This window comes from Streptomyces africanus, assembly GCF_002150735.1.
GTDB lineage: Bacteria > Actinomycetota > Actinomycetes > Streptomycetales > Streptomycetaceae > Streptomyces > Streptomyces africanus.
This window is the reverse complement of the sequence record NZ_MUKA01000098.1, coordinates 1-44,278: the sequence shown is the minus strand read 5'-3', so window position 1 is coordinate 44,278 and position 44,278 is coordinate 1. Positions and strand designations below refer to the sequence as shown.

Below are 44,278 nucleotides of genomic sequence, written 5' to 3'. Positions count from 1 at the left end.
GGTTGGGGAGGTGCGTCGGGTCGGGGAGCGACACGTGCGGCGCGCTCATGCGGGTGCGGTTCCTCCGTTGGTCACAGGGCGCGCCCGGGCGGGGGCGCGCCGACGCTGTCGCGTACGACGATGTGGGTGCCGAGCAGGTGGTGGGCCCCGGCGGCGTGCTCGGGGTCGCGCAGCGCGATGCGCACGGCGGCGCGGCCGAGTTCCTCCGCGGNNAGCCGACGACGGAGATGTCGCCGGGCACGCGCAGTCCGGTGTCGGCGATGGCGCGCAGGGCGCCGGCGGCGACCATGTCGTCCCCGGCGAAGACGGCGGTGAACTCCCGTGTGGATTTGAGGAGTTCGGTCATCGCGCGGTGGCCTGCGGCCCGGCCCAGGCCGCAGTCGACGACGTGTGCGGCCTCGGGCGGCAGCCCGTGCTCGGCGAGGGCGGCCCGGTAGCCGGCGACGCGGGCGTCGAGGGCGGTGTTGCCGGGCAGTCCGCCGAGGAAGACGATCCCACGGTGGCCGGCCGACAGGAGATGGGCGGTGATGGCGCGGGCCCCGGCCTCGTTGTCGAACTCGACGACGAGCGCCGGGATCTCCGGGTCGGGCGCGGGCCGGCCGCAGAGCACGAGCCGGGCTCCGGAGGAGTCGAGGGCGTGGGCGTAGTGGGCGACGCGCTCGCGGTAGGCGTCGTCCTCGACCACCCCGCCGACCAGGATCACCAGCCGGGCGCCCTCCTCCCGCATGAGCTGCACGAACTCCATCTCGCGCTGTGCGTCGCCGCCGGTGGCGCCGACCACGCAGAGCCAGCCGCGGTCGGCGGCCTCGGCCTCCACGCCCTCGGCGACCTGGGCGTAGAAGGGGCTGGTGACCTGGCGGACGACGACGGCGGCCATCTTGCGGCCGCCGCCGACGAGGGCGCGGGCGTGCGCGTTGGCCACGTAGTCGAGGTCGCGGGCCGCGCGCAGGACCCGGGCCCGGGTCGCCGGGGGCACCGGGTGGTTGCCGCTGAGCGCGCGGGAGGCGGTGGCCGTGGACACGCCCGCCCGCTCGGCGACCTCGCGGATCGTGACCCGTCCCCTGGACCCCATGTCGTTCCCCATCCCCCGCGTCTCCTCTTCCGCCCACCGCTGTTCAGGTGTTGGCCGCGTAGTCCTTGGCGTATTCCTCGGCCATTCTGTCGCCGCCCCGGCTCCGCCACTTCTTCACGGCCGCGTCCCACTCGGACATGGGCAGGCGCCCGGCGATGATCCCGGTGATGGTGTCGTCCAGGAACGTCTTGAGGGTGGCGCCCTGGGAGTTGTTCGTCGCGGACTGAAGCCCGAAGGAGGCGTCGCGGATGGCGTGCGGTACGACCTTGCGCTGCCAGGCGTGCAGGGCGCGCACGGCGTCGGGCATGCCGGGCACGAACAGCACCTGCGGGCCTTCGGCGAGGTACTTCAGCGGCAGGTTGGTGTTGTTCTCCACCTCGCCGAGCTTGGTGAACTCGGGCGAGCCGTCCTTGCCGCGGGTGAAGTGGACGCCCTCGACGCCGTAGTGGACGAGTTCCCACTCCTGGCTGCCGAAGGGCGCGGCGAGGTAGTCGAGGATGCGCAGCAGCAGTTCGATGCGCTCCTTCTTGGCCTGCTTCAGGACGGTGTAGCCGAAGGAGCGGCGGGCGGCGACGATGCCGCCGGGCTCGCCGCCGACGCTGTACGGCAGGGCCGCGGCGGGGCTCATCTTGCCCTGGGATTCCCGGTACTTGGGCAGGTAGGCGCCGAACCCGTCCTGCATGGAGCCGACGGTGCCGTTGTAGTAGAGGGTCGTCAGGTCGATCTGGGAGATGGACGTGGCGTCGGGGTGGTAGGAGCCGTTCTTGCGCAGTTGTGCCTGGAAGGCGACGGACGCCTTGTAGCGCTCGTCGGCGGCGGCCGGCAGGAAGGTGCCGTCCTTGGTGACGGCCCAGCGCTGGGGCGCGTTGTGGGCGGCGGAGTGGTAGCCGTTGCCGAACAGGGATCCGTTGGCGGCGCCGAGCATGTACGTCCTGCCGCGGGTGCCCCGCCGGGCCACGGCGGTGAAGTCCTCGGCGGTCCAGCCCTCCTTCATGCCCGCGTCGGCGAACAGGTCCTGGTTGATCCAGAGGGTCGAGCCGGGCAGCGGGCGTTCCAGCGGGATGCCGTAGATACGGCCGCCGACACGGCCCATGTCCCGCCAGGCGTGGGTGGGGATGCCCGCGAGGTTGGGGTAGTCGGCGATCGCGTCGCCGGACAGGTACGGCGTGAGGTCCTGGGCGCGGCGCTGCACGAACTGTGCCTCGCGGGGCAGGGTGAAGCCGGAGAACAGGTTGATGATGTCGGGCAGGGCGTCGGCGTCGCCGGCCATGACCGTCGCCATCTTCTTCTGGTAGTCGGCCTGGGAGATGATCGTGTACTCGATCTTCACGCCGAGGGCCTTCTCGACGGCCGCCCAGAAGCGGTTCTGCGAGGCGGGCTTGGGCGGGGTGCCGAAGGACACGGTCATGACGCGGACGGTGGAGCCGTCGCCCGGGGTGCGGGTGACGGACTTGACCAGGTCGGACGGGTAGGAGGTGTAGCCGGCCTGGACGCCTTCCTCGGTAGGGGCGAGGTCCGGCTTGGGCCCGGTTGCCGGGCGGTAGGCCGGCCAGGGGGCCAGCTTCTTGCCGGCGTTGGAGACGTCGCTGTCGCCGGAGTCCGAGGAGCAGGCGGTCAGCAGACCGGGGACGGAGACGGCGGCACCGCCCACTGCCATGGAGCGCAGGAGGGTGCGTCGGGACATGCGGGGCATGGGTGAACCACCTCGTGTCAGCTCTTGATGGCGCCGGTGAGCACGCCTTTGGTGAAGTACTTCTGCAGGAAGGGGTAGACGAGCAGGATCGGCACGGTGGCGATCACGAGCACGGCCATCTGCACGGTCTGCGGAGCGGTGACGGTGGCCTCGCCGGTGGTCGCGTCGGTCAGTCCGGCACCGGCCACCACGTAGGTGCGCAGCACCTGCTGGAGCGGCCAGTGGTCGCTCTCCAGATACAGCGAGGCGTAGAACCAGGAGTTCCAGTAGGCGACGGCGTAGAACAGGCCGACGACGGCGAGCGCGGCCTTGGACAGCGGAAGCACCACCGACACCAGCACCCGCCAGTCCCCCGCCCCGTCCAGCCGGGCCGCCTCGTACAGCTCCTCGGGGACCGACTGGAAGAAGCCGCGCAGGACGACCAGGTTGAACACGTTGACCAGGACGGGCAGGACGAGGGAGGCGTACGAGTCGAGCAGGCCGAGTTCCTTGACGAGCAGGAAGCTCGGGATCATGCCGGGCGGGAAGAGGAACGTGAACAGCACCAGCAGCAGGACGGGTTTGCCGCCGAAGACGCCCGGGCGGGACAGCGCGTAGGCCAGGGCCACCGTGCAGGCGAGGCTCAGCAGGGTGCCCGCGATCGTGACACCGGCGCTGACGCCGAGGGCGTGGGTGACGATGCCGCCGTCGAAGATGTCGCGGTAGGCGTCGAGCGTGGGCTCGGTGGGCCACAGCACCCAGCCGCCATTGTCGACGACCTCCCGGGTGGACGCCAGCGAGGTCGACACGATCACCAGGAACGGCACGCACACCAGCAGCACGACCGCGGCGAGGGCGAGGGCCTTCGCGGTCTGGGTGAGCGGCCGGGGTTTCTCCATCCAGCCGGGCCGGGCGGACGCGCTCACTTGTAGACCCCCTGTTCGCCGAGGCGGTGGGCGACCTTGTTGGCCGCGTAGACGAGGAGGGCGCCGACGACACCCTTGAACAGGCCCGCGGCCGCGGCGAATCCGTAGTCGCCGCCGACGATGCCCTGGTAGTAGACGAAGGTGTCGATGACCTCGGCGGTCTCCGGTCCGACCGCGTCGCGTTGCAGCAGCATCTGCTCGAAGCCGACGGAGAGGATGTCGCCGAGCCGCATGATGAGCAGCAGCACGACCACCGGGCGGATGGCGGGCAGGGTGACGTGCCAGAAGCGCCGCCAGGGCCCGGCGCCGTCGATGGCGGCGGCCTCGTACTGCTGCTCGTCGACCTGGGCGAGCGCGGCGAGGAAGATGATCGTGCCCCAGCCGGCGTCCTTCCAGATGACCTGGGCGACGACGAGCGGCCTGAAGGCGTCCGGGTCGCCGATGATGTCGACGGTGTGCAGACCGGCCCCGCTCAGGCCGCTGTTGAGCAGGCCGGTGTCCCCCAGCACCTGCTGGAACAGCGCGACGACGATCACCCACGAGATGAAGTGCGGCAGATACGCCACCGACTGCACGAACCGGCGCACCGAGCTCCAGGTGAGGGTGTGCAGCAGCAGGGCGAGGCCGAGCGGCACCGGGAAGTAGAAGACCAGCTGGAGGACGGCGATCCAGAGGGTGTTGAGGACGGAGTCCCAGAACGCCGCGTCCTCGAACATGCGCTGGAAGTTGCCGGGACCCACCCAGGGGCTGCCCCACAGGCCGTCGAACGGCACGTACTCCTTGAACGCGATGACGTTGCCGACGAGTGCGCCGTAGTGGAACAGCAGGAAGTAGGCGACGCCGGGCAGCATCAGCAGAAACAGCGTCCGGCTCTGAAAACCTTTACGCTGACGCGTCACCCCATCAGGATGGCGTCGCCTTGGGCCCACCCCCTTCGTACCTGCTTGTTCCCGTAAGGCAGTTGCCACGGCTCCCCCTCACCTCGGCGTGTCCGGTGAAGGGAAGTTAAAACGTTTTCACTGCGCGGTCAACACTTCTGACAACGACGGGACTTCAGACCGAGAGCAGCCCCCGGCCGAACCGGTCGGAGGACGAGCGCACGCCGGGCAGGACGAAGAAGTAGCCGCCGCCGGTCGGGGAGATGTAGTCGACGAGGGGTTCGTCGATCAGCCGGGTCTGCGTGGCATCGAACTGGCGCCGCACGTCCTGCTGGTAGCAGCAGAAGACCAGGCCCATGTCGAGGTTTCCGACGCTGTCGGCGCCCCGGTCGTAGTTGTGACCCCGGTGCAGGATGCGGGAGTTGCCGGTTTCGCCCCGCGCCGCGGGTTCGCGAGGCGGATATGGGCGTCGAGCGCGATGGCCGTGCCGTGCGGGTCCTTGGCGTAGTCCGGGCTGTCGGTCTCCTTGGCGCCGTCCAGCGGGGCACCGGTGTCCTTGCGCCGGCCGAACATCTGCTCCTGCTCGGTCAGCGAGACCCGGTCCCAGAACTCCACGAGCATCCGGATGATCCGGACGACCTGGTAGCTGCCCACGGTCGCCCAGCCGGGTTCGCCCTGCCCGTCGCCGACCCACACGAGGTGGTCCATCTCGCGGGCCGACGCGACGTCCCGGTCGGCTATGCCGTCCTTGAAGCCCAGCAGGTTGCGCTGGGCGCCGCTGGGCCGGGGCGCGTTCCGGAAGCCGTCGACGCGCCAGCGGATCTGCATCGCGCCCCGGGTGTGCTTGGCGATGTCGCGCAGCGCGTGCAGCACGGTGTCCTGCCGGGCCGCGCAGATCTGGAGGGACAGGTCGCCGTGGCACTCGGCGGGGTCGAGGTCGTCGTCGGGGAAGGTGCGCATGGGCGTGAGCCGGCGTGGCTTCGCCTCGGCGAGTCCGTAGCGGTCGTCGAAGAGGGAGGCGCCGACGCCGACGGTCACGGTGAGCGCGTCGGCCGGGACGACCGGGCCGAGGATGCCGTTGTCCGAGGGCGGGGCGCCGACACCCAGGTCAGATCACGAATGCCTCATGCCACGGCAAACGTACGGAGGCCTGGAAGGTGCCCCTCTAGGACCACACGCCGAACCACTGCTCGGCGCCGAACTCCTCGAACCGCTCCACCTCGGTGAAGCCCAGCTTCGCCGCCAGCCGCATCGAGCGGTTGTTGGCGGTCTGGGTGCAGAGCACCACCGGCTCACCGGGCAACGCGTCGGCGAACCAGTCGAGTGCGGCCGCGCACGCCTCGGCGGCGTACCCGCGGCCCCACGCCTGCGGCAGGAACATGTAGCCGAGTTCGGCTTCTCCGCCTTCCGGACGGACGCGACCCGGGCGTTCCGCGTCACGCCGGTCGAGCGTGACCGTGCCGATCATCGCTCCGTCGAGGTCGATCACGAACAGGCCGGGACGCCTCCCGGGCACCTGGGGCACCGCGCGTTCGAGTTCGGCGCGTGCTCGAGGGCCACCGAGGTAGGTGCCCACCTCCGGCGAGGCGAACAGTTCGATGAACGCGGCACGGTCCCGGGCCTCGGACTCGCGGAGCACGAGCCGTTCGGTCTTCATCGGGGCAGGGGGCCAGGCGACGGGTCCTAATCCGGTCATGGCGGGCAACCTACCGTGCCTCGTCGTCCAGGTGCGCGCATGCCCTCCGCGTACTCCCGGTCGTCGGCGCCGGGCAGTGCCTCGGGCCATACCGCTACGCGGGCTGCCGGTCGTTCACAGTGGCGGCGCCACGCGCGATCGCCGGCTGCACGGCCACCAGGCCTACTCCTCCAGCGGCACCGTGGATCAGCACCGACTCGTCCTTGCCTTGCCCAGGCCGATCGCTTCGAGCGGCCCCTCACTTGCCGAAGCCTGCCGTGAGCCCGCTGATGAGCTGGCGGCGGCCGAGAACGTAAAGGACGAGGATCGGCAGCGTGGAGAGGACCACCGCTGCCAGGATCGCCGGGATGTTGATCGTGAACTCGCCCTGGAAGCTCCACACGAACAGCGGCAGGACCCGCTTGTCCGGGCTCTGGGTGAGGATCAGCGGGAAGAGGAAGCCGTTCCAGACGTTCAGGGCGTCGTAGATCGTGACCGTGATCAGGGCGGGGCGCGACAGCGGCGCGGCCAGGCTCCAGAGCATCCGCCAGTGCCCGGCGCCGTCCGCGCGCATGGACTCGTACAGCTCGTCCGGGACGTCCCGCAGGAAGTTGACCAAGATGATCACCGTGAGCGGGATCGCGAACGCCGCCGAGGGGAGCACGATCGCGAGCAGGGTGTCGTACATCTGCGCCTTGGCGATCAGGTAGTACACCGGGATGATCGTGGCCTGCAGTGGGATGGCGAGTCCCAGCAGGAAGACGCTGAACGCCCAGCGCAGCGCCCGGCTCGTGCCGCGGACGATGGCATACGCGGCCAGGAACGACACCACGAGGGTCAGCAGCGTCGCGCCGACGGTGACCAGGGCGCTGTTGAGGAGGTAGTGGGTGAAGCCGCTGTCGAGGACCAGGCGGTAGTTCTCCAGGGTGGGGCTGGTCGGCAGGGCGAGCGGGTTGGCGTCGAAGAAGCCCTCGCGGGTGCGCAGGCTGGTGACGACGACCCAGTAGACCGGGACGAGGACGACCACCAGCCAGAGCGCACCGCCCAGAGCGCCGAGGGGGTTGGTGCGGCGCAGACGGGCCAGGCGGCCGGGTGTCCCCGCGGTCGTCGGTGTCCGGCGGGCCTGGGAGTCGGTGGACGGGGCGTGGGAGAGCGCGGACATCACATTCCTGCCTGCTGGCTGCGCATCCGGTTGAAGCCGGAGAACCGGAGAAGGGCGAGGGAGAGCAGAAGTCCTGCCAGGACGAGCACCACGGAGATGGCGCTGGCGAGGCCCATCTCGTTGCTCTGGAAGCCGGTGATGTACATGTCGAGGGGCAGGATGCGGGTGGCGTAGCCGGGGCCGCCGCCGGTGAGCACGAAGACCAGGTCGAAGTAGGTGAGCGAGCCGACGACCATCAGCGTCGACGACGTGACGATGGTGTAGCGCAGCTGGGGCAGCGTGATGTGCCAGAACTGCTTGAGCCGGCCCGCGCCGTCGATCGACGCGGCCTCGTACAGGGACGCCGGGATCTGTCGTGCTCCGGCTTGGTAGAGCAGCGTGTGGAAGGGCACGAACTGCCAGGCGATGACGAACACGACGGCGTAGAAGGCGAGTTGGGGGTCGCCCAGCCAGTCCTGTCCGAGGATCGGCAGGTCGAGGGCCGCGCCGAGGCCGAAGTTGGGGTCGAGCAGGTTCTTGAAGATGACGGCGATCGCCGCCGTGGAGATCAGCAGCGGGACGAAGTAGAAGACGCCGAGCAGGGCACGGTAGCGCTGCTTTCCGGAGACGAAGACACCCAGCAGCAGACTGATCGGAGTCTGCACGACCCAGGAGAACACCATCATCTTGGCGGTGAGCCAGAGGGCGTGCCGGGTGACGTCACTGGTCAGAGCCGTACGCCAGTTGTCGGTTCCCGCCCACGCCGGGCTTCCGAGTCCGTCCCAGCGGGTGAAGCTGAGGTAGACGACGATCGCCATCGGTACGAGCGCGAAGAGGGCGAAGAGCAGCAGGGCGGGCAGGGCCATGAGGAAGGGCGGTCCGCCGGCCCGGGATGCGTGGGGTGGCGCCTTGGAGGCGCCGGCGCTGCTCACTTCGCCGCCGCCTTGTCCATCTGCGCGCAGAACTGCTCGGGGCTGATCTGGCCGAGGAAGAGCTGGTCGAGGTGGGTGAGCAGGTCGTTGCCGAGTTCCGGGGCGAGGGCCTGGTCCCAGGAGAGCTGGAAGCTCCTGGCGTCGCGGGCGAGGTGGTAGACGTACGTCGTCCAGTCGGCGTTGTCCGCGGCCTTGAGCTTGGCGTCCAGGTCCTTCACCGGCGGCACGTCGCCGTTCTTGAGGAGGTTGTCGACGTAGGTGTCGTTGTAGACGCCGTCCTTGAGGTACGACACCGCCGTCTTCTTCTCCTTGGCGCTCGCCTGCGCGGACAGCGAGAAGAAGTTGGCCGTGTTGCCGACGATGTTCGTCGCGTCGCCCTTGCCGCCGGCGACGGCCGGGAAGCCGGTCCAGCCCAGGTGGCCCTCGGAGGCGAACTTCGGCGAGCCGGTGGTGATGGTGCCGTACCCCCAGCTGCCCTGGAGGATCATCGCGGCCTTGCCGGTGTACAGCTGGGCCTCGGCCTGGCCGGTGTCGGCGGAGACGGAGGTGAAGCCCTTGGCGAAGCCGCCCGCGTCCACCAGCTGCTTGATCATCCGGGCCGCCTTGAGGACGGCCGGGTCGGACCACGCGCCCTGCTTGCCGGCGGCGATGTCCGCGAAGGTCTCGGGTCCGCCGACGCGGTCGACGAGGTACTCCAGCCACATCAGGTCCGGCCACTTGGACGCGCCGCCCATGGAGAGGGGGGCGATGCCCTCGGCCTTCAGCTTCTTCACCAGGGCGAGCAGGTCGTCCCAGGTCTTCGGCGCCTGGGCACCGACCTTCTCGAGCAGTTCCTTGTTGTAGTAGAGCACCACGGGCTGCACGCCGTTGACGGGTATGCCGTAGACCTTCCCGTCGAAGGTCGCGGACTTGAGCACCGAGGGGAAGATGCGGTTCTTCCACTCGGGGTCGGCGTCGAGATCCGGGGTGAGGTCGGTGACCTTGCCCGCGTCCACGTAGCTCTTCAGCCCGCCGCCGCCCCAGTTCTCGAAGAGCACGGGACCGTTGCCGGCGCCGACCGCGGTACGCAGCTTCTGCTTGTAGGGGTCGTTCTGGAAGTACTGGTAGTTGATCTCGCTGTCCGGGTGTTCCTTGTTCCACTCGGTGGCCGAGGCCCGGAAGGTCGCCTCCGACCCCTGGGTCAGCGCCCAGGCCAGCGTTCCGTCTCCGCTGCCGCCGCCGGGGGTGCGTCCGCCGCTGCCACACGCGGAGAGGGTGAGGGTGAGAGCTGCTGCCGAGGCGGTGATCAGGACACGGGAGGGCATTCTCGGGGTCATCGTGAGCTCCTTCGGCTCTTCAGAGGTTCGATCGCGCCGGACGGCTCGTCGGGCTCGTCGGGCTCTTCGAATGCGGTGAGCGCGGCTCGAAACTTTTCGAAACCTCTGCGTTTTCTGGCCGACAAATTAGGTGCGGGGTCGTCGCCGGTCAAGAGGTCGAGACCCAGAAGTTTTTACGTTCGCCCAGTACTGGAACCCAGCGAAACGTTGCGCTACCTTCCCCATAAACCAGCGAAAGGATCAGCATGGCGAAGAGAGCCGTCGAGCGGACCACCCTGACCGGCATCGCCGAGGCGGCCGGGGTCTCCGTGGCCACCGTCTCCAAGGTGGTCAACGGCCGCAGCGACGTCTCGCCCGAGACCCGGGCACGCGTCGAGCGGCTGCTGGTCGAGCACGACTACGTGGCCCGTGGTCCGGGCGGAGCACAGTCACCGGTGCGCACGATCGACCTGACCTTCGACCAGCTGGTCAACCCCAACAACCTGGTGATCACGCAGGGTGTGACTCAGGCCGCGGCCGAGGCCGGCGTCGATGTCGTCATCGGTACGGCGCCCGACGACCCGCTGGGCGCCACCTGGGCCCGGAAGATCACGAACGCCGGGCGGGAGGGCGTCATCCTGGTGACGTCCGAGCTGACCGCCCGGCAGCGGGCGCAGTTCGCCCAGCACGACATCCCGCTCGTGCTCATCGACCCGATGAACGTGCCGGACGAGAGCGTGCCGAGCATCGGCGCGACGAACTTCAGCGGCGGCATGGCGGCGACCGAGCACCTCCTGCAGCTCGGCCACCGGCGGATCGCGATGATCGAGGGCCGGCACGACGCCGTCTGCAACACCGCCCGCCTGCACGGCTACCAGGCCGCGCTCACCAGCGCCGGCCTCACCCCCGATCCCCGGCTCATCAAGCGGGGGGCCTTCCGGTTCGAACCCGCCTACCAGGCAGCCCTGGAACTCTTCGCCCTGGACGAACCGCCCACCGCCGTGTTCGCCGGCAACGATCTGGAGGCGTTCGGCGTCATCGAGGCCGCCCGCGTCCACGGGCTGCGGGTGCCGGACGACGTCAGCGTCGTCGGCTTCGACGACACCGCCGCGGCCCGCACCTCCGCCCCTGCCCTCACCACCGTCCGGCAGCCGTTCATCGAGATCGGCCGTGCCGCGCTGCGCACGCTGCTCCGCCTCGTCGCCGGCGAGCCCCTGGACAGCCACCGGGTGGAGCTGGCCACCCAGTTGGTGGTGCGGGCCTCGACCGCCCCACCGTCCGCCCACTCCTGAATCCGCCGCGCCTTACACCACCCGAGGAACGCACCATGACGACACCTTGGGCCGATCCGGCCTGCCCTCGTGACGACAGGGTCGAGGCCCTGCTCGCGGAGATGACCCTGGAGGAGAAGCTCGCACAGCTCGGGAGCGCCTGGCCCGGCGTCGAGCGCGTCAGCGGCAACGTCGCCCCGATGCAGGACGTCTTCGCCCGCCACACCGACTTCACCGAGGCCAGGAAGGACGGACTCGGCCACCTCACCCGCCCGTTCGGCACCAAGCCGGTCGAGCCGAGCGAGGGAGCTCGGCAACTCGCCTCCCTGCAACGGGAGTTGATGGACAGCACCCGGCTCGGCCTCCCGGCCATCGCCCACGAGGAATGCCTGACGGGTTTCACCACCCACCACGCCAGCGTCTTCCCCACCGCACTTGCCTGGGCGGCGGCCTTCAACGCCGAACTCGTCGAACGCATGGCCCACGCCATCGGCACGAGCATGCGCCAAGTCGGCGTCCACCAGGGCCTCTCCCCCGTTCTCGACGTCGTACGCGACTACCGCTGGGGCCGCGTCGAGGAAACCCTGGGCGAGGACCCCTACCTCGTCGCCACCACCGGTACCGCCTATGTGCGCGGCCTGGAGAGCGCCGGGATCATCGCCACCCTCAAGCACTTCGCCGGCTACTCCGCCTCGAAGGCCGCCCGCAACCACGCGCCCGTCTCCATGGGCCCGCGGGAGTTCGCCGATGTGATCCTGCCGCCGTTCGAGACGGCGATACGGGAAGGCGGCGCCCGCTCGGTCATGAACTCGTACGCCGACGTGGACGGCATGCCGGCCGGTGCCGACGCCTCCCTGCTCACCCACCTGCTGCGCGAGGAGTGGGGATTCGAGGGCACGGTCGTCTCCGACTACTGGTCCATCGCCTTCCTGCGCACCATGCACCGCATCGCCGCCACCGAGGGCGAGGCCGGCGCCCGCGCCCTCGCCGCGGGCATCGACGTCGAACTCCCCGACACCCTCTGCTACGGCGAACCCCTCGCCGAACTCGTCCGCGAGGGAAGCGTCTCCGAGGACCTCGTCGACCGGGCCGTACGACGCGTGCTGCGCCAGAAGATCGAACTGGGTCTGCTGGACGCCGACTTCGATCCGGACCCGACCGGCGAGGGCCCCATCGACCTGGACCCGCCCGCGCACCGGGCCATAGCCCGCGAACTGGCCGAGCAGAGCATCGTGCTCCTGGACAACCGCGAGGGGCACCTCCCCCTGGCCCCGGACACCGGATCCATCGCCCTCATCGGGCCGTGCGCCGACGACGCCAATGCCTTCTTCGGCTGCTACTCCTTCCCCAACCACGTCCTCCCCCACCATCCCGGCCACGACAACGGCATCGAGGCGCGCACCCTGCTGGACGCCCTGGCCACGGAGCTTCCCGGCACCCGTATCGCGCACGAACAGGGCTGTCCCGTCAAGGACATCGACCGCGACGGGTTCGGCGCGGCGGTGGAGGCGGCCCGGCAGGCGGACGTCTGCATCGCCGTGGTCGGCGACCGCGCCGCCCTCTTCGGCCTCGGCACCTCCGGCGAAGGCTGCGACGCGGAGGATCTCTCCCTCCCGGGCGTCCAGGACGACCTCGTCGAGGCCCTGCTGGCCACCGGCACCCCGGTCGTCCTTCTCGTGGTCTCCGGCCGTCCGTACGCGCTGGGGGCCTACGCCGACCGGGCGGCCGCCGTCGTCCAGGCCTTCTTCCCCGGCGAGGAGGGCGGCCCCGCCCTCGCCGGAGTGCTCTCCGGGCGGATCAATCCGTCGGGCAAGCTGCCGGTGCAGATCCCCCGGACGGCGGGCGGCCAGCCCGGCACCTACCTGCACGCCCCGCTCGGCGGCAACACCCAGGGCGTGAGCAACCTCGACCCCACTCCGGCCTACCCCTTCGGTCACGGACTGTCCTACACGACGTTCGCGTACGACGGGTTCGAACTGAGCGCCGCGGAGATTCCCACCGACGGCGAGGTCGAGATCAGCTGCCTGGTCCGCAACACCGGCGACCTCCCCGGCTCCGAAGTCGTCCAGCTCTACACCTCCGACCCGGTCGCCCAACTCCCCCGCCCGGTGACCCAGTTGACCGGTTTCACTCGTGTCCCCCTCGCCCCCGGCGAACAGCGCAGGGTTGCCTTCCGCCTGCACGCCGACCGCCTCGCCTACACCGGGCCCGACCTGCACCGCATCGTCGAACCCGGGGAGATCACCGTCATGCTCGGTACGTCCAGCACCGACATCAGGCTCACCGGCAGCCTCCACCTCACCGGACCGACGCGCCGCGTCGGGCACACGAGGGTTCTGCACACGCCGGCGCGTATCGGCTGAGACGTCGGTGTCCGCCTCCGGCCGCCTGTGACGTGAGCTCTGCGCCGCAGGCGGCCGGAGTCGCAAACCGATTTTGAACGGAGCGCTCCGCTCCGATAGCTTCGATGTAATACACATCGTTCCGCTACTCGGAGGACACATGAAGGCGACGCCCAGGCCGACGGCCCTGGTGACCGGCGGCGGCCGGGGAATCGGCGCGGCGACTTCGCGGGAGCTCGCGGCTCGCGGATACCGCGTGACCGTGAACTACTTCTCGGACCGCCAGTCGGCCGACCAGGTGGTCAAGGACATCGAGGCCGACGGCGGCGAGGCCTTCGCCCTGCAGGGCGATGTGCGCGACCCCGCGCAGGCCGTCGAACTGCTGCGACGCACCGCGGTCGAGGGACGCCTCGACGTCCTGGTCTGCAACGCCGCCCCCCACTTCACCCCGACACCGGTCCAGACTCTCGCCTGGGACGACTTCCACGCGAAGCTGACCGGCGAACTGGCCTCCGTCTACACCCTGACCCAGCAGGCGCTGGCGATCATGGGCGCCCAGGGACAGGGCCGGATCGTGTACGTCTCCAGCGCCGTGGCCGACGGTCCGTCCGTCCCGGGCATGGCTCACCACGGCACCGCCAAGGCCGCCCTGAACACCTTCGCCCGCTTCGTCGCCCACGAGGCCGGTCCGCTCGGCATCAACGTCAACGTCGTGGCACCGGGCTTCGTCCGCACCGAGGGCAGCGCCGGGGTACCGCAGGAGCTCCAGCGGCGCTTGGCGGAGAACACCCCGCTGGGGCGGGTCGCGGAACCGGAGGACGTGGCCCGGGCGATCGCGATGCTCGTCGGCGGCGAGGCCGGCTTTGTCACCGGCCAGATCCTCACCGTCGACGGTGGACTGGGCGTGGCACGCAGGTAGGGAAGAATGCTTCGCCATGGGTGACACGCACCCGGCGCCCGTCGAGCCGGAATCGGCATGGGCAGTCTCTACCGCCGCTGTCAGCAAGGAGTCGCCGGCTCAGCGGATGCGTGGAGCCTGCCGGCGGCGGGGACGTACGCGATCGCCCTCCGGCTCCTGACGCACGAGATGCCCCGCCCCCCTTGACGCGTCAATGACAACAATGGCTTGATGCATGGGAGCGCTCCCACCTCATCCAGGGAAGGGAATCCCATGCGCAGAGCCCGCCGCTCGTCCCCACGCTTACGGATCGTCCCGGTCCTCGGTCTCCTGGCCGCCCTGCTCCTCCCCCTCGGCATCACCTTCGCGCCCCGGGCCACAGCCGCACCGGCGGCGGCCGACCCCGTCCGCATCATGCCGCTCGGCGACTCGATCACCGGCTCGCCGGGCTGCTGGCGGGCGGTGCTGTGGAACCGGCTGCAGAACAGCGGGTACACGGACATCGACTTCGTCGGCACCCTCCCGCCGCAGGGCTGCGGACAGGCGCACGACGGCGACAACGAGGGTCACGGCGGTGAGCTGGTGACCAACGTGGCCGACCAGAACCTGCTGCCGGGCAGGCTCGCGGCCACCCGTCCGGACATCGTTGTCATGCACTTCGGCACGAACGACGTCTGGAGCAGCATCGCCCCCGACCGCATCCTCGCCGCCTACACCAAGCTCGTGGCGCAGATGAGGGCCTCGAATCCGGACATGCGGATCCTCGTCGCACAGCTCATCCCCATGAACCCGGCCAGTTGCGCGGCCTGTGCGCAGCGCGTCGTCGACTTCAACGCGCGGATCCCCGACTGGGCCCGGGCGACGAGCACCGAGCGCTCCCCGATCACCGTGGTCGACCAGTGGACGGGTTTCAGCACGGCCACGGACACCTACGACGGGGTGCACCCCAACGCCTCGGGTGACGACAAGATCGCCGCCCGCTGGTTTCCGGCCCTGAAGGCCGTCCTCGACGCGGGCGTCCCGCAGGACCCCGGCGACCCGGGTGACCCGGGCGAGCCCGCGGCCTGCACCGCGCGGTTCCGGGCCGTCTCCACGTGGCAGGGCGGCTACCAGGGTGAGGTGACGGTGACGAACACCTCCGCCTCCGCCGCCTCGGGCTGGACCGCGACGGTCGTACCGGCGGGCGGCGCGCGCATCGGCCAGCTCTGGAACGGCACCCTCGCCACGGCCGCGGACGGTACGGCCACGGTCACGAACGCGGCGTGGAACGGGGCGCTGGCGCCCGGCGCGAGCGCCACGTTCGGCTTTGTCGCCACCGCCCCGGCAACGGCCGGCGCCCCGGCGGCGACCGTCACGTGCATGGCGAAGACCCCGCCCGCCTGACACCCGGCGCGGGCCCGACTCTCCGTCAACTCCCCCTCTGGAGCCGCTATGAGATCCCGTACCGCATCCGTCCCCCGCGTGGTCGGCGTGGCCGCCGCCCTCCTGGGACTCCTGCTCTCCTTACTCTCCTTCAGCACACCGGCACAGGCCGCCCCCACCGGCTTCCGCATCGAGAACGGCCGACTGCTGGAGGCCTCCGGGAACGACTTCGTGATGCGGGGCGTCAACCACGCCCACACCTGGTACCCGGGCGAGACGCAGTCGCTGGCCGACATCAAGGCGCTGGGCGCCAACACCGTCCGCGTCGTCCTCTCCGACGGCCACCGCTGGACCAAGAACAGCGCGCAGGACGTGGCCGGCGTCATCGCCCAGTGCAAGGCCAACCGGCTCATCTGCGTGCTGGAGGTGCACGACACCACCGGCTACGGAGAGGAAGCCGCGGCCGGGACCCTCGACCACGCGGCCGACTACTGGATCGGCCTGAAAGAGGTGCTCACCGGTCAAGAGGACTACGTCATCATCAACATCGGCAACGAGCCCTGGGGCAACACCGATCCCGCAGGGTGGACCGATCCCACCATCGCCGCCGTCAAGAAGCTGCGCAACGCCGGATTCGCGCACACGATCATGGTGGACGCGCCCAACTGGGGCCAGGACTGGCAAGGCGTCATGCGCGCCAACGCCAAGTCCGTCTACAACGCCGACCCCACCGGCAACCTGATCTTCTCGATCCACATGTACAGCGTCTACGACACCGCCCAGGAGATCACCGACTATCTGAACGCCTTCGTCAACGCCAAACTGCCCATTCTCATCGGCGAGTTCGGAGGCCCGGCCGACCAGTACGGCGACCCGGACGAGGACACCATGATGGCCGTCGCCCAACAGCTGCGGCTCGGCTACCTGGCCTGGTCCTGGAGCGGCAACACCGACCCGATCCTCGACCTGGCGATCGAGTTCGACCGCACCCGGCTCAGCTCCTGGGGTCAGCGCGTCTTCAACGGCGCCAACGGCATCGCCGCCACCTCGAAGGAGGCCGCCGTCTACTCCTCGGGCGGCGGCGACACCACTCCCCCGACCGCTCCCGGCACACCGACCGCCTCGGAGGTGACCTCGTCATCCGTGAAGCTGGCCTGGGCCGCCGCCACCGACGCGACCGGAGTCACGGGCTACGACGTCGTCCGGATCAGCGGGGGCAGCGAGACGGTCGCCACCAGCACGGCCACCACGACCGCCACCCTCACCGGCCTGTCCCCCGCCACCGCCTACACCTTCGCGGTCTACGCCCGTGACGCCGCCGGCAACCGTTCGCCGCGCTCGGCCACGGTGACGTTCACGACCTCCTCCGGCGGCTCGTCGTCGTCCTGCGGCGTCGGGTACCGGGTGACGAGCAGCTGGCCGGGCGGCTTCCAGGGCGAGATCACCCTGCGCAACACCGGCACGTCGGCGATCAACGGCTGGACGCTGCGCTGGGCCTTCCCGGACAGCCAGCGCATCACCAACCTGTGGGGCGGCACGGCGACGCAGAGCGGCTCCGAGGTCAGCGTGGCGGCCGCCCCGTACACCGCGACGATCCCCGCGTCGGGCTCGGTCACCCTGGGCTTCACGGCCTCCCGGGCGACGGCGAACCCCAGCCCGACGGCGTTCACGCTGAACGGCGCGGTCTGCTCGGTGAGCTGACCGGGCGGCATCACCCCCCTGGGTGTGATCCGCGCAACATCCACACCAGAAAGCGGTTTACGCCAGGCCGGAGTGGTGAGGCGGCGGGGATGTCGCACCGGCACCCCACCGCCACCATCCCGGCAAGACGTGTACCCGCTCGTCCGTGTTCCCCGCACCGTGCCCGGGAGGTGCGATGAGCGAGGACACCCTGCGCATGCGGGCCGTGCCGGGCAGGAGCGGCGAGACCGGCGCGGGCACCGCACGCGAGGCCGCCGCACCGCCGCGGCAGGCCGGGCAGCGCGACGCGTTCTTCGACAACGCCAAGTACCTGGCGATCGTGCTGGTGGCGATCGGGCACGCCTGGGAGCCGTTGCGGGACGGCAGCCGGACGGTCAGCGCGCTCTACATGGCCGTCTACGCCTTCCACATGCCGGCGTTCATCGTCATCTCCGGCTACTTCTCCCGCTCCTTCGACGCGAGCCCGGGGCGGATCAGGCGTCTGGTCACCGGGCTCGCCGTGCCGTACGTCGTCTTCGAGACGGCGTACACGCTGTTCACGCGCTGGACGGACCAGGAGCCGGACCGGCCCGTCAGCCTGCTGGATCCGCTGTATCTGACGTGGTTCCTGGCGGCGCTGTTCGTCTGGCGGCTGACCACGCCGGTGTGGCGGCGCGTGCGGTGGCCGCTGCCGGTCGCCCTCGTCATCGCGATGCTGGCGACGCTCTCGCCCGTCGGCAACGACCTCGACCTGCAGCGCACCCTGCAGTTCCTGCCTTACTTCGTCCTCGGTCTGCTGCTGAAGCCGGAGCACTTCCGGCTGGTGCGCCGCCGCTCGGCGCGGGTGCTGGCCGTGCCGGTCTTCGCCGCCGCCTTCGTCGTGGCCTACTGGGCGGTCCCGCGGATGAGCGGCGCCTGGTTCTACCACCGCGACAGCGCCGGGGAACTCGGCGCGCCCGCCTGGTACGGGCCCGTGATGACGCTGGTGACCTTCGGCTGTTCGCTGGTCCTGGTGGCCTGTTTCCTCGCGTGGGTGCCCGGGCGCCGGGCGTGGTTCACGGTGCTGGGCGGGGGGACGCTGTACGGCTACCTGCTGCACGGCTTCGTCGCCCAGGGGTCCAAGTTCTGGGGCTGGTACGAGCCGGCGTGGGTCCACCGGCCCGTGGGCGTGGTCGTCGTGACGGTCTTCGCCGCGGTGCTCGTGACTGCGCTGTGCACCCCACCGGTGCGGCGGTTGTTCCGCTGGGTGATGGAGCCCGACATGGCGTGGGCGTTCCGCCGGGACGCACATCAGCAGGCGCGGGACCGGAATGCCGTCCGCGAGGGGAGCGCCGCACGCGGGTGACGCCCGGCGCCCGCCGACCGCCCGGCGCCCCGCCTACCCGTCCTGCGTGAGCCGGATCAGCAGCGCGCCGGGCGTGCGCGGCACGGACACCGTCAGCCCGTCCCCGTCCCAGACGGCCCGGCCCGCCTCCGCCGAGGACGGGTGCAGGACGTCCGCGCGGACGGTCCGGCCCGCCAGGTGCCCGACGGGGACGCGGAGTTCGGCCGGTCCGCCGCGCCGCCACACCGACAGGTACGCCGTGCGGTCCCCGGGGACCTTCAGTCCCAGAGCGAGCCACTCGTCCGTCCAGCCGGGCAGGCCGAGCGGCCAGAACGGCAGGGCCCGCGCGAGGTCCCCGCGGATCGACTTGTAGACAGTGACGGCATCCCGTACGAGGGCCAGCTGGTGGTCCGACATGCGGTCGAGGTGGCCCGAGAGGTGGATCCGGCCGAGCAGGGCCCCGCCGAGGGTCGTGGTGATCAGGTCGTCGTCGAAGCCGGGCTGCGGATAGGCCCAGACGGCGCCCTGTTCGGGCGGGACCGCGGTCGGTGCGGCGGCGGCGATGGGCGGGTAGCGCAGGGGGTCCTGCTGGTCGCTGGTGGACTGGAGCTGGGCGACGGCCAGGGTGGCGCCGTCCATGCGCATGCCGCCCGAGGCGCAGTTCTCCACGACGAGTCCGGGGTGGCGGTCCAGCACGCCGGACAGCCAGTCCAGATAGGCGTGGGCGTGTCCCAGCAGCCCGGCTCCCGGTGCGAGGTCGCCGGGTGCCTGGGTGCCGGGGTCGACCACGATGTTGTAGTCCAGCTTGAGGTAGCCCACGCCCCAGTCGCCGACGATGCGGTCCACGGTCTTGTCGAGGTGGGCGCGGGCGGCCGGGTGCCGCAGGTCGAGCTGGTGGCGGCCCTGTTCGGCCAGGCGCACGCCGTCGCGCTGGAAGAACGCCTCGTCGGGCAGTTCGGCCGCGACGGGGCTGCGTACCCCGACGACCTCCGGCTCCAGCCACAGCCCGGGCACCATCCCGCGCTCCCGGATCCGGTCCAGGACGGCCTGGATGCCGCCGTCGGGGAAGCGGCGCGGCGAGGGCTGCCAGGCGCCGACGCTGTCCCACCAGCCCTGGGTGGCGTCGTCGTACCAGCCCGAGTCGATGCAGAAGTACTCGGCGCCGGCGTCCGCGGCGGCGTCGATCAGCGGCAGCAGCTTGGCCGTGGTCGGGTCGCCCATCAGGGTGTTCATGTAGTCGTTGAAGACGACGGGGAGGGCGGTGTGGTCCGGGTGCGGGCGGCGGATCGCCCGGCGGTAGGAGGTCAGGGCGCCGATCGCCGCGTCGAGGCCGGAGCCGAGGGCCAGGGCCCCGTACACGGTGGTGAACTCCTCGCCCGGGGCGAGCCGGACCCGCCACTGGTGTTCGGCGTCGGTGGGGCCGTTCAGCGCCAGGTGGCTGCCGTGCGCGTGTTCGCCCACGTCCCAGCGCCAGCCGGCCGGGGACTCGACCTGCCAGGCCCAGGCCCGGCCGCCGCCGCGCTCCGTCAGCGCGCCCATGGCCAGATGCCCGTCGGTGGGCCAGCTGCCGCGCCCGGTGAGGGCGAGGGCGGCCCGGCTGTCGTGCTGGTGGACGTCGACGTGGATGTCGGCGACGGCGGCGCGCAGCGGCTCGGTGTACCAGCGGCACTCGGCGAGCCAGTCGTTGCGGGCCCGGTGGACGTCGAGGGCGTCCGGGGCGGGCAGGCCGCCGAGCAGGAGGCTGCTGACGGACTGGACGACCAGCGGCTCGCGGCCCTCGTTGCGCAGCCGGACGCGGGAGCGGAGGACGGACACGCCGGTGGGTGAGGTGAGGTCGACGAACGCCGTCAACCCGGTGTCCGGGTCGTGGAGTTCGACGGTCAGCGACTCCCAGCCGTCGCGTCTGTCCGTGCGGTGGGTCCGGTAGGCGAGCCGGGCGCCGAAGGCCGTGCCGGTGAAGCGGGGGCCGGACCAGCCGCTGCCGTGGCCGAGGGCGGTGAGCTCCACGAGCGGCAGCGCGGAGTGCGGGGCGGCGGGGCGGTCGTCGTCGGGGTGGGCCAGCCGGACCAGCCGCAGCGTCCCGTCGGCGGCGACGGCGAAGTCGGCCCGGAGGGTCTGATGCCCCCAAGTGAACTCGTCCCGCCGCTGGTTGGAGGCCATGTGCGCCGCATCCGCCGTGCCGGTCAAGGTGCTCCCCCTCCTGACCCCGTCCCGTCCTCGGGGAGCGGAGGTCCGTGTGAATCCCTCGTTACGGTCTCTTGACGACCCAAGTGTGACCGGTCACAATCCTCGCATGAATGTGACCGGTCACACAAGGCGCCCGGCGAGCATCAGGGACGTCGCGACCGCCGCGGGGGTCTCGTACCAGACGGTCTCGCGGGTGATCAACGGCCATCCCAGCGTCCGGCCGTCCACCCGGGAGCGGGTGCTCGCCGCCATCGAGGAACTGGGCTTCCGCCGCAACGCGACCGCCCTCGCCCTGGCCAGCGGGCGCAGCCGGGCCGTGACCGTGCTCACCGCGAACACCACCCACTACGGCTACGCCTCGATCCTCCAGGGCATCGAGGAGGCCGCCCGCGCGGCGTCGTACGCGGTCGGGATCGGAGTGCTGGAGTCCGCCGAGGACGCGGCCGTCGCGGCCGAGGTGCAGCGCGCGGCGGACGCGGGCGGCGGGATCGTCGTGATCGCCTACGATCCGGCCGGTGTCCGGGCGCTGGCGGCCGTGCCCGCCGGGCTGCCGGTGGTGGGCGTGGTCGAGACCCCGGCGACTCCGCCCGGCGGCGACCGCCCGTGGGTGTGGGCCGACGACCGGGAGGCCGCCTACCAGGCGACCCGCCATCTGCTCTCGCTCGGCCACGAGACCGTGCACTACGTGGCGATCCCGTCCAGCACCCGCCGCACCAGCGCCCGCACCGGCGGCTGGCGGCAGGCGCTGAAGGAGGCCGGCGCCCCGGAACCCCGCCCCGTGCAGAGCAGTTGGGGACCGGCGGGCGGGCACGCGGCCGGGCTGAAGCTGGCGAGGGACCCGTCCGTCACCGCCATCCTGTGCGGCAACGACGACCTCGCCCTCGGCGTGCTGCGCGCCCTGCACGAGACCGGCCGCCCGGTGCCGGGGGAGGTCAGCGTGGCCGGTTTTGACGACGCCCCGCACTCCGCCTTCCTCACTCCGTCGCTGACGACCGTACGCCTGGACTTCACCGGCCTCGGGCGGTCCGCCTTCGCCCTGCTGCACGGCGTGCTGGAGGAGTCGGCGCCGGTCGCCCCGCATCCCGTGTCCGTGCCGGAACTGGTGGTGCGGGAGAGCTCGGGGCCACCGCCCGCCGGCACCTGAACCGCGACGCCCGAACCGCCCGGACGACCCCAGAAGTTGTGAGTCCCGCTTTCTGAACCGAACCGCCTGCTCCGAAAGGCACGAGATGAAGAGAAGAGCTCTCCCCGCCCTGGCGCTGATATGCGCCGTCGGCCTGGCCGCCACCGCGTGCAGCGACCCCACCGCCGGGGACTCCGGTTCGGACGGTTCGGATGCCAAGCAGGCGGCGGTGAATCCGACCGCCCGGCTGGACGGCGTCAAGCTGACCATGTGGACCGCGCAGAACACGGTGACCGCGCCCAAGCAGGTCATCGACGCCTTCGAGAAGGCCACCGGCGCCAAGGTCGACACCCAGGCGATCCCGGACCTCTACGAGCAGAACGTGCCGACGAAGCTGGCCTCCGGCGACCGCCCCGACCTGATGTTCTGGCAGCCGTCCATCTCCACGCTGCCGTTCGTCCAGCCGAAGCAGAACCTCCTGACCCTCGACAAGGAGCCGTGGGTCTCCAAGCTCGGCGACACCGAGAAGTCCCTCGGCGTCATCGACGGCAAGCGGTACGCGGCGATCGTCACCAGCCCCGCCATGCTCGGCGTCTACTACAACAAGGACGTCTTCAAGCAGGCCGGGCTGAGCGAGAAGGACTTCCCGAAGTCCTACGACGACCTGCTCGCCCTCGGCCACAAGGTCGTCGACAAGACCGACGCGGCCGCCTTCTACGAGGCCGGCGGCGACAAGTGGCCGCTGCAGTGGCAGATGCAGGTCCAGCTCACCGACCTCGACCGGCAGTGGTGGGCCGATCTGAACGCGGGCAGGAAGAAGTGGACCGACCCGGTCGTCGTCGGCGCGATCAAGAAGTACAAGGAGAAGCTGCTCGACGCCGGGCTGGCCCAGAAGAACTACCGGACGGGCACCTTCACCGGGCAGGCCGACGCGCTGTGGAAGGGCGACGCCGGCATGGTCCTCAACGTCACGTCCTTCCAGAGCCAGTTGCAGGCCAAGTACTCCACCGCCGAACTCGACAAGAAGATCGGCTGGTTCCCGGTCGCCAACTCCTCGGCCACCGGCCTGTACTCCCCCGACCAGACCAACGGTGTCGTCGCCTTCAAGACCGGTGACGACAAGCGGCAGAACGCGGCCCGGCAGTTCCTCGCCTTCTGGCTCGGACCGGACTACCCGGACTACATCAGGACGATGAAGATCCCGTCCGTGCAGCCGTCCGTTCCCACCCCCGACGGACTGCCCGAGACGTCCAAGGACCAGCTGGCGGCCCTGCCCAAGGCCATCGGCGTCTTCCAGGCCAAGGCGATCGTCGCCCCCGACACCCACCTCTACCTGGCCGACATGATCTTCGGCAAGAAGAGCCCGCAGCAGGTCGCGCAGGCGATCCAGGACCAGTTCGCGCAGGTGGCCAAGGCCCAGGGCGCTCCCGGGTTCTGACCATGGCGGACACGGTCGTACGTACGCGCAAGCAGCCGGCTGCACACGGCGCACCCAAGGGCGTGGGACGGCTGCCACGCGCAGCCGTGCACCACCCCTGGTGGTTCGCGCTCCCCGCGATCGTCGTCTTCGCGGGCTTCTTCCTGGTGCCCAACCTGCTGAACTTCTACTACCCGTTCACCAACTGGTCCTCGTACCACGCGGACATCGCCTTCACGGGCCTGGACAACTTCCGGACCATCGCCGAGGACGGCTCGCTGCTGCGGGCGATCCGCACGACCCTGGTGTACGCGCTGCTGGCGGCGCTGTTCCAGAACGGCTTCGGGCTCGTGCTGGCGCTGCTGCTGGAGGACGACAGCCGCTTCAACCGTTTCTTCCGTGCCGTCTTCTTCCTGCCGGTGCTGATCTCGGCCCTCGCGACCGGTTATGTCTTCCAGGCGCTGCTCGACCAGGACGGGGCCGTCAACTCCGTTCTGGGCACGGACGTCCCGTGGCTGGGCTCGACGACCTGGACGCTGGTGATCGTCACGCTCATCCACGGCTGGAAGTGGATGGGCCTGTCGATGCTGATCTATCTGGCCGGGCTCAAGGGCATTCTCGGCGAGATGCTGGAGGCCGCGAAGTGCGACGGCGCGGGGCCCTGGCGGACCTTCTGGTCCGTGCGCTGGCCGATGCTCGCGCCGGCCGTCACCTTCAACGTCACCACCGCGCTGATCGGTTCGATGAACACCTTCGACATCGTGCAGGCCACCACGGGCGGCGGCCCCGCGGCCTCCACGGAGGTCTTCAACATCTACATGTTCCGGATCTTCGGGCAGGGCCTGTACGCGCAGGCCTCCGCGATGAGCCTCGTGTTGTTCCTGGTGGTGGTCGCCGTGGCGATCCCGCTGGTCGTGGGGCTCCGGCGAAGGGAGCAGATGCTGTGACCGCGGTGTGGCGGTACGGCCGCCCGGCCCTCGTCGTCCTGCTCGCCGCACTGGCCGTGGGCGTGCCGCTGTGGCTGGTCGCCGTCACCTCGGCCAAGCCGCAGGCCGAGGCGATCAAACCGAACCTGGACCTGCCCCGGCACTGGCAGCCCGCGAGCAACTATGCGGACGCCGTCGGCCAGGGCGAGATGCTGCGCGGTTTCCTCAACTCGCTGCTGGTCGTGGTGCCTTCGGTGGTACTGGTGCTGATCCTGGGCGCGGGCGCGGCCTGGGTCTTCGCCCGCCGGAAGTCGAAGCTGGTCTCGGCGGCGTACGCGCTGTGCATCAGCGGACTGCTGCTGCCGCCCGCCGTCATCACGATCGTGATGGAGCTGCGGCAACTGGGGCTGTCCAACACCCGCCCCGGCATGATCGCCGTCTACACCGGGATGTACCTGTCCACGTCGGTCTTCTTCATGACGGGCTTCATCCGCGCCATCCCCGTGGAGTTGGAGGAGGCGGCCCGGATGGACGGGGCGAGTCCGTCCCGCATCTTCTGGCGGATCGTTTTGCCGCTGCTCCGGCCGGTGATCGCCACCGCGACGATCATGGTGATGCTCTACGCCTGGAGCGACATCTTCTACGCGTTCTTCGTCCTCGGCGGCGGAGAGCGGGCGACCCTGCCGCTCAACCTCTACCAGGTCGCCAGCGCCCAGCTCTACCTCAACAACTGGCATCTCGTCTTCGCGTACGTCGTGGTGATGAGCCTGCCCATGGTCGCCGTGTTCCTCGTCGGCCAGCGAAAGATCGTGTCCGGAATCACCAGTGGAGCCGTGAAGTGACTGGAGGTCCAGCAGCGTGATCACCCCCGCCCGCACGAGAGCCCGTACGAGATCTCGTACCAGAACCGCCTTGATGACAGCACTACTTGGAGCAGCCGCCATGGCAGCCACTCTCCCCGCAGCCGGCAACGCGGCAGCAGCGGACCCCCAACGCCTCACCGTCGACCTCAAGTCCTCCGAGGGCCCGGTGATGCTCGGCGCCAACGGCGCGCTGTACGGCCTCAGCGACGACGGCGTGCCCAGCGACGCCGCGATGGAGCCGCTGAAGATCACCAGCGTCTCGCAGAAGCCGGAGGGCGGCGCCCAGCACCCCAACGGCGACGCCCTCACGGTCTCGAAGTCGTTCTTCCGCGCCGGCGGCGGCGAGATCAACGTGATGATGCAGGACATCTACGCCAAGTGGCCGTACGAGGACCTCGGCATCGACGACTACCTCCCCAAGGTCGACAAGATCGTCAAGGAGGTCTCGGCCGACCCGAACAGCGACCGCTTCGTCTACATCCCGTTCAACGAGCCGGACCAGATCTGGTACAAGCTCGACGTCGCCGACCAGGCGCAGTACGAGAAGAACCGCGACCGGTTCTTCCGGGACTGGAAGACGGTGTACCAGCGGATCCGCGCGATCGACCCGGACGCGAGGATCGCCGGACCCAACGAAGCCGCTTACCACAACCGTCTGTTGAAGGATTTCCTGGCCTTCGCCAAGCGGGAGAACGTGCTGCCCCAGGTGATGACCTGGCACGAGCTGGGCTCCGGCTCGCTGCGCGACTTCCAGGCGCACTACGACGACTACCGCACGCTGGAGCGTGAGGCGGGCATCGCCCCGCTGAAGATCAACATCGACGAGTACGCCAACCGCCGCGACCTGTCCGTGCCCGGACAGCTCGTGCAGTGGGTGTCGATGTTCGAGCGCAACAAGGTGTACGCGAACATGGCCTACTGGGACGCCGCCGGCAATCTCAGCGGCCAGGTGGTGCGCTCGAACATCCCCAACGGCGGCTGGTGGCTGTTCCGCTGGTACGCGGGCATGACCGGCGACACCGTGAAGGTGACGCCGCCGCAGCCGAACACCATCGACACGCTCCAGGGGCTGGCCTCCCTCGACACCTCCCGCCGCCAGGCGCAGGTCCTGCTCGGCGGCTCCACGGGCGACTCGGACGTGGTCGTGCGCGATGTCCCCCGGTCGGTGTTCGGCCGCACGGTCACCGCGACCGTCGCCGAGGCCGCCTGGTCCGGGTACGAGGGGCAGCACGCGGCGCCGCGGGTCCTCGCGCGCACGAAGGTGAAGGTCGCGGACGACGGCTCGGTGACCGTGCCGCTGCGCGGCCTGCACAAGATGTCGGCGTACCGGATCGTCCTCACCCCCGGCGGCGCCGGCACCCCGTCCGCCGCCAACGTCCCGTGGTCGGCGTCGTACGAGGCCGAGGACGCGGCCATCACCGACGGCAAGGTGTACACGCAGGGCACGGTCCAGAACGCCAACGGCTACGCGGCCTCCGGCACCAAGGACGTCGGCTCGCTCAACCAGCCCGGCAGCAAGGTCGCCTTCTCGGTGACGGTGCCGAAGGACGGCACGTACGACCTGGCGATCCTGTACGGCAACCAGTCCGGCGGCCCGGCCACGCAGAAGCTGTCGGTCGACGGCGGCGACCCGGTGACGGTCACCTACCCCTCCACGGAGAACTGGACGTACCGCGCCAAGAAGGACGTCCGTGTCCAACTGAAGGCGGGCACACATCAGTTGACCCTGTCCAAGGGCGACGCCGAGGTCACCCTGGACCGGATCGACCTGACCGCGCTGACGGGCACGCCCGCCGCGTCCTACGAGGCCACGCTGGCGGACATCAGCGGCAAGCCGTCCTACGACTACACCTCGTCGGCCGGTGTGGGCACGGGATCCCTGGTCCTGCGCTCCGGTGACAAGGCCGTGTTCGACGTCTACGCCCCGCGCGACGGCTACTACACCGTGGTGCCGCGCACCTCGGCGGCCGTGAAGCTCTCGCTGCACGGGGAGACGGTCACGGCCGCGCCCGGCCGCCCGCTGCGGCTCTACCTGGTCGCGGGCAACAACCGGATCGCGATGACGTCCAGCCACTCCGCCGTCCGCTCGCTCGACGTCTCCGGCGACGGCTCGGCCGTCGGCACCCTCTCCTACGAGGGCGCCAAGGCCACGCTGGCCGGCGGGGCCGAGCTCGTCGACTCCCCGCACGCGTCGGCCGGCTCGTACATCGGCTCGCTCGGCAACAGCCCCTCCAGCACCGCCGAGTTCACGGTGAACGCGCCCCGGTCCGGCCGCTATCTGCTGGTCGTCCACTACGCGCACAACGACCGCAGGGACAACGGCCACGCCTACAACACGGACATCATGTCCCGTACGGCGGACATCACGGTCGGGACGGCGGACCCGGTGAAGGTCACCTTCAAGAACACCTGGAGCTGGGACGACTACTGGACCGTCGGGGTCCCGGTCGATCTGGCGAAGGGCGCGAACAAGGTGACGTTCGGCAACGCGAGCGCCTGGGCGCCGAACATCGACCGGATCGAGCTGGGCCGGGTCGTGGGCTGAACCGCACACCGACCGGAGGCGGTTGCGGAGGAGCGAGCGGTTCTCCTCCGCAACCGGCCTGCGGGACGAACTACTCCGCCCCGGGCTCGAAGTCCTCCACGAAGTAGCTGTCGTGCCGGATGCGGAACTGCTTGAGTTCCTCGCCACCGCGCTGTGTCATCTCCGCGACCCGCTGGAAGTACTCCTCGCGTGGGGCGCCCGGGGAGAAGAGCAGGAGCATGGACATGGGCTCGTCGGTCACGTTCTTGAAGGCGTGCAGGCCGCCGACCGGTACGTACAGGAAGTCACCCGCGCGGCCCGTGACCCACCTTTCGCCGTTGTACAGCTGCAGTTCGCCGGAGAGGATGTAGAAGGACTCCGACATCGCCTTGTGGAAGTGCGTCTTGGCTCCAGCGGACCGTGCACCCAACTCCACCTTGTACAGGCCGAATTCGCCGCCCGTCGACTCGGTGGTGGCGAGGTAGTGGGTGGCGCCGCCGGGCGAGGAGATGTCCGGCGGGGTGTCGGCCGGGCGGAAAACCGCGTTCACCTCGCCCTTGTCGCCGTGGTAGCGGGACTCCGGGTACTCGGGGTACGACATGATGCGCTCCTTCGGCAGGTCTCCACCAGCATGGTCGCTCCCGCCCCTGGAAGGCGGCATCGGGCGCACGGATGATCTTGCGTCGGACCGGGATGAGGGCTGGGGACCTACCGAGGGCGGGGATCACAAGGGGGCTCCCCGCCCTATACGCTCAGGCCGTGCCCGGCCCGGGCGAGAAAGGACAGGACATCATGTTCGGACTGAGCGAGCTCGCGATCCTCCTCATCGTCGTCATAGCCGTGATCGGGGCGAAGAAGCTGCCCGAGCTGGCCCGGTCGGCCGGCAAGTCCGCCCGCATCCTCAAGGCCGAGGCACGCGCCGCGAAGGACGAGGAGGCCGGGACGGCCCCCGCGCCACGGGTGGTCCAGGGCGAGATCGTCCCGCCCGGCGCGCGGGCTGCGGACGCCCCGGACCCCCGCTGATCCTCTCCCTGCCTACAGCGTGCGCTCCAGGCGGTCGGCCACCAGCTTGACGAAGCGCGCGGGATCCTTGGGCTGGCCGCCCTCGGCGAGCACCGCCAGCGTGTGGAGCAGCTCGGCGGACTCCACGAGGCCCGAGCGGTCCTCGCGCTCCTGGTACGCCTGGTTCAGGTTCTTCACCAGCGGGTGGCCGGGGTTGAGTTCGAGGATCCGCTTGGTGCGCGGCACCTCCTGGCCCATCGCCCGGTACATGTTCTCCAGGGCCGGGGTCAGGTCGTGCGCGTCCGAGACGACACAGGCCGGGGAGACGGTGAGCCGCGCCGACAGGCGCACCTCCTTGATGTCCTCGTCCAGCTGCTCACGCATCCAGCCGAGCAGTCCGGCGTACTCCTCGGCCTGCTTCTCCCGCTCCCCGCCGGCCTTCTCGTCCTTCTCGCCGTCGAGGTCGATCTCGCCCTTGGCGACGGAGCGCAGCTTCTTGCCCTCGTACTCGCCGACGGCGTCGACCCACACCTCGTCGACCGCGTCGGTGAGCAGCAGGACCTCGATGCCCTTGTCCCGGAACGCCTCCATGTGCGGGGAGTTCTCGATGCTCTGCCGGGACTCGCCGGTGATGTAGTAGATGTCCTCCTGGCCGTCCTTCATCCGCTCCACGTACTGCGCGAGGGTGGTCGGCTCGTCCTCGGCGTGCGTGGTGGCGAACGACGCGACGGCGAGGATGGCGTCCCGGTTCTCGGAGTCGGTGACCAGGCCCTCCTTCAGGACGGTGCCGAACTCCCGCCAGAACGTGGCGTAGCGGTCGGCGTCCTTGGTCTTGATCTCCTTGACCGTGGAGAGGACCTTCTTCGTCAGCCGGCGCTGCATCATCCGGATGTGCCGGTCCTGCTGGAGGATCTCGCGGGAGACGTTGAGCGAGAGGTCCTGCGCGTCGACGACGCCCTTGACGAAGCGGAGGTAGGGCGGCAGCAGCGCCTCGCAGTCGTCCATGATGAAGACGCGCTTCACGTACAGCTGGACGCCGCGCTTGAAGTCCCGCGTGAACAGGTCGTGCGGGGCGTGCGAGGGCACGAAGAGCAGGGCCTGGTACTCGAAGGTGCCCTCGGCCTGGAGCCGGATCGTCTCCAGCGGCTCGCGCCAGTCGTGGCTGATGTGCTTGTAGAGCTCGTGGTACTCGTCGTCGGACACCTCGTAGCGCGACCGCGCCCACAGGGCCTTCATGGAGTTCAGCGTCTCGGGCTCGGGCGCGTCCTCGCCGTCGCCCTTCTCCGGGACCATCCGGATGGGCCAGGTGATGAAGTCCGAGTACCGCTTGACGATCTCCCTGATCGTCCACGGCGAGGTGTAGTCGTGGAGCTGGTTCTCCGGGTCGGCGGGCTTGAGGTGGAGCGTCACGGAGGTGCCCTGCGGGGCGTCCTCGACCTTGTCCAGCGTGTACGTCGACTCGCCGCGCGACGTCCAGCGCGTCCCCTGGCTCTCGCCGGCGCGCCGGGTCAGCAGCGTCACCTCGTCCGCCACCATGAAGCCGGAGTAGAAGCCGACGCCGAACTGGCCGATGAGCCCCTCGGCGCCGGCCCCGTCCTGGGCCTCCCGCAGCTCCTTCAGGAAACGGGCCGTGCCCGAGTTGGCGATGGTGCCGATGAGCTGTCCGACCTCGTCGTACGACATCCCGATGCCGTTGTCCCGCACGGTGAGGGTCCGGGCGTCCTTGTCGACGTCGATCTCGATGTGCAGGTCGGACACGTCGGCGTCGAGCGAGTCGTCCCGCAGCTTCTCCAGGCGCAGCTTGTCCAGCGCGTCGGAGGCGTTGGAGACGAGCTCCCGCAGGAAGACATCCTTGTTCGAGTAGACCGAGTGGATCATCAGCTGGAGCAGCTGACGTGCCTCTACCTGGAACTCAAACGTTTCGGTCGTCATGGTTCGCGAATACCTCACAGGTCCCTCAGTCGCCTGAACTGGTGGCAGACACTTTAAAACACCACGTCAGGGCCGGGGACCCGGAAGTCACACGAGGTGGGCGAAGACGACCAGGTTCTCGGTGTAGTCCCGGGCCTGACGGTCGTAGGGGCCCGAGCATGTGATGAGCCGGACCTGGGCGTCCGGGGTGTCGCGGTACACGCGCTCGCTGGGGAACTCGTCCTTCTCGAAGGATTCCGCGTCGTCGACCACGAAGGTCGCCCTGCTGCCGTCGGCTCGCGCCACGTGGAACCGGTCGCCCTTCCTCAGCTCGCTGAGCCCCGCGAACACGGCCGGTGACGTCGCGGTGTCCACGTGCCCGGCGATGATCGCGGTTCCGGCCTCGCCGGGCGAGACGCCCTTGGCGTACCAGCCGACGAGGTTGGTGTCGTGGGCCGGAGGCGGTTGGAGCTGACCTGAACGGCCGATGACGAGGTCGGTGAAGGGCGCGTTCACGGAGATCTTGGGGATGTACAGGCGGACCGGCCGGGACCGTGGCAGATGGGGTCCGGCCCCGGACGCGTCGGTCCGGTGCGGTGCTGGGGACGAGGGCGGCGCGTCGGGCACGGCGGGTGCGGCCTGCGAGACGGCCGGCGGGGCGTGCGGCGGGCCGCCGGTGTCGGACGACGACTCACCACGGCCGGCGACCATGCTCACGGTCAGGACCAGGGCGGCGAGACTCCACAGGACCGTCATGACGGTACGGAATCGCCGCCTCGACGGCGGGAGGCCGGGCTCGGCAGGGAGAAGGGGGCTGGCTGCCATCGGAGACCACCTCATTCGGGCACGGCAGCGGAACGGAGACGGCACGCGGGGGGGGACGAGCCGGGCCGCCGCGACGCGAGGAGCACGTGCGGCGGCCACGGCGGCTACGAGGTCAGGCCTCGGTCATACCGCGCCCCGGGAGGCCTTCTGGCGGCGCAGTGCGTACAGGCCGGTGCCGGCCACCGCCAGTACCGCGAGACCGCCGGCCGTCACGGCCGGTCCCGCGGCCAGTGCGCCGCCACCGGTGTGCATGCCCCCGTGCGGCTTGTCGTGCTTGTCGCCCTGCCACGAGCCGTTGTCGTGCTTGCCGTGGTCCTCCTCCTTGCCGTGGTCCTCCTGCTTGTCGCCCCAGGGGTCCTCGTCCTGCTTGTCGCCCCAGGAGTCCTCGCCGCGCTCGTCGTCCCCGAGGGAGTCCTGGTCCCAGTCGTCGTCGGAGTTCACCGCGGCCAGGGCTCCGCTGCCCGTGTCCATCCCGCCGTGCGGCTTGTGGTGCTTGTCGCCGTGCTCGGAGTCCTTCCCGTGGTCCTCGTCCTTGGCGTGCTCCTCATGCTTGCCGTGCTCGCCGTCCTTGCGGTGGTCCGGGTCGTCCCCGTCGTCCGCGGTCACCGCGGCCAGGGCTCCGCCACCCGTGTGCATACCGCCGCGCGGCTCGTCGTGTTTGCCGTCCTTGTGGTGCTCCCTGCTGTTAGAAGTGTTGTCGTGGTCCCAGTCACCCATCGCCTGGGCGTAGGCGGCGGGTGCGGCGATCGCGAGGGCGGCCGTGGCCGTGGCCGTCGCGAGCAGCATGCGGGCAGAGCGCATCGGTGAGTCCTTCCGTCGCGGGCCGGGCGCTGACGCCTCGCCAGCTCACGAGACCGGCCTTGACGTGAACCACCGTCAGTCACGCGGGGCCGTCCCACCATCCAGGGCGTTCACACGGGTTACAACCCCACCCTGACGGCGGCATTCGCCCCGGTCGGGGACACTCCGCCGCGCGTCACCATCGCCTCCGCCTCTGCCGGCCCAGGCGGCTCGGGTCCGGGTCGACCAGCTGGGCCGCCATGCCGACGAGAACCAGCCCGGTGGCGATGAGCAGCCCCTGTGCCAGGGCGATGCCGGAGCCCAGGACGGCCACGCCGAGGGCCAGGGCCCACCAGGCTCCGGTACGCCGGTACTCCCGGGGCCGGGCCGGGCGGCCGGCTCTCATGGCCCGGGTGAACCTGGGATCCTCCCGCTCGAGGCGTGCTTCGAGGTCGACGAGACGCGCGTCTTCGGACTGGGGCACGGCTTCTCCTTCGCGGCGCGGCCGGTCTCACCAGGGCTTCGGCTTTCCCCTCCAGCGGCGTCCGTCATGGGGCCCACACCCATCCTTCCCGGTGGCCGCCCCGTACGAACGCCGCGCCCCTTCAGGGGGCGCGGGGAACTGCGCGACCAGCCACGACGAGAGCCGCGCGTGCGGACGAGGGTGTGCCGGGACACCCCTACCGCTCGGCCTCGGCCGGCAGAGCGGCGGTGGCGGACGACGGTGTGCTGTCGTACGGGGAGCGCGGCTCCGTGTCGTACGACGGGGCCGTGCGGCCGGGCAGGAGGTCCTGGGCCGCCCGGAGCGCGCGGGCGAGCAGATGCGCCTGGCCGGCGGCGATGGGGCCGAGGATCGCGAGGACGAGGACGTACCCGGCGATGAACGGGGCGAGCCGGGCGTCGAGTCCGGCGCTGGCGGCCATGGCGGCCAGGATCAGCGCGAACTCTCCGCGGGCCACGAGGGTGGTGGCGATCTCGGCGGCGGGCTCGGTGCCGTAGCGGTACACGCGGGCGACGAGGAGTCCCGCGGCCACGTTCATGACGACGGTCAGGACCGCTGCCGCGGTGACCGGGCCGACGACGGAGACGATGTCGCCGGGGTCGATGGAGAGCCCGAAGGCGAAGAAGAAGATCGCCGCGAAGGCGTCGCGCAGCGGATGCACGAGCTCCCGGATGCGCGGGCCGGAGGGCGTGCCGGCCAGGATCAGGCCGACCATGAACGCGCCGATGGCGTCGGCCACTCCGAGGACCTCGGCGACTCCCGCAACGAGGACGGCCGCGCCGAGGAAGCTGATGACGAGCAGCTCGTTGTCGCGGGTGGCGATGAGGCGCCCGACCAGCCGGCTGCCGTAGCGGGCCGCGGCAGCGAGCAGCAGCAGGAATCCGAAGGCCTTGGCGCCCTGGAGGACCATGTCGCCGACGCCCTGGGCGCCGCTGATGACCGGCTGGAGCGCGGCGAGGTAGAGGGCCAGGAAGATGTCCTCGACCACGATGACGCCCAGGATGAGGCGGGTCTCCGGGCGGCCGATGCGGCCCTGGTCGATGAGGATCTTGGTGACGATGGCGGACGAGGAGATCCCCAGGACACCGGCGAGCACCAGCGCCTCCCTCAGGCCCCAGCCCAGGGCGAACCCAAAGACCAGACCCGCGCCGACGTTGAGCAGCAGATAGATGCCGCCGGCCGTCAGCAGACGGCGGCCGCCGCTCCTGAGGTCGTCGAGGTGGAACTCCAGGCCCAGGTAGAACAGCAGCAGCACCAGGCCGAGCGCGGAGAGCATCTCGAAGTCGTGTGCGTCCTCGACGATGACCAGGCCCGGGGTGTGCGGGCCGAGCAGGATGCCCGCGAGCATGAACAGCGGAATCGTCGGGAGTCCGATCCTGCCGCCGAGGCGGGCGAGGAAGGCGGCGGCCAGGAAGGCACCGCCCATGGCGAGGAGGCTGTCAGCGTGTCCCACGGGTCACCGCCTTCGCGGGCGCGCAGGGGGCGGATCGTTTCACCGTGCGGGGATGGATAAGGGCTCCTCCTTCGTGGGGCTGGGTCGGACGGCGTCGTGCGCGTCTCGGCGCCGGCCGAGGCCCCGGTCATGACAACCGGCCCGATCCTCGCCGACGTTGCCAGCCTCACACGGGCCCCGGGCCCGTCACCATCGGTGCCCGCACCCATTTGGGGGCGGGGGCGACACCCATCACGGGGCCCGTCACGGGGCGGCACCCGTCACCGGGAGGACACGTCACGGGGACGACAACAGACAGGCGGACGGCACCGGTTACAGGGAGACACCCATCACGGGGCGACACCCATCACGGAGCGACACCCGTCACGGGGCGACACCCGTCTCGGGGACGGCCCCCGTCACGGGAGGGGCACCCATCACGGGAGGCCTGTCACGGGCGCGGCACCGGTCACAGCGGGCGGCACCCGTCACTGGGGGGGGCGACGCCCATCACGGGGGTGGCACCCCGCTCCCTGTCACACGTGGCGGTGGTCGATGCCCAGCAGGCTCGCCGCCGCCCTGAAGTCGGCCGCGTGGTGGCCGACCGCGAGGGACCAGTGGTGGCCGACACCCGTGGCGCTCCACGCGTCCACCCATTCCCCGGGGTCGCGGCCGAAGTCGACGCGGCTGGTGGTGTTGCCGATCTCCAGCAGGGGTCCCGGTACGACGGTGCCCTCGGAGGTGACGAAGGACAGACTGCCGTCGGCGTCCTGGCCGAGGCCGAGCAGGGTGACGGGCCCGTGCTGGACGTCGAACTCGACGCTCACGCCCCAGCCGCGTTTGCCGTGGTAGACGCCGAGCCCGCGCAGCAGGGGGTCGCGGGCGCTGACCGCGAGGTGGGCGGGTCCGTCGTGGCCCATCTCCACGACGCCGTCCTCGAAGTTCAGGGCCTGGATCTCGGTGAAGGAGCCTCCGGCACCGACGCTCTGGGAGGCGAGCTGGGCGACGCTGGTGCGCAGTTCGTACTCCCCGGCCGCCGGCACGCCCCGGGCCGTGAGCAGGGAGGCACCCAGGATCATGCCGGCACCGAGCCGCTCGTGCAGCTCCCCGTCGAGGCCCCGGTGGTAGTACGCGAGGCTGTCGAGCTGGAAGTCCGCCACGAGCCGGTCGAGGGCGACCGAAACGGTCGCGCCCCAGGCGAAGTCCTCCTCCACGACACTGTCGTCGAGGGTGAAGACCTGCCGGGCGAGCGCCATCCGCTCCCGGGTCTCCTGCTCGGTCACGCGCTCCACCCGGTGCCGCAGGTCGTCGAACTCCAGCACCTCCACGTGCGAGCCGAACGTCGTGGACAGCAGCGTCGGATCGGTCTGCACGTCGAGCATGCCGGGGTACACGTGTCCCATGAGGCCGTGCCGGGCGTGCCGGAGCGCGGCGCGGATGTGCGCGGCCCGGATCCACTGTTCGATGCGCCGCCAGGCGGACTCCTGCCGCAGCCAGCCCGAGACCGACCGGAAGGGGATGCCGGCGCGCCGGAAGACGTTGCCGACCTCGGGGACGGGGCACTGGCCGCAGTAGGCCAGCCAGGCGCCGGTGTCGAAGGAGGCGTGGTCCATCCTCTCGGTCGGCTGGAGGTCGATGACCAGGACCGGCGTGTGCGAGCGCTGCGCGATCGGCAGCACCATCGACGAGGTGAGGTACGTCGTCAGGAACAGCACGATCAGGTCGCAGTCGGCCTTGCGCAACTGCTCGGCGGCGCGCGCTCCTTCCCGGGCGTCGGAGACGAACCCGGCGTCGGTCACCTCCGCGTCCATGTCCCGGAAGCGCTCGGCGACGTAGGCGGCCGACTCCTGCAGCTGCGGGAGGAGCCCGGGGAACTGCGGCCAGTACGTGCCGAGTCCGCCGGCGACCAGTCCGATCCGGGTACGGCGCCGGGTGACCGGCGGGAGCAGGTCGTGCAGGGCGGCGGCCCGTACGGCGGTGCGGTCCGCGGTCGTTGCCATGGTCGGTGCTCCTTGTCGGGTCTGCTGCGGCTCAGGTGCTGGGGACACGCAGGTCGGCTCTGTCCCGCACGGCGCCGGTGGTACGGCGGACCAGGACGCGGATGATGAACACGCCCGCGAACGCGGCCACCGTCATGCAGGCGGTGATCGTCCAGAGCAGGACGGACGGGCTGTGGTCGGCCAGGGCGGGAGTGAAGAACGCGGCGACCGCGAAGACCCCGCGGGACAGGGCGTAGGTGAGGCCCTGGGTGGTGCCGCGGGTGTCCGCGGGCAGCGTGAGCTGCGACCACACCTTGTAGTTCGCCTCTCCGGCGAAGGGGTTGGAGAGCTGGTAGAGCACGAAGAAGACGAGCATGCCGACGAGCGCGCCCGCGGTCAGGGACGCGATGACGAAGGCGAGGATCTGCACCACCGCGGCCACGTGGAACAGCCGGTCGCGCCAGGGGCTGTCGGCGACCCGGACGAAGGCGAAGGTCAGCAGCACGCCGATCGGGATGAAGGCCAGGTTGATCCCGGTGGCCAGGCTCTGTGAGGCGTCGCTGACGGTGACGAGCAGATAGGTGCCGAACTGGCCGAAGGTGTTGGCCCCGAGGCCCCAGGTGACGTAGAAGACGAACGTCGCGGTCATGGGCAGCAGGGCTGCGCGCGTCCAGATCTTCTTCAGGGCGACGCGCTGCGGGGCGGCCTCCGTCGCCGGCTCGGCCGTGTCGTGCTCCGCGGACAGCTTCAGGCGGGAGCGCAGGGCCCAGGTGACGAGTGCGGCGACGGCGAGCTGTCCGGTGATGAGCCGGGCCCCGGTCATGCCCGTGGTGGACAGGACGAAGCCGAGGAAGATGGCGACGGTGATGCCCAGCATCCACATGACCTGCGTGAAGGCGATGAGCCTGCCGCGGGCCCAGGAGGGCGCGGCGTCCGAGACCACGGCCAGGGACGTCGGCAGGTCGGCGCCGGCCGCGAGTCCCGCGACGAGGACGCCGATCAGCAGCGTGATGTCGTCGGGCGCCAGCGTGATGACGATCGCCCCGAGCGCGAAGCAGAAGATGTCCCAGTTGTAGACGCGGCGGCGGCCGAAGAGGTCGGCGAGCCGGCCGCCGACGAGGGAGCCGACGGCGATGCAGCCGGTGACGATCGCGCTGATGGCACCGGCCATCCACACGCCCATGTCGTAACTGTCGCGGTAGATGGCCAGGTTGACGGAGATGCTGACGATCAGCCCGGCGTCGAGGTAGGAGGCCATGCCCGACAGGGCGGCGGCCTTCCAGAGCGGTGTGGGGATGGGGCGGGTACCGGCCATCATGCGACTCCGTCGTCTGGTGACATCGCGGTTCCGGGGGCCTGGTCGCAGCGAATATAGGGCGGGAAAAACGTTGCAACAAGGTGTCGCGCAGACATCGGCTTCAGCGTGTCGCCGTCCGCCGTGCCGTCCGGGGATATGGCGTGACCGTTCCAGGTCGCCTACGGTGAAGGTGGCCTAAAAACGTTTCAGGGGAAGGACCGCGTCCGTGATCTCCCCCGCGCTCCGGCAGTTGTTCGAGGACCCGCCCCGCGATTTCGGCCCGGCTCCCCTGTGGTGGTGGTCGGGTGCGAAGGTCACCCGCGAGCGACTCGCCTGGCAGCTGCGGGCGTTCGCCGAGGGGGGTGTCCACAACCTCGTCGTGATCAACCTGGCCCCGGCCGGTCCGACGTTCGGCGCCCGGGCGGACGATCCGGCGTGGTTCGGCGAGGAGTGGTGGGCGCGCTTCACCGACGCCTGCGAGATCGCCGCGGAGTTGGGCACACGCCTGTGGTTCTACGACCAGATCGGGTTCTCCGGCGCCAATGTGCAGGGCGGTGTGACACGGCGTCACCCCGAGGCCAGGGGTGGTGCGCTGCGCTCTCGCGACGTCACCGTCTCCCGGGGCACGGTGGCCCTGCGGGACGCCGAGACCCCGCTGGCCGCGTACTCGCCGCGGGGCCGGCGCCTCGACGTCGCCGTGGACGGCCCGGGCGAACTGTCCGTCGCCGCCGCCGACGGAACCGGCGTACGGCTCGTCACCACCGTGCCCACGGCGTTCGACTATCTGGACCCGCAGGCCGTCGGGCTGTTGATGGACACCGTGCACCACGAGTACGACCGCCGCGTGCCCGAGTACCTGGGCACCGTCGTCGCGGGCAGCTTCCAGGACGAACTGCCGGGCACGAACGCCTGGAGCCACCGCTTCGCCGAGGAGTTCCGCGCCCGGCGCGGCTACGACCTGCTCGACCACCTGCCGGCCCTGTTCGGCACGGACGCCGCCGTCCCGGAGACGAAGATCCGCGCCGACTACTACGCGGTCCGCGCGGAACTCACCGAAGAGGCCCTCTTCCGGCCGCTGGCCGCATGGCACCGGGAGCGCGGGATGCTGCTGGGCAGCGACCAGAGCCACCCCGCCCGCGCCGGCTACCCGGCCCAGTCGACGCAGATCTACACCGACTATTTCCGCACCCACCGCTGGTACGGCGCCGCCGGCAGCGACCACCACGGCGACGCCAAGGTGCACTCCTCCATGGCGCACCTCTACGGCCACGAGCGGGTCTGGATCGAGGCGTTCCACTCCTCAGGCTGGGGCGGCACGCTGGAGGACACCTACCATTGGCTGCTGCCCTTCCTGCGCAGCGGCGCCAACCTGTACAACCCGCACGCCAGTTACTTCGGCACGGCCGGTGGCTGGTTCGAGTGGGCGCCGCCGTCCACCGACTGGCGCCAGCCGTACTGGAAGCAGTATCCGGCGTTCTCCCGGGCCGTGGCGCGGATCTGCTCGATCATGTCCTGGGGCGGTTACGCCGCCGACGTGGCGGTCCTGCACCCGACCGCGACCATGCAGGCCCTCGTCCCGCTGGACGCGCCCGTGCGGCACTTCGGCGACGGCCGGCTGGGCGACGGCCACGCCGAGGCCGACGAGACGCAAGCCCACTACCTCGACCTGTGCGGCACGAACAACTGGCTCGCCCCGCACGCCGGCGCCCTGGACCGGCGCGGCATCTCCTTCGACGTCGTCGACGACGACTCGGTGCAGCGTGCCAAGGCCGCGGACGGCGCCCTGCGGGTCAGGGACCTGGCGTACCGCGCGGTGCTGCTGCCCTCGGCGAGTGTGCTGGAGGAGGAGACGGCGCGGCGGCTGACCGAACTGCTCGACGTGGGCGGCCGCGTCGTCGTCGTGGGCCGGCCTCCCGCCACGGCCGCCGGCCGGGCCGGTGACGACGCGATGGTGGCTGCCCTGCTGGCGCATCCCCGGCTGGAGCGGGTGCGCGACCCGGAGGCCGGCGCGGCGGCCGTGACCGACGCGGCCGGTCACGCCACGGGCGAGGTGCCGCTGCTCGTGCGGCGGACGGGGAACGAGGCGGTGGCGCTGGTGACGGCGGCCTTCCCCGAGATCGGCGCACATCCGCTGCGGCCCGGGTCCTCCCCGCCGGGCGACGCGGCCGGCACCTCGTCCGTCACCGTGCGCGCCGCCGTCGCGGAGGCCGAGGTGTGGAACCCGGCGACCGGTTCCCGCGCGCCCGCGCACGTCACCGTCTCCGGCGACCGCGACGGCGACGTCTCGACCATCGACGTGCCGCTGGACGGTGCCCCCGCGGTCCTGGTCGTGTGGCGCGAGGGGCGGCCGGCGCCCACGGCCCCTCGACGGGAGGCGCCCGCCCGGGTGCTCGACGTCTCGACCGGCTGGCACGGCCGCCTGGTCCCCACCATGGACAACACCTGGGGCGATCTGGCGCTGCCCCCGGGTTCGCCGGTGGACGAGCCGCAGATCTGGACCATGGAGTGGACCGAGGGCGGGGCTTGGCAGCGGACGCGGGTCACCTACGGCAACCGGGTCCGTGTCCTGCCGCCGGTGCCGCTCGGCCGAGTGCCCGAGCCGCTGGACGCCGCGTCCGTGGAGCGCGTCCTGGCCGGTGAACTGCCGCTCGTGCCACCGGGCGCGGGCTGGGACGTCGCCGTGTACTCGTCGAGCCGGGGCATCCCGGACCCGGGCGGCCTGCTGGGCCTCAAGGGGCTGGTGAACGAGGAGTTCGTCCGCGTCCCGGTGCCGGTCGGCGGGACGGCCGCCCGGGTCCGGGCGATCGTGGAGACCGGCCACCGGGGGCCCGGCGAACTGCACGTCGGCGCGGAGTGCGCCAAGCGCGTGTGGTGGAACGGCGAGCCGCTGGAACCGGACGGCGGCGGCTACCTGGCCTCCGCCCGGGTCACGGTGGCCCGGGATCGCAACGTGCTCGAGTACGAACTGTCCGGCGCCCAGAGCCGCCCCTCGACGATCTCGGCCGCCGACGGCACGCCCCTGGGCAGCTTCTTCTGTCTGTCGGAGCCGGGCGGGCTCGGGCCGCGTCCGCGGTTCATGCGGCCCCCGGACGGAGTGCGGCCGGACGGCCGCGTCACCTACCGGGCGCGGCTGCGGGTCCCTGGCGACGACGCCCGGGCCGTGCTCGTCGTGGGTGCCGCCTCGGCGGTCACCGTGCTGCTCGACGGGGAGGTCGTGGCGCGGCAGGAGAAGGTGGAGTACTACGAGGCGGACTGGGGCGCCGTGCCGATGTTCTTCCGGCACGAACCGGTGCTCGGGGCGGGCGCGCACACGCTGGAGGTCGTGGCCGACGCTGCCGACGCCCGGGACGCGGTGTTCGTCGACCTGGTGGTGCGCTCCGGAGCCGGGGTGACGGCCCTGGTCAGCGGCGCCGGCTGGGAAGCCGCGGCGGGTGACTGGCGGGGGCCGACGGTCGAGGACGAGCGCAGGCGGGGCGAGGTGCAGCACTGCCACGCGACGGTACGGCCGCACCCGCTGCCGGACACGGGGTGGCTCACCGGCCGGCCGGTGCTCGGCGGCACCGTATGGCCGTCGCGGTCCACCGACGAGGTCCGCGCGATCCCGCAGCGCTTCCGGTTCACGGTGCCGGCCGGAACGGTGTCGCTCGGCCTGCCGTTGGCGCTGCGCGCGAGCGTGCGCGTCGGGGACGGGCCGGAACTCCCCCTGGGGGACGATCGGCTGACACTTCGCCGGCCGCTCCCGGAGCCCACCTCGGTCGAGGTGGTCACCGAGCCGGCGGCGGTCCTGCGGGGCGGCTCCGCCTGGCGGGGGCCGGTGCGTGTGCGTGCCGTGCCGGCGCCGCTGCCCCTGGGGGACTGGCGGGAGCTGGGGCTGGGCGGTTGGAGCGGAGGCGTGACGTACGCGCGGGTCCTGGACGTGCCGTCGGGGCCCGATCCCGTGCTGGATCTCGGGCGGGTGCGGGGCAGTGCGGAGGTGTCGGTCGACGGGGAGCCGGCCGGTGAGGCGTTCTGCGCGCCGTACCGTTTCCCGTTGCGCGGTGCCGCCGGGCGTACCGTGCGGCTGGAGGTCACCGTCCGGGGCACGCTGGCGCCGTATCTCGCCGAGGCCACGCCGACGGCCTGGGCGTTCGAGTCCCAGCTGTCGTCGGGGCTGCTGGGGCCGGTGACGCTGCGGATCCCGTCCGCATCGGACGGCGGGATCTAGTCCTCGGCGGGCGGTCGGGTGGAGTCGCGCACGACGAGGCCGGGGGCGAAGACGCGGGTCTCGTGGACGTGGTCCGCGCGGGCCTCGATCTCGTCGAGGAGCATCTCCACGGCCGCCCGGCCGAGGTCCTCGACCGGCTGCCGGACCGTCGTCAGGGTGATCGCGCCGAAGGTCGCGATGTCCAGATCGCCGTAGCCGACCACCTGGACCTCCTCGGGGATGCGCACGCCCCGGTCGGTCAGCCCGCGGCACACGCCCGCCGCGAGGAAGTCGTTGGTGCAGAAGACCCCGTCGGGCAGGTCCCCGAGGCCGTGCGCGATCCGTGTGCCGTACGCGACGGTCATCCGCTCGGCGACGACCTGGTCCAGCCGTGCCTCGCGCCGGCTGCGCACGGCCTGCCGGGCGCCCTGGTAGCGGTCGGCGCACTGGCGTATGCCGCGCTCGCCGTTGACGACGAGGATGTCGCGCGCGCCGCTGTCGAGGAGGTGCTGTACGGCGATCCGGCCGCCGGCGATGTCGTCGACGGAGGCGGAGCAGCCCTCCCGGTCGGGCATCGCGCGGTCGGCCAGGACGAGCGGGATGCCCCGCTCGCGCAGCCGGGCGAGCCGGCCCGGGTCGGCGCTGAGCGGCACGACGACGACGCCCACGGCCCGCTGCTCGACGAGCATGCTGAAGTAGCCCTGCTCCCGTTCCGGGTCGTCTCCGCTGTGACAGAGGACCAGGGAGTAGCCGTGCTCGTAGGCCGCGTCCGCGGCGCCCCGGGCGATGCGCGCGTAGAAGGAGTTGGTCACGTCGGGCAGCACCAGGCCGATGGCCGAGGCGCGCCCCGTGCGCAGTCCGGCGGCTCCTGGGTGGGGGACGTAGTCGAGCGCGGCGACGGCGACGCGGACGCGCTCGGCGGTCTGTGCGGTGACGCGCTCGGGCCGGTTGAGCACGTTCGACACCGTGGACACCGAGACGCCGGCGGCGGCCGCGACGTCCTGGATGCGGGCGGGGCGTGCCGGAACGGCGTCCACCCCCTCGCTGTTGCAGCCGTGCGACCAGGCACGACCGTGGCCTTCATGGGCGCCGCAAGTATAACGTGACCGGGCTTGGAACGTTTTTCCCGCCCGCTCGTCACAGGAGGACTGTGGTGCGGTGCTCGTAGTCCAGCCCGTGTTCGGCGCAACGTCCCTCACCGCGGGGGCAGATCATCGAGTACTCGCCGACCCGGGCCCGGTACACCCGCCACGGGGCAGGCGGACGAACCTCCTCCGGTTCGAGGGAGCGGCCGCCGCGTCCGGCGGGGCGGGGGATCACCCGCAGGCCCTCCAGGGCCGCCTCCCCGTGGAGTTCCTCCGCCGTGGCCTTCAGATACAGGGCGAGGGGACTCGCCGTGCCCACCGGGGCCCGGGAGTCGTGGAGGACGATGCCGATCCGGGGCTCGTGGGCGATGTTGCGGGAGTGCGTGACCTCGGGGGACGAGACCCAGTACAGGTCCCGTCCGTCCTCGGTGGAGTAGAAGACGGGCGAGGCCCAGGGGGCGCCGTCCTGGCCGACGGTGGCCAGCACCATGTACAGGTTCCGGTCGATGATCGCGCGTGCCGCGCTGCGGGTGTCCTCACTCATGCGTTCCCCCTGTTTCCGGTGTGCCGGTGCTTCCGGTCGGATGGGGGTCACTTTAGGAGCGGGGGCCGGGTCAGGCGGGGAACTCGCTCTTCAGCCAGTCGCCCTCCAGGCGGATGTGCTTGATGGTGCGGCGGTGGTGGGTGTAGGCGACGTGGAGGGTGCCGTCCGGTGTCTGGGCGAGGGAGGGGTAGGACAACTCGCGGTTGAGGCCGTCGCGGGAGTTGTTGGTCAGGCAGTGGCCGTCGCCGGTTTCGAGGTCGTGGCGCAGTGGCCAGGTGCGTCCGCCGTCCGCGGAGAGGGCCAGGGAGAGCGGGGCGCGGGGGGCGCCCCAGAACGCGTCGCCCGTGGGGGCGTTCGCCGAGGGGAGTGTCCCCGCCACTCCCCCGTCGTCGATCTCGTCGTACAGCGACGCCCTGCGGGCCACGGCGTCCGCCGCGCTGCTGTGGTTGTAGACGAGGGCGAGCCTGCCGTCGGCGAGGACGGTGTACTGGATCGAGGAGTTGTTGTTCGGCAGGTCCAGGGGGTGTGGCTCGGTCCAGGTCTCGCCGCCGTCGTACGAGGCGCTGCTGTGCACGGCGTCCGCGCGACGGCTGCGGAAGAGGGCCAGGAGTGAACCGCCCGGCAGCGGGCGGATGTTCATGTGGACGAGGCCGGTGCTGCCCGGGACGGGGCGTTCGCGCCAGGTGCGTCCGCCGTCGTCGCTGATCATGACGGAGCTGGTGTCCCGGTCGCCCGACCACGGTGTGCCGGGTGGGGCGACGCAGCGGAAGACGGGCAGCAACAGCCGTTCGCCGCCGGGGACTTGGACGATGGGCTGGCGGACGAAGACGCCGCCCTGCTCGGTCGCCGGGAACAGGACGCGGGCCGGGCCCCAGGTGGCGCCCTCGTCGTGGCTGACGCGCAGCCGGACCTCGGCCGTGTCCTGGTGTCCGGCGCGCTGTGCGGTGTGCAGGAGCCAGAGGTCGCCCGAGGGGGCGGGGAACAGCAGCGGGTTCTGCTCGGAGCGGGTGTCGTCGGCGGAGAGGCGCACGGGGACGGACCAGGTGCCGGCGTCCGGGGCGAGGCGGGAGAACCACACCGAGATGTCGGCGACGCCTTCCTGGGTACCGCCGAACCAGACGCAGCCGACGTCGCCGCCGGGCAGGACCGTGAGGTTGGCGGCGTGGTTCTGCACGGCCGGGGCGGCCAGATGGGTCTCGGTGCGGCCCGGCTCGGTGGGGTGGGCTGGCG

Annotated in this window: 32 protein-coding genes and 2 pseudogenes; 13 read left to right on the top strand and 21 right to left on the bottom strand. The window is 71.1% G+C overall.

Annotated elements, in window-relative coordinates:
* Nucleotides 1–71: 71 nt before the first annotated feature.
* The 9 genes and pseudogenes from CCL05_RS15150 to CCL05_RS15110 all read right to left on the bottom strand — a co-directional run bounded on the left by CCL05_RS15150 (nt 72) and on the right by CCL05_RS15110 (nt 9,612).
* Nucleotides 72–1,072: pseudogene (locus CCL05_RS15150) on the bottom strand (LacI family DNA-binding transcriptional regulator).
* Nucleotides 1,073–1,115: 43 nt separating this feature from the next.
* Nucleotides 1,116–2,765 carry an extracellular solute-binding protein gene (locus CCL05_RS15145; protein ID WP_086561029.1) on the bottom strand — a complete coding sequence of 550 codons (1,650 nt, stop codon included), beginning with the start codon at nt 2,763–2,765 and terminating at the stop codon, nt 1,116–1,118.
* A gap of 17 nt (nt 2,766–2,782) precedes the next feature.
* Entirely contained in the window at nt 2,783–3,670 is an 888-nt protein-coding gene (locus CCL05_RS15140) for a carbohydrate ABC transporter permease (protein ID WP_086561028.1), read from the bottom strand.
* Nucleotides 3,667–4,521, bottom strand: coding sequence for an ABC transporter permease (locus CCL05_RS15135; protein WP_086561027.1), 855 nt, complete (start codon nt 4,519–4,521; stop codon nt 3,667–3,669). Before CCL05_RS15135 ends, CCL05_RS15140 begins: the two co-directional genes overlap by 4 nt.
* Before the next feature lie 202 nt (nt 4,522–4,723).
* A pseudogene (locus CCL05_RS15130) lies at nt 4,724–5,658 on the bottom strand (Dyp-type peroxidase); the annotation flags it as partial.
* A gap of 55 nt (nt 5,659–5,713) precedes the next feature.
* Nucleotides 5,714–6,244 carry a GNAT family N-acetyltransferase gene (locus CCL05_RS15125; RefSeq protein ID WP_086561026.1) on the bottom strand — a complete coding sequence of 177 codons (531 nt, stop codon included), beginning with the start codon at nt 6,242–6,244 and terminating at the stop codon, nt 5,714–5,716.
* A 238-nt stretch (nt 6,245–6,482) separates the two neighbouring features.
* Nucleotides 6,483–7,385 carry a carbohydrate ABC transporter permease gene (locus CCL05_RS15120; RefSeq protein WP_086561025.1) on the bottom strand — a complete coding sequence of 301 codons (903 nt, stop codon included), beginning with the start codon at nt 7,383–7,385 and terminating at the stop codon, nt 6,483–6,485.
* Nucleotides 7,385–8,230 carry a carbohydrate ABC transporter permease gene (locus tag CCL05_RS15115; protein ID WP_086561024.1) on the bottom strand — a complete coding sequence of 282 codons (846 nt, stop codon included), beginning with the start codon at nt 8,228–8,230 and terminating at the stop codon, nt 7,385–7,387. Before CCL05_RS15115 ends, CCL05_RS15120 begins: the two co-directional genes overlap by 1 nt.
* Nucleotides 8,231–8,292: 62 nt before the next feature.
* Nucleotides 8,293–9,612, bottom strand: a complete 1,320-nt coding sequence (locus tag CCL05_RS15110; RefSeq protein ID WP_086561023.1) for an extracellular solute-binding protein — start codon at nt 9,610–9,612, stop codon at nt 8,293–8,295.
* Nucleotides 9,613–9,857: 245 nt separating this feature from the next.
* Here CCL05_RS15110 and CCL05_RS15105 point away from each other — a divergent pair, with 245 nt between their 5' ends.
* The 6 genes from CCL05_RS15105 to CCL05_RS15080 all read left to right on the top strand — a co-directional run bounded on the left by CCL05_RS15105 (nt 9,858) and on the right by CCL05_RS15080 (nt 18,489).
* Nucleotides 9,858–10,883 carry a LacI family DNA-binding transcriptional regulator gene (locus CCL05_RS15105; RefSeq protein WP_086561022.1) on the top strand — a complete coding sequence of 342 codons (1,026 nt, stop codon included), beginning with the start codon at nt 9,858–9,860 and terminating at the stop codon, nt 10,881–10,883.
* A gap of 35 nt (nt 10,884–10,918) precedes the next feature.
* A complete protein-coding gene (locus CCL05_RS15100; RefSeq protein ID WP_086561021.1) occupies nt 10,919–13,225 on the top strand; it encodes a beta-xylosidase/alpha-l-arabinosidase in 2,307 nt (768 codons plus the stop codon).
* Between the two features lie 139 nt (nt 13,226–13,364).
* Nucleotides 13,365–14,123 (top strand): SDR family oxidoreductase, encoded by a 759-nt coding sequence (locus CCL05_RS15095; protein WP_086561020.1) that lies wholly within the window; start codon nt 13,365–13,367, stop codon nt 14,121–14,123.
* A 252-nt stretch (nt 14,124–14,375) separates the two neighbouring features.
* Complete coding sequence (locus tag CCL05_RS15090; protein ID WP_086561019.1) at nt 14,376–15,485, top strand: GDSL-type esterase/lipase family protein; 1,110 nt, start codon at nt 14,376–14,378, stop codon at nt 15,483–15,485.
* 48 nt (nt 15,486–15,533) lie between these two features.
* On the top strand, nt 15,534–17,165 hold the full coding sequence (locus CCL05_RS15085; protein WP_086561018.1) for a cellulase family glycosylhydrolase: 1,632 nt from the start codon (nt 15,534–15,536) through the stop codon (nt 17,163–17,165).
* Between the two features lie 175 nt (nt 17,166–17,340).
* Nucleotides 17,341–18,489 carry an acyltransferase family protein gene (locus CCL05_RS15080; protein WP_107400464.1) on the top strand — a complete coding sequence of 383 codons (1,149 nt, stop codon included), beginning with the start codon at nt 17,341–17,343 and terminating at the stop codon, nt 18,487–18,489.
* A 33-nt stretch (nt 18,490–18,522) separates the two neighbouring features.
* Here CCL05_RS15080 and CCL05_RS15075 read toward each other — a convergent pair whose 3' ends face one another.
* Nucleotides 18,523–20,628: an alpha-galactosidase gene (locus tag CCL05_RS15075; RefSeq protein ID WP_086561032.1), complete on the bottom strand. Its 2,106-nt coding sequence runs from the start codon at nt 20,626–20,628 to the stop codon at nt 18,523–18,525.
* A gap of 133 nt (nt 20,629–20,761) precedes the next feature.
* On the opposite strand from CCL05_RS15075, the gene CCL05_RS15070 reads away from it, so the two are divergent.
* The 5 genes from CCL05_RS15070 (at nt 20,762) to CCL05_RS15050 (ending at nt 27,529) form a co-directional block, all read left to right on the top strand.
* Complete coding sequence (locus tag CCL05_RS15070) at nt 20,762–21,799, top strand: LacI family DNA-binding transcriptional regulator (protein ID WP_086561017.1); 1,038 nt, start codon at nt 20,762–20,764, stop codon at nt 21,797–21,799.
* Nucleotides 21,800–21,884: 85 nt separating this feature from the next.
* The gene (locus CCL05_RS15065) at nt 21,885–23,216 is read left to right on the top strand and encodes an ABC transporter substrate-binding protein (RefSeq protein WP_086561016.1); all 1,332 of its coding nucleotides are present in this window, start codon (nt 21,885–21,887) and stop codon (nt 23,214–23,216) included.
* 2 nt (nt 23,217–23,218) lie between these two features.
* Complete coding sequence (locus tag CCL05_RS15060; RefSeq protein WP_086561015.1) at nt 23,219–24,142, top strand: carbohydrate ABC transporter permease; 924 nt, start codon at nt 23,219–23,221, stop codon at nt 24,140–24,142.
* Nucleotides 24,139–24,963, top strand: coding sequence for a carbohydrate ABC transporter permease (locus CCL05_RS15055; RefSeq protein ID WP_086561014.1), 825 nt, complete (start codon nt 24,139–24,141; stop codon nt 24,961–24,963). Before CCL05_RS15060 ends, CCL05_RS15055 begins: the two co-directional genes overlap by 4 nt.
* 100 nt (nt 24,964–25,063) lie before the next feature.
* Nucleotides 25,064–27,529 carry a CBM35 domain-containing protein gene (locus tag CCL05_RS15050; RefSeq protein ID WP_086561013.1) on the top strand — a complete coding sequence of 822 codons (2,466 nt, stop codon included), beginning with the start codon at nt 25,064–25,066 and terminating at the stop codon, nt 27,527–27,529.
* Between the two features lie 70 nt (nt 27,530–27,599).
* On the opposite strand, the gene CCL05_RS15045 is transcribed toward CCL05_RS15050, so the two are convergent.
* Nucleotides 27,600–28,109: a cupin domain-containing protein gene (locus CCL05_RS15045; protein ID WP_086561012.1), complete on the bottom strand. Its 510-nt coding sequence runs from the start codon at nt 28,107–28,109 to the stop codon at nt 27,600–27,602.
* A gap of 191 nt (nt 28,110–28,300) precedes the next feature.
* Here CCL05_RS15045 and CCL05_RS15040 point away from each other — a divergent pair, with 191 nt between their 5' ends.
* Entirely contained in the window at nt 28,301–28,531 is a 231-nt protein-coding gene (locus CCL05_RS15040; protein ID WP_086561011.1) for a twin-arginine translocase TatA/TatE family subunit, read from the top strand.
* Between the two features lie 12 nt (nt 28,532–28,543).
* Here CCL05_RS15040 and htpG read toward each other — a convergent pair whose 3' ends face one another.
* The 7 genes from htpG to CCL05_RS15005 form a co-directional block, all read right to left on the bottom strand.
* Nucleotides 28,544–30,442, bottom strand: a complete 1,899-nt coding sequence (gene htpG / locus CCL05_RS15035) for a molecular chaperone HtpG (protein ID WP_086561010.1) — start codon at nt 30,440–30,442, stop codon at nt 28,544–28,546.
* 87 nt (nt 30,443–30,529) lie between these two features.
* Nucleotides 30,530–31,246, bottom strand: coding sequence for a class F sortase (locus CCL05_RS15030; RefSeq protein WP_208641511.1), 717 nt, complete (start codon nt 31,244–31,246; stop codon nt 30,530–30,532).
* A gap of 123 nt (nt 31,247–31,369) precedes the next feature.
* Nucleotides 31,370–32,047, bottom strand: coding sequence for a hypothetical protein (locus tag CCL05_RS15025; RefSeq protein ID WP_086561008.1), 678 nt, complete (start codon nt 32,045–32,047; stop codon nt 31,370–31,372).
* 175 nt (nt 32,048–32,222) lie between these two features.
* Entirely contained in the window at nt 32,223–32,510 is a 288-nt protein-coding gene (locus CCL05_RS15020) for a DUF3040 domain-containing protein (protein WP_086561007.1), read from the bottom strand.
* Between the two features lie 196 nt (nt 32,511–32,706).
* Nucleotides 32,707–33,981, bottom strand: coding sequence for a cation:proton antiporter (locus CCL05_RS15015; protein ID WP_086561006.1), 1,275 nt, complete (start codon nt 33,979–33,981; stop codon nt 32,707–32,709).
* Nucleotides 33,982–34,496: 515 nt separating this feature from the next.
* Nucleotides 34,497–35,960 (bottom strand): L-fucose/L-arabinose isomerase family protein, encoded by a 1,464-nt coding sequence (locus CCL05_RS15010; protein WP_086561005.1) that lies wholly within the window; start codon nt 35,958–35,960, stop codon nt 34,497–34,499.
* Between the two features lie 31 nt (nt 35,961–35,991).
* Nucleotides 35,992–37,254 (bottom strand): MFS transporter, encoded by a 1,263-nt coding sequence (locus CCL05_RS15005; protein ID WP_086561031.1) that lies wholly within the window; start codon nt 37,252–37,254, stop codon nt 35,992–35,994.
* Between the two features lie 208 nt (nt 37,255–37,462).
* On the opposite strand from CCL05_RS15005, the gene CCL05_RS15000 reads away from it, so the two are divergent.
* Nucleotides 37,463–41,440, top strand: coding sequence for a glycosyl hydrolase (locus CCL05_RS15000; RefSeq protein WP_086561004.1), 3,978 nt, complete (start codon nt 37,463–37,465; stop codon nt 41,438–41,440).
* Here CCL05_RS15000 and CCL05_RS14995 read toward each other — a convergent pair.
* The 3 genes from CCL05_RS14995 to CCL05_RS14985 all read right to left on the bottom strand — a co-directional run.
* A complete protein-coding gene (locus CCL05_RS14995; protein WP_086561003.1) occupies nt 41,437–42,456 on the bottom strand; it encodes a LacI family DNA-binding transcriptional regulator in 1,020 nt (339 codons plus the stop codon). The genes CCL05_RS15000 and CCL05_RS14995 overlap by 4 nt on opposite strands.
* Before the next feature lie 100 nt (nt 42,457–42,556).
* A complete protein-coding gene (locus tag CCL05_RS14990; protein WP_086561002.1) occupies nt 42,557–43,048 on the bottom strand; it encodes a pyridoxamine 5'-phosphate oxidase family protein in 492 nt (163 codons plus the stop codon).
* 70 nt (nt 43,049–43,118) lie between these two features.
* A partial coding sequence (locus tag CCL05_RS14985) for a sialidase family protein (protein ID WP_107400462.1) occupies nt 43,119–44,278 on the bottom strand: 1,160 nt, incomplete at its 5' end.

Bases quoted from the DNA above. Each gene is read 5' to 3' on its own strand.
- CCL05_RS15010 (WP_086561005.1), bottom strand. From the start codon at position 35,960: ATGGCAACGACCGCGGACCGCACCGCCGTACGGGCCGCCGCCCTGCAC.
- CCL05_RS14990 (WP_086561002.1), bottom strand. From the start codon at position 43,048: ATGAGTGAGGACACCCGCAGCGCGGCACGCGCGATCATCGACCGGAAC.
- CCL05_RS15145 (WP_086561029.1), bottom strand. From the start codon at position 2,765: ATGCCCCGCATGTCCCGACGCACCCTCCTGCGCTCCATGGCAGTGGGC.
- CCL05_RS15005 (WP_086561031.1), bottom strand. From the start codon at position 37,254: ATGGCCGGTACCCGCCCCATCCCCACACCGCTCTGGAAGGCCGCCGCC.
- CCL05_RS15085 (WP_086561018.1), top strand. From the start codon at position 15,534: ATGAGATCCCGTACCGCATCCGTCCCCCGCGTGGTCGGCGTGGCCGCC.
- CCL05_RS15065 (WP_086561016.1), top strand. From the start codon at position 21,885: ATGAAGAGAAGAGCTCTCCCCGCCCTGGCGCTGATATGCGCCGTCGGC.
- CCL05_RS15110 (WP_086561023.1), bottom strand. From the start codon at position 9,612: ATGACCCCGAGAATGCCCTCCCGTGTCCTGATCACCGCCTCGGCAGCA.
- CCL05_RS15105 (WP_086561022.1), top strand. From the start codon at position 9,858: ATGGCGAAGAGAGCCGTCGAGCGGACCACCCTGACCGGCATCGCCGAG.
- CCL05_RS15120 (WP_086561025.1), bottom strand. From the start codon at position 7,385: ATGTCCGCGCTCTCCCACGCCCCGTCCACCGACTCCCAGGCCCGCCGG.
- CCL05_RS15030 (WP_208641511.1), bottom strand. From the start codon at position 31,246: ATGGCAGCCAGCCCCCTTCTCCCTGCCGAGCCCGGCCTCCCGCCGTCG.
- CCL05_RS15135 (WP_086561027.1), bottom strand. From the start codon at position 4,521: ATGCTGCCCGGCGTCGCCTACTTCCTGCTGTTCCACTACGGCGCACTC.
- CCL05_RS15080 (WP_107400464.1), top strand. From the start codon at position 17,341: ATGAGCGAGGACACCCTGCGCATGCGGGCCGTGCCGGGCAGGAGCGGC.
- CCL05_RS15115 (WP_086561024.1), bottom strand. From the start codon at position 8,230: ATGGCCCTGCCCGCCCTGCTGCTCTTCGCCCTCTTCGCGCTCGTACCG.
- CCL05_RS15090 (WP_086561019.1), top strand. From the start codon at position 14,376: ATGCGCAGAGCCCGCCGCTCGTCCCCACGCTTACGGATCGTCCCGGTC.
- CCL05_RS15070 (WP_086561017.1), top strand. From the start codon at position 20,762: ATGAATGTGACCGGTCACACAAGGCGCCCGGCGAGCATCAGGGACGTC.
- htpG (WP_086561010.1), bottom strand. From the start codon at position 30,442: ATGACGACCGAAACGTTTGAGTTCCAGGTAGAGGCACGTCAGCTGCTC.
- CCL05_RS15025 (WP_086561008.1), bottom strand. From the start codon at position 32,047: ATGCGCTCTGCCCGCATGCTGCTCGCGACGGCCACGGCCACGGCCGCC.
- CCL05_RS15125 (WP_086561026.1), bottom strand. From the start codon at position 6,244: ATGACCGGATTAGGACCCGTCGCCTGGCCCCCTGCCCCGATGAAGACC.
- CCL05_RS15040 (WP_086561011.1), top strand. From the start codon at position 28,301: ATGTTCGGACTGAGCGAGCTCGCGATCCTCCTCATCGTCGTCATAGCC.
- CCL05_RS15075 (WP_086561032.1), bottom strand. From the start codon at position 20,628: ATGGCCTCCAACCAGCGGCGGGACGAGTTCACTTGGGGGCATCAGACC.
- CCL05_RS15050 (WP_086561013.1), top strand. From the start codon at position 25,064: ATGGCAGCCACTCTCCCCGCAGCCGGCAACGCGGCAGCAGCGGACCCC.
- CCL05_RS15060 (WP_086561015.1), top strand. From the start codon at position 23,219: ATGGCGGACACGGTCGTACGTACGCGCAAGCAGCCGGCTGCACACGGC.
- CCL05_RS15100 (WP_086561021.1), top strand. From the start codon at position 10,919: ATGACGACACCTTGGGCCGATCCGGCCTGCCCTCGTGACGACAGGGTC.
- CCL05_RS15045 (WP_086561012.1), bottom strand. From the start codon at position 28,109: ATGTCGTACCCCGAGTACCCGGAGTCCCGCTACCACGGCGACAAGGGC.
- CCL05_RS15095 (WP_086561020.1), top strand. From the start codon at position 13,365: ATGAAGGCGACGCCCAGGCCGACGGCCCTGGTGACCGGCGGCGGCCGG.